Source organism: Candidatus Tisiphia endosymbiont of Sialis lutaria (genome assembly GCF_964026535.1).
Classification (GTDB): domain Bacteria; phylum Pseudomonadota; class Alphaproteobacteria; order Rickettsiales; family Rickettsiaceae; genus Tisiphia.
This window is the reverse complement of sequence record NZ_OZ032153.1, coordinates 1,384,115-1,441,785: the sequence shown is the minus strand read 5'-3', so window position 1 is coordinate 1,441,785 and position 57,671 is coordinate 1,384,115. Positions and strand designations below refer to the sequence as shown.

Annotated in this window: 53 protein-coding genes, 1 tRNA gene and 5 pseudogenes (1 of these 59 cut by a window edge); 37 read left to right on the top strand and 22 right to left on the bottom strand. The window is 32.1% G+C overall.

Annotated features, from left to right (window positions below):
- The first annotated feature begins 54 nt into the window (after positions 1 to 54).
- Positions 55 to 1,146, top strand: a complete 1,092-nt coding sequence (gene queA, locus AAGD20_RS06960; protein WP_341748928.1) for a tRNA preQ1(34) S-adenosylmethionine ribosyltransferase-isomerase QueA — start codon at positions 55 to 57, stop codon at positions 1,144 to 1,146.
- A gap of 280 nt (positions 1,147 to 1,426) precedes the next feature.
- Positions 1,427 to 1,954, top strand: a complete 528-nt coding sequence (locus AAGD20_RS06955; RefSeq protein ID WP_341748927.1) for a transposase — start codon at positions 1,427 to 1,429, stop codon at positions 1,952 to 1,954.
- Here AAGD20_RS06955 and AAGD20_RS06950 read toward each other — a convergent pair.
- Positions 1,861 to 2,445: an ankyrin repeat domain-containing protein gene (locus tag AAGD20_RS06950; protein WP_341748926.1), complete on the bottom strand. Its 585-nt coding sequence runs from the start codon at positions 2,443 to 2,445 to the stop codon at positions 1,861 to 1,863. The two genes, AAGD20_RS06955 and AAGD20_RS06950, sit on opposite strands and share 94 nt — an antisense overlap.
- 559 nt (positions 2,446 to 3,004) lie before the next feature.
- Between AAGD20_RS06950 and AAGD20_RS06945 the strand changes: the two genes are divergently transcribed.
- Entirely contained in the window at positions 3,005 to 3,703 is a 699-nt protein-coding gene (locus tag AAGD20_RS06945) for an outer membrane protein (RefSeq protein WP_410520919.1), read from the top strand.
- Between the two features lie 90 nt (positions 3,704 to 3,793).
- Positions 3,794 to 5,362: pseudogene (locus AAGD20_RS06940) on the top strand (methyltransferase regulatory domain-containing protein); the annotation flags it as partial.
- Positions 5,363 to 6,001: 639 nt separating this feature from the next.
- On the opposite strand, the pseudogene AAGD20_RS06935 reads toward AAGD20_RS06940, so the two are convergent.
- Positions 6,002 to 8,979: pseudogene (locus tag AAGD20_RS06935) on the bottom strand (Tn3 family transposase).
- A gap of 200 nt (positions 8,980 to 9,179) precedes the next feature.
- Positions 9,180 to 9,818, bottom strand: a complete 639-nt coding sequence (locus AAGD20_RS06930) for a master DNA invertase Mpi family serine-type recombinase (RefSeq protein WP_341748924.1) — start codon at positions 9,816 to 9,818, stop codon at positions 9,180 to 9,182.
- A 73-nt stretch (positions 9,819 to 9,891) separates the two neighbouring features.
- On the opposite strand from AAGD20_RS06930, the pseudogene AAGD20_RS06925 reads away from it, so the two are divergent.
- A pseudogene (locus AAGD20_RS06925) lies at positions 9,892 to 12,914 on the top strand (Tn3 family transposase).
- 1,274 nt (positions 12,915 to 14,188) lie between these two features.
- Here AAGD20_RS06925 and AAGD20_RS06920 read toward each other — a convergent pair.
- Positions 14,189 to 14,359, bottom strand: coding sequence for a hypothetical protein (locus AAGD20_RS06920; protein WP_341748923.1), 171 nt, complete (start codon positions 14,357 to 14,359; stop codon positions 14,189 to 14,191).
- Between AAGD20_RS06920 and AAGD20_RS06915 the strand changes: the two genes are divergently transcribed.
- The 5 genes from AAGD20_RS06915 (at position 14,343) to AAGD20_RS06895 (ending at position 17,915) form a co-directional block, all read left to right on the top strand.
- Entirely contained in the window at positions 14,343 to 14,741 is a 399-nt protein-coding gene (locus AAGD20_RS06915; protein ID WP_341749484.1) for a DnaA N-terminal domain-containing protein, read from the top strand. The genes AAGD20_RS06920 and AAGD20_RS06915 overlap by 17 nt on opposite strands.
- 14 nt (positions 14,742 to 14,755) lie before the next feature.
- Positions 14,756 to 15,106 (top strand): hypothetical protein, encoded by a 351-nt coding sequence (locus tag AAGD20_RS06910; RefSeq protein ID WP_341748922.1) that lies wholly within the window; start codon positions 14,756 to 14,758, stop codon positions 15,104 to 15,106.
- Positions 15,107 to 15,393: 287 nt separating this feature from the next.
- The gene (locus tag AAGD20_RS06905; protein WP_094648749.1) at positions 15,394 to 15,987 is read left to right on the top strand and encodes a recombinase family protein; all 594 of its coding nucleotides are present in this window, start codon (positions 15,394 to 15,396) and stop codon (positions 15,985 to 15,987) included.
- 30 nt (positions 15,988 to 16,017) lie between these two features.
- Entirely contained in the window at positions 16,018 to 16,965 is a 948-nt protein-coding gene (locus AAGD20_RS06900) for an Rpn family recombination-promoting nuclease/putative transposase (protein ID WP_341748921.1), read from the top strand.
- Positions 16,966 to 17,306: 341 nt separating this feature from the next.
- Complete coding sequence (locus AAGD20_RS06895) at positions 17,307 to 17,915, top strand: master DNA invertase Mpi family serine-type recombinase (RefSeq protein WP_341748920.1); 609 nt, start codon at positions 17,307 to 17,309, stop codon at positions 17,913 to 17,915.
- 10 nt (positions 17,916 to 17,925) lie between these two features.
- Here AAGD20_RS06895 and AAGD20_RS06890 read toward each other — a convergent pair whose 3' ends face one another.
- From AAGD20_RS06890 to AAGD20_RS06855, 8 genes are all read right to left on the bottom strand, one after another.
- Positions 17,926 to 19,866, bottom strand: coding sequence for a hypothetical protein (locus AAGD20_RS06890; RefSeq protein ID WP_341748919.1), 1,941 nt, complete (start codon positions 19,864 to 19,866; stop codon positions 17,926 to 17,928).
- Between the two features lie 369 nt (positions 19,867 to 20,235).
- On the bottom strand, positions 20,236 to 22,902 hold the full coding sequence (gene mutS / locus AAGD20_RS06885; protein WP_341748918.1) for a DNA mismatch repair protein MutS: 2,667 nt from the start codon (positions 22,900 to 22,902) through the stop codon (positions 20,236 to 20,238).
- Between the two features lie 189 nt (positions 22,903 to 23,091).
- Complete coding sequence (locus tag AAGD20_RS06880) at positions 23,092 to 24,081, bottom strand: Rpn family recombination-promoting nuclease/putative transposase (protein WP_341748917.1); 990 nt, start codon at positions 24,079 to 24,081, stop codon at positions 23,092 to 23,094.
- 119 nt (positions 24,082 to 24,200) lie between these two features.
- Positions 24,201 to 24,443: an HU family DNA-binding protein gene (locus AAGD20_RS06875; RefSeq protein WP_094649538.1), complete on the bottom strand. Its 243-nt coding sequence runs from the start codon at positions 24,441 to 24,443 to the stop codon at positions 24,201 to 24,203.
- A gap of 3 nt (positions 24,444 to 24,446) precedes the next feature.
- A complete protein-coding gene (gene sppA / locus AAGD20_RS06870) occupies positions 24,447 to 25,361 on the bottom strand; it encodes a signal peptide peptidase SppA (RefSeq protein WP_094649537.1) in 915 nt (304 codons plus the stop codon).
- A gap of 57 nt (positions 25,362 to 25,418) precedes the next feature.
- Positions 25,419 to 25,880, bottom strand: a complete 462-nt coding sequence (gene smpB / locus AAGD20_RS06865) for an SsrA-binding protein SmpB (RefSeq protein ID WP_094649536.1) — start codon at positions 25,878 to 25,880, stop codon at positions 25,419 to 25,421.
- On the bottom strand, positions 25,867 to 26,745 hold the full coding sequence (gene dapA, locus AAGD20_RS06860) for a 4-hydroxy-tetrahydrodipicolinate synthase (protein ID WP_341748916.1): 879 nt from the start codon (positions 26,743 to 26,745) through the stop codon (positions 25,867 to 25,869). Before dapA ends, smpB begins: the two co-directional genes overlap by 14 nt.
- 347 nt (positions 26,746 to 27,092) lie before the next feature.
- Positions 27,093 to 27,995, bottom strand: coding sequence for a branched-chain amino acid transaminase (locus AAGD20_RS06855; protein ID WP_341748915.1), 903 nt, complete (start codon positions 27,993 to 27,995; stop codon positions 27,093 to 27,095).
- Positions 27,996 to 28,048: 53 nt separating this feature from the next.
- On the opposite strand from AAGD20_RS06855, the gene AAGD20_RS06850 reads away from it, so the two are divergent.
- The 9 genes from AAGD20_RS06850 (at position 28,049) to AAGD20_RS06810 (ending at position 36,965) form a co-directional block, all read left to right on the top strand.
- Complete coding sequence (locus AAGD20_RS06850) at positions 28,049 to 28,729, top strand: response regulator transcription factor (RefSeq protein WP_094649533.1); 681 nt, start codon at positions 28,049 to 28,051, stop codon at positions 28,727 to 28,729.
- Positions 28,713 to 30,023 (top strand): HAMP domain-containing sensor histidine kinase, encoded by a 1,311-nt coding sequence (locus AAGD20_RS06845; protein WP_341748914.1) that lies wholly within the window; start codon positions 28,713 to 28,715, stop codon positions 30,021 to 30,023. Before AAGD20_RS06850 ends, AAGD20_RS06845 begins: the two co-directional genes overlap by 17 nt.
- A 404-nt stretch (positions 30,024 to 30,427) precedes the next feature.
- The gene (gene uppS, locus AAGD20_RS06840; RefSeq protein ID WP_192866928.1) at positions 30,428 to 31,117 is read left to right on the top strand and encodes a polyprenyl diphosphate synthase; all 690 of its coding nucleotides are present in this window, start codon (positions 30,428 to 30,430) and stop codon (positions 31,115 to 31,117) included.
- Entirely contained in the window at positions 31,077 to 31,802 is a 726-nt protein-coding gene (locus AAGD20_RS06835; RefSeq protein WP_094649263.1) for a phosphatidate cytidylyltransferase, read from the top strand. Before uppS ends, AAGD20_RS06835 begins: the two co-directional genes overlap by 41 nt.
- Positions 31,780 to 32,121 carry a septum formation initiator family protein gene (locus tag AAGD20_RS06830; protein WP_341748913.1) on the top strand — a complete coding sequence of 114 codons (342 nt, stop codon included), beginning with the start codon at positions 31,780 to 31,782 and terminating at the stop codon, positions 32,119 to 32,121. Before AAGD20_RS06835 ends, AAGD20_RS06830 begins: the two co-directional genes overlap by 23 nt.
- Before the next feature lie 9 nt (positions 32,122 to 32,130).
- A complete protein-coding gene (locus AAGD20_RS06825) occupies positions 32,131 to 32,742 on the top strand; it encodes a ribonuclease D (protein ID WP_341749483.1) in 612 nt (203 codons plus the stop codon).
- 81 nt (positions 32,743 to 32,823) lie between these two features.
- Entirely contained in the window at positions 32,824 to 35,037 is a 2,214-nt protein-coding gene (locus AAGD20_RS06820; RefSeq protein ID WP_341748912.1) for an ATP-dependent DNA helicase RecG, read from the top strand.
- 170 nt (positions 35,038 to 35,207) lie between these two features.
- A complete protein-coding gene (locus AAGD20_RS06815; RefSeq protein ID WP_341748911.1) occupies positions 35,208 to 35,486 on the top strand; it encodes a hypothetical protein in 279 nt (92 codons plus the stop codon).
- A 150-nt stretch (positions 35,487 to 35,636) separates the two neighbouring features.
- A complete protein-coding gene (locus AAGD20_RS06810; RefSeq protein WP_341748910.1) occupies positions 35,637 to 36,965 on the top strand; it encodes an MFS transporter in 1,329 nt (442 codons plus the stop codon).
- Between the two features lie 19 nt (positions 36,966 to 36,984).
- Here AAGD20_RS06810 and AAGD20_RS06805 read toward each other — a convergent pair whose 3' ends face one another.
- Complete coding sequence (locus AAGD20_RS06805; RefSeq protein WP_341748909.1) at positions 36,985 to 37,662, bottom strand: HD domain-containing protein; 678 nt, start codon at positions 37,660 to 37,662, stop codon at positions 36,985 to 36,987.
- Between the two features lie 570 nt (positions 37,663 to 38,232).
- On the opposite strand from AAGD20_RS06805, the gene AAGD20_RS07130 reads away from it, so the two are divergent.
- From AAGD20_RS07130 to AAGD20_RS06785, 5 genes are all read left to right on the top strand, one after another.
- On the top strand, positions 38,233 to 38,370 hold the full coding sequence (locus AAGD20_RS07130; protein ID WP_410520918.1) for a S16 family serine protease: 138 nt from the start codon (positions 38,233 to 38,235) through the stop codon (positions 38,368 to 38,370).
- A gap of 87 nt (positions 38,371 to 38,457) precedes the next feature.
- Positions 38,458 to 39,669, top strand: a complete 1,212-nt coding sequence (locus AAGD20_RS06800; RefSeq protein ID WP_341748908.1) for a hypothetical protein — start codon at positions 38,458 to 38,460, stop codon at positions 39,667 to 39,669.
- Between the two features lie 3 nt (positions 39,670 to 39,672).
- The gene (locus AAGD20_RS06795) at positions 39,673 to 40,329 is read left to right on the top strand and encodes a hypothetical protein (protein ID WP_341748907.1); all 657 of its coding nucleotides are present in this window, start codon (positions 39,673 to 39,675) and stop codon (positions 40,327 to 40,329) included.
- 19 nt (positions 40,330 to 40,348) lie between these two features.
- Positions 40,349 to 40,990, top strand: coding sequence for a hypothetical protein (locus tag AAGD20_RS06790; protein ID WP_341748906.1), 642 nt, complete (start codon positions 40,349 to 40,351; stop codon positions 40,988 to 40,990).
- A gap of 298 nt (positions 40,991 to 41,288) precedes the next feature.
- Entirely contained in the window at positions 41,289 to 42,239 is a 951-nt protein-coding gene (locus AAGD20_RS06785) for an MFS transporter (RefSeq protein ID WP_341748905.1), read from the top strand.
- Here AAGD20_RS06785 and AAGD20_RS06780 read toward each other — a convergent pair.
- Positions 42,213 to 42,539: pseudogene (locus AAGD20_RS06780) on the bottom strand (HD domain-containing protein); the annotation flags it as partial. The gene AAGD20_RS06785 and the pseudogene AAGD20_RS06780 overlap by 27 nt on opposite strands.
- A 498-nt stretch (positions 42,540 to 43,037) precedes the next feature.
- Here AAGD20_RS06780 and AAGD20_RS06775 point away from each other — a divergent pair.
- Positions 43,038 to 44,363 (top strand): annotated as a pseudogene (locus AAGD20_RS06775) (MFS transporter).
- Here the strand turns inward: AAGD20_RS06775 and AAGD20_RS06770 are convergent.
- Together AAGD20_RS06770 and AAGD20_RS06765 are read right to left on the bottom strand one after the other, a co-directional pair.
- Positions 44,284 to 45,048, bottom strand: a complete 765-nt coding sequence (locus tag AAGD20_RS06770) for an HD domain-containing protein (RefSeq protein ID WP_341748904.1) — start codon at positions 45,046 to 45,048, stop codon at positions 44,284 to 44,286. The pseudogene AAGD20_RS06775 and the gene AAGD20_RS06770 sit on opposite strands and share 80 nt — an antisense overlap.
- Positions 45,049 to 45,353: 305 nt before the next feature.
- A tRNA-Gln gene (locus AAGD20_RS06765) sits at positions 45,354 to 45,427 on the bottom strand.
- A 197-nt stretch (positions 45,428 to 45,624) separates the two neighbouring features.
- On the opposite strand from AAGD20_RS06765, the gene AAGD20_RS06760 reads away from it, so the two are divergent.
- Together AAGD20_RS06760 and AAGD20_RS06755 are read left to right on the top strand one after the other, a co-directional pair.
- Positions 45,625 to 46,218, top strand: a complete 594-nt coding sequence (locus AAGD20_RS06760) for an Eco47II family restriction endonuclease (RefSeq protein ID WP_341748903.1) — start codon at positions 45,625 to 45,627, stop codon at positions 46,216 to 46,218.
- Positions 46,175 to 46,315: a palindromic element RPE2 domain-containing protein gene (locus tag AAGD20_RS06755; RefSeq protein WP_341748902.1), complete on the top strand. Its 141-nt coding sequence runs from the start codon at positions 46,175 to 46,177 to the stop codon at positions 46,313 to 46,315. The genes AAGD20_RS06760 and AAGD20_RS06755 overlap by 44 nt, the downstream gene beginning before the upstream one ends.
- Before the next feature lie 108 nt (positions 46,316 to 46,423).
- On the opposite strand, the gene dcm is transcribed toward AAGD20_RS06755, so the two are convergent.
- Positions 46,424 to 47,782 (bottom strand): DNA (cytosine-5-)-methyltransferase, encoded by a 1,359-nt coding sequence (gene dcm, locus AAGD20_RS06750; protein WP_341748901.1) that lies wholly within the window; start codon positions 47,780 to 47,782, stop codon positions 46,424 to 46,426.
- Positions 47,783 to 47,960: 178 nt separating this feature from the next.
- On the opposite strand from dcm, the gene AAGD20_RS06745 reads away from it, so the two are divergent.
- From AAGD20_RS06745 to AAGD20_RS06715, 7 genes are all read left to right on the top strand, one after another.
- Positions 47,961 to 48,656 (top strand): VirB8/TrbF family protein, encoded by a 696-nt coding sequence (locus AAGD20_RS06745; protein WP_094649370.1) that lies wholly within the window; start codon positions 47,961 to 47,963, stop codon positions 48,654 to 48,656.
- Between the two features lies 1 nt (position 48,657).
- Positions 48,658 to 49,404, top strand: coding sequence for a P-type conjugative transfer protein VirB9 (gene virB9, locus AAGD20_RS06740; protein WP_094649371.1), 747 nt, complete (start codon positions 48,658 to 48,660; stop codon positions 49,402 to 49,404).
- Between the two features lie 62 nt (positions 49,405 to 49,466).
- Positions 49,467 to 49,841: an NADH-quinone oxidoreductase subunit A gene (locus tag AAGD20_RS06735; RefSeq protein ID WP_094649372.1), complete on the top strand. Its 375-nt coding sequence runs from the start codon at positions 49,467 to 49,469 to the stop codon at positions 49,839 to 49,841.
- A 4-nt stretch (positions 49,842 to 49,845) separates the two neighbouring features.
- A complete protein-coding gene (locus AAGD20_RS06730; protein WP_341748900.1) occupies positions 49,846 to 50,367 on the top strand; it encodes an NADH-quinone oxidoreductase subunit B family protein in 522 nt (173 codons plus the stop codon).
- Between the two features lies 1 nt (position 50,368).
- Positions 50,369 to 50,983, top strand: coding sequence for an NADH-quinone oxidoreductase subunit C (locus tag AAGD20_RS06725; protein WP_094649374.1), 615 nt, complete (start codon positions 50,369 to 50,371; stop codon positions 50,981 to 50,983).
- Between the two features lie 353 nt (positions 50,984 to 51,336).
- The gene (locus AAGD20_RS06720; RefSeq protein ID WP_341748899.1) at positions 51,337 to 51,579 is read left to right on the top strand and encodes an AbrB/MazE/SpoVT family DNA-binding domain-containing protein; all 243 of its coding nucleotides are present in this window, start codon (positions 51,337 to 51,339) and stop codon (positions 51,577 to 51,579) included.
- Entirely contained in the window at positions 51,563 to 51,982 is a 420-nt protein-coding gene (locus AAGD20_RS06715; protein WP_341748898.1) for a type II toxin-antitoxin system VapC family toxin, read from the top strand. Before AAGD20_RS06720 ends, AAGD20_RS06715 begins: the two co-directional genes overlap by 17 nt.
- Before the next feature lie 87 nt (positions 51,983 to 52,069).
- On the opposite strand, the gene rsmD is transcribed toward AAGD20_RS06715, so the two are convergent.
- The 4 genes from rsmD to AAGD20_RS06695 form a co-directional block, all read right to left on the bottom strand.
- Positions 52,070 to 52,627: a 16S rRNA (guanine(966)-N(2))-methyltransferase RsmD gene (gene rsmD / locus AAGD20_RS06710; RefSeq protein WP_094649377.1), complete on the bottom strand. Its 558-nt coding sequence runs from the start codon at positions 52,625 to 52,627 to the stop codon at positions 52,070 to 52,072.
- Positions 52,624 to 53,337, bottom strand: coding sequence for a pseudouridine synthase (locus AAGD20_RS06705; RefSeq protein WP_341748897.1), 714 nt, complete (start codon positions 53,335 to 53,337; stop codon positions 52,624 to 52,626). The genes rsmD and AAGD20_RS06705 overlap by 4 nt, the downstream gene beginning before the upstream one ends.
- A 34-nt stretch (positions 53,338 to 53,371) precedes the next feature.
- Positions 53,372 to 54,601: a multidrug effflux MFS transporter gene (locus tag AAGD20_RS06700; protein ID WP_341748896.1), complete on the bottom strand. Its 1,230-nt coding sequence runs from the start codon at positions 54,599 to 54,601 to the stop codon at positions 53,372 to 53,374.
- A gap of 126 nt (positions 54,602 to 54,727) precedes the next feature.
- Positions 54,728 to 55,438 (bottom strand): winged helix-turn-helix domain-containing protein, encoded by a 711-nt coding sequence (locus tag AAGD20_RS06695; RefSeq protein WP_341748895.1) that lies wholly within the window; start codon positions 55,436 to 55,438, stop codon positions 54,728 to 54,730.
- A gap of 476 nt (positions 55,439 to 55,914) precedes the next feature.
- On the opposite strand from AAGD20_RS06695, the gene rpsF reads away from it, so the two are divergent.
- Genes rpsF through rplI form a run of 3 tightly spaced genes read left to right on the top strand, consistent with a single transcriptional unit; the run spans position 55,915 to position 57,159 of the window.
- Positions 55,915 to 56,289 (top strand): 30S ribosomal protein S6, encoded by a 375-nt coding sequence (rpsF, locus tag AAGD20_RS06690; RefSeq protein WP_094649701.1) that lies wholly within the window; start codon positions 55,915 to 55,917, stop codon positions 56,287 to 56,289.
- 20 nt (positions 56,290 to 56,309) lie between these two features.
- Positions 56,310 to 56,594, top strand: a complete 285-nt coding sequence (gene rpsR, locus AAGD20_RS06685; protein WP_094649700.1) for a 30S ribosomal protein S18 — start codon at positions 56,310 to 56,312, stop codon at positions 56,592 to 56,594.
- A 13-nt stretch (positions 56,595 to 56,607) separates the two neighbouring features.
- Positions 56,608 to 57,159 (top strand): 50S ribosomal protein L9, encoded by a 552-nt coding sequence (gene rplI, locus AAGD20_RS06680; protein WP_341748894.1) that lies wholly within the window; start codon positions 56,608 to 56,610, stop codon positions 57,157 to 57,159.
- A 359-nt stretch (positions 57,160 to 57,518) separates the two neighbouring features.
- Here the strand turns inward: rplI and AAGD20_RS06675 are convergent, their stop codons facing one another.
- Positions 57,519 to 57,671 carry the 3' portion of a DUF2674 domain-containing protein gene (locus AAGD20_RS06675; protein WP_094649698.1) on the bottom strand. The gene runs 72 nt beyond the window's last position, so only the last 153 of its 225 coding nucleotides appear in the window; its start codon lies off the right edge, out of view; it ends in the stop codon at positions 57,519 to 57,521.

Genomic DNA, 57,671 nt, shown 5'->3' with positions numbered 1-57,671 from the left:
TTGCTTCGTCGGCTACGCCTTCTCGCAATGACGTAAAGTTTTGCAGGAGAACTAATGAAATTATCTGATTTTGATTTTACTTTACCGAATGAATTAATAGCCCAGAACCCAGCAAAAAAACGAGATGAGTCTAATTTATTGGTAGCTGCCCCAAATAATCACTTAGTGCAGACCAAGTTTCATGATATAATCGACTATCTATGCCCTGGTGATTTAATGGTATTTAATGACACGAAAGTTATTAACGCCAAATTGCTACTGAATAAATCTGGTAAAAAGATCGAATTATACCTAAACAAGGCAATAAGTGATAATTATTGGCATGGTTTTGCCAAGCCATCAAAAAGACTTGCCATTGAAGATCAGTTTGAGTTTGCTGGTAATAAGATTATTATAAGTAAAAAGCTTGGAATGGGACAAGTTGAGGTGGCTTTTGCTCTAGATAATATCTCAATTTTTGAGTTTTTAGAGAAATATGGTGAAATCCCGCTACCTCCTTATATAAAAAGGGGAGAAAGTTTACCAAAGGACGCTAATTTAGAGGATGATATAGGCAATTCAAAAGAATTTGACTATAATAGATATCAAACAGTTTATAGCAAGAACCATGGAGCAGTAGCCTCCCCAACTGCAGGGCTACATTTCTCCGAACAATTGTTGGCATTAGTTAAAGCAAAAAATATTGAAACTGCCTTTATTACCTTGCATGTTGGGGCAGGGACGTTCCTACCAGTTAAAACTGAAGATATTGATCAACATCAAATGCATTCAGAGTATTATCATATAGATAAAAAAACTGAAGATATGATTAATAAGGCAAAAAAAGAAAATAGACGAATAATAGCCGTCGGCACTACCACCTTACGAGCATTAGAAAGTAACGCCATAGCAAATAATGGGCAAATAACAAATGGTGAATTTGAAACAGCCATTTTTATTAGACCAGGATTTAAATTTCAAATTGTCGATATGTTAGTTACCAATTTTCATTTGCCAAAATCTACATTATTCATGTTAGTTTGTGCATTTGCTGGCTATCAGGAAATAACTAATATCTACAAATATGCTATAGATCAAAAAATGCGGTTTTTTAGTTATGGTGATGCAACGCTTCTTTATCAGCACTGTCATTGTGAGGAGCCTTGAGCCGACGAAGCAATTCTGTTCTATGTCATCTCAACTTTATGTCACCCCTGCGTAGTACTACAGTTGTAGATTGAATGTGAGTGTTCACGGAAAAAAGGTTAAAGTATAAGATGTCATTGCGAGGAGGTTGCCAGACCGACGAAGCAATCCAGGAAAGTGATTAGAAATGGATTGCTTCGTTGACCTTACGGTCTCCTCGAGTCTATAATATACTTTGTGTAAGTTGCAAAAGTAAGCAGTAAGAAGTACTGTAAGAAAACAACTTATAAAAAGGTAAAATATGTCAGAAAAAATAAAAAAGAAGATATTAGAACTAAAAGATAATAATATAAGTAATAATTTAGTAGAAGAATTATTATCAAAAGCCGATCCATCTAAGTTGTTTGGCAAAGAAGGATTATTTCAACAACTAAAAAAGCAAATAGTTGAAAAAATATTAGAAAGTGAACTAGAGCATGAATTAGGTTATTCAAAGCATAGTAAAATGCCGAAAGTAGATAATAATCGTCGTAATGGTAGCTATGAAAAGACAATAATTGATGATGATGGTAGGAAGGTTACTCTGGAAGTACCAAGAGATCGAGAAGGAGAGTTTGTTCCGAAATTAATACCTAAAGGGCTGAGAAGATTCAGTGGATTTGACGATAAAGTTATCTCACTTTATGGTCGAGGAATGACAGTCAGTGAAATTCGAGGTCATTTGGAAGAAATATATCAAACTGAGGTACCACTTGGAGCAATTAGCTCTGCTCCGGCTGCTTTTAATTCGTTGACTATTGGAGTATATTCAAGTAAACGTGCGAAATAAAGAGACGCAAATTTTTGATTATCTTGAACATTTAAATCTGCTTTAGCTTTAATGAGTGTAATAACAGTTGGCAAACTATTAGCAATTATTGCTCTATGTACTGAAGTTTGTCCTTGAAAATCTTGATTATTAGGATTAAATCCTTTGCTAAGTAGAAAACTGACAATTTTTTCAGATCCATAGATAGCAGCTTGATCAAGTAAAGTTGCTTTAGCTGCTGAATCTTTTTGTTCTCTGAGATCAACCTTGAACTCATTAATTATTAGTTCTATTATATTTACATTGTTATCATCTTTGACTAATGGAACTAATTCATAAAATAATTCCTTGGAGCTTATTTTTAAACAAGATTTTAAGTTAGTTGACTTAAATAATAATTCAAGTGCCGTAAAGTCCTGAGCTATAATAGAGTTTCTAAAAGCTTGATTTAGAAAGTCTTTATCTGATTTGTAAAAATCTAATTCTTCTTTTGTTGTTGTAATTTTTCCCATAAGAACCACTATTTATATTATGTCATATATGCCAAACGTCATTGCGAGGAGCTACTTTAGTAGCGACAAAGCAATCCAAAAAACGATTAAAATGGATTGCTTCGAGGCTTACGCCTTCTCGCAATGACGTTTTTTACCCTGTCATTCCCGCTTCTCCTTGTCATTCCCGCTTTGGTGCGGAATCTAGATACCTGCTTTCGCAGGGGTGACATTGGATCCCTTGTCATTCTTAGCAACGACGGAAATCTAAACCCATAGTACCTACAATTGGATTGCCACGACCACTATGTGGTCTCGCAATGACGTATATGCATCCCAAAAACGTCATTGCGAGGAGTGCGGAAACCGCACGACGAAGCAATCCATAATAATATACCATAAAATTTAGTGCCACTAATAACAAAAGATATTATTTTTTAAAAATTTTTAATAATATTAATCATATATTAACCTTATTTTCCATAATATATATTATAGAACTATCCGGCTAAAGCAATTACTATAGATTTACCCATTCTTTTCGCTAATAGATAAAAATCTTTTATATTGACCTATTTATATAGGCTCCTTGTTTTTTACCAATGCTCAGGCAGATGAGGTTAATCCTGAGGCTGATCAGAGATTTTTTTATATTGGGACAGAAGCCGGAATAGTACAGCCGGTGGTAAAAAAATTTCGCCATAGTTCCGGTAGTGATTTCACCTTAGAAAGCTCTAAAATGTATAGCGGTAAGATTGGTTACAGCTTTTATCCGCAAATGGCTATTGAGTTTTCAGCAACACATCATCCACAATACCGGCTAAATTATGTTTTACCCAAACAAGAGGTTTCCGGTTTAATTATACCACAAACTCCGGGTGCCACTAAGATAATTTCCAATTTATATATGCTTAATATTGTATATGATTTTGACAAAATTAAAGAAATGACTCCTTTTGTCATATTAGGTGCTGGAATTGCTCAGGTAAAAGTTAGTTCCGCTTCTTCTCGCTGGAAGTTAATGGATGTAGAATATTTTAGAATTAGAACCACTGATAGTAATTGTTTTGCTTGGCAAGTAGGTCTTGGGCTTTCTAAGGATTTATCTAGTAATTTTAGCGTTGATATAGCAGTAAAATTACAAGCTGCTCATTCCATAAAGATTAATTATGATACTTTGGATATGCAAACTCAGAAATTTATCCCAGCAATTCCTATCAAAAAAACCATAGGGGTTGGAGAATTTGGTATAGGATTTACTTATAAATTACCAATTTAATGTAAAAAGACTATTAGTACATGAAACTTTTTAGTATATAATACATCTAAATTTTAGTGTGGAGAACATATGACTGCTAATTTAGAGCTTGCCTCAACATCTCAGAATACATACGATGAACTGCCTTATGAGAGTTATTCGTATGCCTTAACATCTCCATACCATCTACAAACACTTGCTGTGTTATTTGGTATGCAATCACCAGCAGTTGAGACTGCAAGGGTTTTAGAGCTAGGGTGTGCGGCAGGAGGTAATTTAATACCTCATGCTGTCAATTATCCTAAAGCACATTTTGTTGGAGTTGATCTATCTAAAGTACAAATAGATGAAGCTAATAAACATAAAGAAGGATTAGAACTTAAAAATATAGAATTCCGACATTATTCTATTACGGATATTGATGAATCATTTGGTAAATTTGATTATATAATTTGTCATGGAGTAATCTCTTGGGTGCCAAAAATTGTCCAGGATAAGATTTTTGAGATAGGTAATAAAAATTTATCAGATAACGGCATCATGTATATTAGTTATAATACCCTACCCGGCTGGAATATGATTCGTACTATAAGAGATATGATGCTTTATCACTCAAATGCCTTTAATAACATTCAAGATAAAATTACTCAATCTAGGTTATTACTTGAATTCGTTAATGATAGTTTGGAATCTTCTAAATCGCCTTATTCTCAAGTATTACAAAATGAAGCTAGTTTACTTGCCAAACAAAATGACCATTATTTGCGTCATGACCATTTAGAAGAAGATAATGTACAATATTATTTTCATGAATTTATGGATGAGGCTAAAAAAAATAATTTACAGTATTTGTCTGATTGTAATATTTCCACCATGTATCTAGGAAATATGCCGGCAAAAGTGGTAGAGAAATTACAAGCAATAAATGATATTGTTAGAATAGAACAATATATGGACTTCATTACCAATCGTCGATTTAGGTCAACCTTACTTTGTCACAATAATATTAAATTAAACAGAGCTATCAAAAATGAGGATATTACTAAATTTAATATGACATTTAATATAGTGCCAGAAAAGCCTCTTGTTGATATAGACCTTAATTCATCTGAAGTCGCCAAGTTTTTTCATAATGGTAATAAGGATAATAATTTATCAACATCTTCTCCTTATATGAAAGCGATACTCTATACTTTCTCTGAGAATATCAATAATCCAATGAGTTTTGATAAAATTGCTGTTAGTAGTAATAAAAAACTGCAAGGAGCAAAACTGAATGAAATAAAGGCTGAATTTTTAGCTAATGCCATGAAGTTAGTGTTGCAAGGGTATATTAATATCACCTTACAGAATAATAGGAAAGAAGTAAATCTTGATAAACCTAAAGCATCAAAGCTTATTTCATATCAGGTAACTCATACATCTAATATGTGGGTAACAAACCAAAGATATGAAGTGGTAGCTATTAATCTTTTTGAGAAGTTTGCTCTACGATATATGAACGGTAATAATGACCACAAGCAAATCATTGAACTTGTTATGCAGCATGTTACTTCTGGTGAGATGACCTTAAGTCGAGATGGTAATAAAATAGAGAATATTGATGAAGTCAATAAAGAATTAACATCATTCTTGCCGCCTACATTAACTAAGTTTGTGGCTAATGCTTTGCTGGTTTAATTGTCATTGGACCTTTTGCATAAATTATCTTTAGGTTATGCAAGAGGTCTATTGAGTCCCTTGTCATTCTTAGCAATGGCGGGAATCTAAACTCCCTGCTTTCGCATGGGTGACAGCTGCCCTTGTGTCCACAACTGTTGAAAGTTAGAAGGTAAAGCGGGTTTTAGATAGGTTTTTTGTCATTGCGAGACCACGTAGTTGTCGTGGCAATCCATCTTTGGTTACTTTTATGGATTGCTTCGTCGACCTACGGTCTTTCTCGCTAATAGACGTTGACCACATACGACTTTTAAACTATCCGGTTTAAAACCGCTTCCTCTTCTAACTTTCAACAGTTGTGCCCTTGTGTCATTCTTAGGGGTTCTAGGGGGTAATCCCAGAAATTTTTGATTTAAGAAAAAACTGAATTTTTTCTTAAGATATAAAATTTTATGGTTATAATTCTGGTTCTGGATATTGACAATCACTGGAGCAAAAGATATGATTTCTAAGTTGAGGTTCTTTTTATCATTTATGAAATGATAATCATGGTTCTTATAGCTTTTTCCTTCTGCTTACAAGCAGTGTAGCTGTTTAACAAGTTTATTTTTACAGATGCTGAAGTTACAACATCTGCCGCAAGATCAATTGTGAGATGAATTAATAAGCCAAATCAATATTTTCTACAATTTTGTCTATATCAATGACGTTATATTGATTTTGAAAGGTATATTGACCAAGAAAGTGAATATGATGGTGCCAAGTAACTGGTGATATTTTCTTAATTACTGCCAAAAATCTTTTATTATTAGCAAGGTGATTGTATTTTTCGAGAACTGCAGATAGGATCATAGAGTTGTAGTAAATAATCGTATGAGCAACCAATCTACCGCATTGGTTACTGATTTCTACATCAATATCTGTTTTGCCGTATAATTGTTTTTTACCACCAACCTTTGCAATAGCAGCACGTAATTGATGATATGATTCAATACGATTCTGTGATTTATGAACAGTTTTTTGTAATTGTATATCCATTAAATATTTAAGGGTATAAATACTCCGTATTAATTTATCATACTCAAAAACTGCTTTACGTAGAGTATTTTCTGGGGGCAAGTGACATAATTTTTTTATTAAATTAGCTTGGTTCATTTCCTTAAGTGCCAAGGTAGCAACGAGCCTATCAATATTACTTTTTTGTGCAATAATACATTGTTGATCAATTTGAGCAATTGGCTTAATTAAGTAATCTGCGTATAGGTTAATATCATTAGTACAATAAAGGTTTTTTAGCTGAGCATTAAGGTTAGTAAATCTTGGTTTTAACTGTACTCCAAACCAATTAAGGATGGCAAAATTGGCTTTGTTTATGCTGTGCATATCGCCAGTAATGGCTTCTGGCATAATGTCTGAACTATTATTGTACCAAATATCAAAAACAAAATAACTCTCATGTTCATGGCTACCGATAAGTTTACACTGTAATGGAATGTGGTTGGCAAGGATAGTATATGCAGAAACTCCTTGACCGTCTCTTAAATATTTACGTGAATAACGTGCTTTAATATTGGGAGTATCTAGTTCAAATTTTTGTCCGTCTACACTACTATAAAGGACTTCTAAATCCAATGAATAATATGGGAAAATCTTTAGTCTAGAAATAGCATTAGACAGTAGATCACTAGCATTTCTCAATGTTGATAATCGTAAATATTGTTGGTATGTTGTTTCAAGTGTTTGGTAAGAAATATCACTAATTTGGGACATTCTGTAGTTACCATGATTAAATGCTTGAGCAAGAATTGTAGCTATTAATCTATCTTTATTACCTGTATCTTGTTTAGTATAACGTGGTTGTAATGGTACAAAAGCTGATAAGAAATTACAATCATTGTTTACAAAGTTTAATACATCATTAATTTCACAAAATGGCAATTGCCTGAAAAATTTGCTTTGAGATAGTTCATATTTATTGGCTTTAACTTTATTCCAATTAAGCTTTTGCTTGTTGTGATCATATTTCAAGTGAGCAAGACTGTCTTGTTTTAGATTTTTATTAAAAGATACCCATAGATTATGTAATTCCTTTGTTAAATTGTCTAATTGTTTGCCAATTGGTTGTTGTAACCATGGTATATTTAACTTATTTAAAATTTCTTCTTTCTGATCTATTGAAGCTAATTCATGATTAAAGCACTGGTGGTTGAGGCTGTTTTCAATATAAAGCCCACTTGTATTAATTTGTTTAGTAATTTGGCAATAAGTCCAGTATTCATAACGATTTCCATTAATGTTTTGGTTATCTTGACCATTATTTTCTACAAGATAGCGTTGCAAATGCTTAGGAATAGTATCATCAGGACATTTACTAAAAGGTTGTTCGGAAAGTTTTTGATTGTTTATAAATAGTTTTTGCAACCAATTGGCTGCTCGCAGCCATTGGTTATCTGGTGCTTCACTGGAAAAACTAAGTTTCATAAAGAGAGGACGTAAACTTTTTTTGTAACTTTTCTGAGCTTTATCAACTTCTTGCCATTTAAATTCTTTTTTACGATGAGGTCTATTAAGCATTTTTTGTCCAAGAACGAGAATATTTTCTTTGGACATAATTTTAAAAGCACGTTTACGTACTTTAGAGAATAGAGTTGAATCATCAAATTTCTCATCTACATATAATAATAGTAGATTGCCTATTTTTTCTTGCGAATCTGTTGTGTCATCTACAAAATGAGCTTTTACTTTATCTTTAATAGTTTTATCAAGTTTCTTGACATGGTAAGTAAAAGCTTCAATTAAATTATCATTTAATTGTTGATAGCGTTTTAGAATATAACACAAAAGATATAGATAATTTTGATTATACTTTAATTCACGTAAGTCTCGAATGGTATAATGGTTAGCAAGGTTAACGTAATTATCAATGTTATGCTTTGAAATATTTAATTTTGGTATCACATCTTTAGCTACGTTATATAAAGGTTCTAAAAGATTATGTTTATGCCGTTCTTTTAACATCATTTTAAAACCAAAATTTTTGGCATCTTGCTTTAAAGAAGCTAGTTTTGAAACTACATCATCACCTATCATAAAATTATCTAAACTTAGTTTGTGATCGTCAGTTAGTTCTCTATCTAATATATTACTTATACGCTTACGTTCATCGTTAAGAGTTTTACTAATTATAGTTTGTAGAGTAGTATATCCAGGACGTACTACCTTAAGATCATTTAAGAAAGATATTAGTTCACGTGCTATAAAATTAGGAGATATGTCGCGTTTTATTATTTGTGCTGCTTGTTCAGAAAGTATATAATGAAATTCCTTTATCCAAAGTTTATAGCCAAAGTAAACGCTAATTGCTTTACGTTGAATGTAGTACTCATAATAAATTGAATATCCTCTTGCAATATATCTTTCCACAAGATTTGGAAAAATATCTTTTTTGCTTTAAAATATCCAAGTTGTAATGCACAATAAATATTAATGTGAACATGATTACTTCTCATAATAATCAACATTTCATCATTAGAAAAACTAAAATATTTTCTTCGTTGGTTATCGTCAAAATCTGGTAATCCATAAAAAGCAAATTTTTCTGCTGTAGAGAGAATGGTTAAATTTTTATTTTGGATCATAGTAGTAGTGAATATTAATACATAAAAGATATATAAAATGACCATTTTATATAAATATATATTATATATATAAATGGCATTTATATTAGATAATATTTGTATATTATTAGTGATATAAGTGGTTTATTCTAACTTATACAAAAAATATATGATTTATGGGGTTCTAGGGGGTAATCCCAGAAATTTTTGATTATGATGGATCAGGTCTTATTTAAGAGTTTTCTGTTTTTTATAAATGCATCTGCTGTGAGTCGGTGAACTCCAAAAATTATTGCTATTGCAGAAATAGAGATGTCCTTACTCAGTAATTCTATAATAGTTAACTCTTTTCCTGTCAGTTTCGTATATTTAGATAGACTACCTTTTGGTCTCCCAAGTTTTATTCCTTCTGATTTTTTTCGAGCAAGAGCTTCTTTTGTTCTTTGAGAAATCATATTACGTTCTATTTCTGCTGAGAGACTAAATGCAAAAGCAAGAACCTTAGAATTGATATTATTACCCAATTCGTAACGTTCTTTTGTCGTAAATACTTTGATATTACGTTCCATACATTGGTGAAGGAAACTCATTACTTCCATTAGGTTACGTCCTAATCTTGATAATTCTGTAACGATCAACAAATCATTTGCTACCATATTATCAAGTAGAGTTCCTAATTTGCGTTCATTTACTTTTTTAGTTCCACTAATAGATTCTTCTACCCATTGACCAATATGAATTTTTTTCTCATCAATAAATTGCAAAATTTCATATTTTTGATTAGTTACAGTTTGTGTATCTGTACTAACACGAACATAAGCATAAATCATATATTTTTTGTATAAGTTAGAATAAACCACTTATATCACTAATAATATACAAATATTATCTAATATAAATGCCATTTATATATATAATATATATTTATATAAAATGGTCATTTTATATATCTTTTATGTATTAATATTCACTACTACTATGATCCAAAATAAAAATTTAACCATTCTCTCTACAGCAGAAAAATTTGCTTTTTATGGATTACCAGATTTTGACGATAACCAACGAAGAAAATATTTTAGTTTTTCTAATGATGAAATGTTGATTATTATGAGAAGTAATCATGTTCACATTAATATTTATTGTGCATTACAACTTGGATATTTTAAAGCAAAAAAGATATTTTTCCAAATCTTGTGGAAAGATATATTGCAAGAGGATATTCAATTTATTATGAGTACTACATTCAACGTAAAGCAATTAGCGTTTACTTTGGCTATAAACTTTGGATAAAGGAATTTCATTATATACTTTCTGAACAAGCAGCACAAATAATAAAACGCGACATATCTCCTAATTTTATAGCACGTGAACTAATATCTTTCTTAAATGATCTTAAGGTAGTACGTCCTGGATATACTACTCTACAAACTATAATTAGTAAAACTCTTAACGATGAACGTAAGCGTATAAGTAATATATTAGATAGAGAACTAACTGACGATCACAAACTAAGTTTAGATAATTTTATGATAGGTGATGATGTAGTTTCAAAACTAGCTTCTTTAAAGCAAGATGCCAAAAATTTTGGTTTTAAAATGATGTTAAAAGAACGGCATAAACATAATCTTTTAGAACCTTTATATAACGTAGCTAAAGATGTGATACCAAAATTAAATATTTCAAAGCATAACATTGATAATTACGTTAACCTTGCTAACCATTATACCATTCGAGACTTACGTGAATTAAAGTATAATCAAAATTATCTATATCTTTTGTGTTATATTCTAAAACGCTATCAACAATTAAATGATAATTTAATTGAAGCTTTTACTTACCATGTCAAGAAACTTGATAAAACTATTAAAGATAAAGTAAAAGCTCATTTTGTAGATGACACAACAGATTCGCAAGAAAAAATAGGCAATCTACTATTATTATATGTAGATGAGAAATTTGATGATTCAACTCTATTCTCTAAAGTACGTAAACGTGCTTTTAAAATTATGTCCAAAGAAAATATTCTCGTTCTTGGACAAAAAATGCTTAATAGACCTCATCGTAAAAAAGAATTTAAATGGCAAGAAGTTGATAAAGCTCAGAAAAGTTACAAAAAAAGTTTACGTCCTCTCTTTATGAAACTTAGTTTTTCCAGTGAAGCACCAGATAACCAATGGCTGCGAGCAGCCAATTGGTTGCAAAAACTATTTATAAACAATCAAAAACTTTCCGAACAACCTTTTAGTAAATGTCCTGATGATACTATTCCTAAGCATTTGCAACGCTATCTTGTAGAAAATAATGGTCAAGATAACCAAAACATTAATGGAAATCGTTATGAATACTGGACTTATTGCCAAATTACTAAACAAATTAATACAAGTGGGCTTTATATTGAAAACAGCCTCAACCACCAGTGCTTTAATCATGAATTAGCTTCAATAGATCAGAAAGAAGAAATTTTAAATAAGTTAAATATACCATGGTTACAACAACCAATTGGCAAACAATTAGACAATTTAACAAAGGAATTACATAATCTATGGGTATCTTTTAATAAAAATCTAAAACAAGACAGTCTTGCTCACTTGAAATATGATCACAACAAGCAAAAGCTTAATTGGAATAAAGTTAAAGCCAATAAATATGAACTATCTCAAAGCAAATTTTTCAGGCAATTGCCATTTTGTGAAATTAATGATGTATTAAACTTTGTAAACAATGATTGTAATTTCTTATCAGCTTTTGTACCATTACAACCACGTTATACTAAACAAGATACAGGTAATAAAGATAGATTAATAGCTACAATTCTTGCTCAAGCATTTAATCATGGTAACTACAGAATGTCCCAAATTAGTGATATTTCTTACCAAACACTTGAAACAACATACCAACAATATTTACGATTATCAACATTGAGAAATGCTAGTGATCTACTGTCTAATGCTATTTCTAGACTAAAGATTTTCCCATATTATTCATTGGATTTAGAAGTCCTTTATAGTAGTGTAGACGGACAAAAATTTGAACTAGATACTCCCAATATTAAAGCACGTTATTCACGTAAATATTTAAGAGACGGTCAAGGAGTTTCTGCATATACTATCCTTGCCAACCACATTCCATTACAGTGTAAACTTATCGGTAGCCATGAACATGAGAGTTATTTTGTTTTTGATATTTGGTACAATAATAGTTCAGACATTATGCCAGAAGCCATTACTGGCGATATGCACAGCATAAACAAAGCCAATTTTGCCATCCTTAATTGGTTTGGAGTACAGTTAAAACCAAGATTTACTAACCTTAATGCTCAGCTAAAAAACCTTTATTGTACTAATGATATTAACCTATACGCAGATTACTTAATTAAGCCAATTGCTCAAATTGATCAACAATGTATTATTGCACAAAAAAGTAATATTGATAGGCTCGTTGCTACCTTGGCACTTAAGGAAATGAACCAAGCTAATTTAATAAAAAAATTATGTCACTTGCCCCCAGAAAATACTCTACGTAAAGCAGTTTTTGAGTATGATAAATTAATACGGAGTATTTATACCCTTAAATATTTAATGGATATACAATTACAAAAAACTGTTCATAAATCACAGAATCGTATTGAATCATATCATCAATTACGTGCTGCTATTGCAAAGGTTGGTGGTAAAAAACAATTATACGGCAAAACAGATATTGATGTAGAAATCAGTAACCAATGCGGTAGATTGGTTGCTCATACGATTATTTACTACAACTCTATGATCCTATCTGCAGTTCTCGAAAAATACAATCACCTTGCTAATAATAAAAGATTTTTGGCAGTAATTAAGAAAATATCACCAGTTACTTGGCACCATCATATTCACTTTCTTGGTCAATATACCTTTCAAAATCAATATAACGTCATTGATATAGACAAAATTGTAGAAAATATTGATTTGGCTTATTAATTCATCTCACAATTGATCTTGCGGCAGATGTTGTAACTTCAGCATCTGTAAAAATAAACTTGTTAAACAGCTACACTGCTTGTAAGCAGAAGGAAAAAGCTATAAGAACCATGATTATCATTTCATAAATGATAAAAAGAACCTCAACTTAGAAATCATATCTTTTGCTCCAGTGATTGTCAATATCCAGAACCAGAATTATAACCATAAAATTTTATATCTTAAGAAAAAATTCAGTTTTTTCTTAAATCAAAAATTTCTGGGATTACCCCCTAGAACCCCTATTTGAAGAATTATAGAAGAAAACCGAACGTTTTTATCTAATTAACTACCATATTACTAGCTGATATAATTAACAATATTGTTAAATTATAATGTCAAATAATGTGAGCCGAAGGAAAGTATAGAATCGTCTAATTTGAGTCAGCTATTTTTGGCGGTCAATTAAAGTGAGCCAGATTGAATTTTAAAAGTCATTTAATTTGAGCCGGTTTTTACAATGAAAGCAAGCCAATGTCATTTCGAAAGCGAGCCACTACAATTAATCTTAGCCGAAAATGTTTCTTGATTGCTGGAATTTGCATTTATAATTGCTAGCCGATACAATTAATGATTGAGACTATTGTTCGTATAATACCTTATGGGGATTTTTCACACAGATCACGCCGATGAGTCCTCAAAATCAAGGAGTTTTCCCCTCCTTGATTTTTGATGAGTTTTAAGTAAAATCACTAACTAGTAGTCTTTCACTCAAGTGGAATCACGCAGAGGCATGTTCCTTCACCAGAACAAACAACTGAACCACCAAGTTCCTTACACTCATCGGTAGTTACTGTATAATAATGGTCTTTATTGTAGTCTTTATTCATAAAATCCTCCTATTTATTAAAATGTTAAATTGATAAGTTTTGTAAAAAATTATTTACAATAATAAAGATATCACTTTTTTATAAATAAGTACAATATTTTTTATAGAAAATATTATTTTTATAATATATAATATCCCCTAGGTATTGAAAGTTAGAAGGTAGAACTGGTTTTAGGATATTTTCATTGGTAAAAAAATAGATATAATTAATAATGAGAATTCTATGAATTAGGGTTAAATTACAGAAACGGGGCAAAAGCGAACTAGGAGTCGGAATTGCTGTTAATTTCTTCTCTGTTATAGAAAAATATCCTGCAATAATTTATCTTACTCAAATGCCTTATCCCTGCAGGATGATCATGTTTTACGCATTTATATTTTGGTATATCTAATCGTATAATAAGCATTATGCCGCTTTAAAATTAACCACTTCATTAAAAGAATAATCTTGATCATTTGTTGCTAATAAATTGCTAAAATCGTAAATTCCATGTAGGTTGACGTGTCTCCAGCTTAATATTGAAGCATTAGGAATATTCTCTAATAAGGTTTGTCTGGTGATGCTATCTGATCGCATAATTATTTTTGTAAGTGCTATATTCTTTATTTCTGCCCCTGGTTTTGAATGGTCTCCTATAGTCTATGAGAAAACAGCAATTGAAAAATGGAATAAAAAGAATATATCTATAGAAGAAGGAATAAAACTTGAGGAATTAGATAAAAGTTCAACATGGTATAAGGTTAGAAGAGAGCTAAAAAAGCAACTAGGAGAATTTGTTGATAAAGTTTGGTTTTCTAAATTGCGAGTAGAGGAAAATATAGATAAAAAAATACTAACTTTATATGCCCCGAGTAATTTTACAAGAGATTGGATTAATAATAAATATGGATATGTAGTTAGACAATTGTCAAAAGAACTAGGTTACCAAGAGGTTATAACTACCTTAAATAACCAATGACTAGCGGGGAAATTATGAATAAAGAACAAGTAGAGAAAAACTTACTGGAAGAAAGAGTAGAGAAGGTATTAGAAAAGTTGCATCTGGAAATTGACTTTGCATCAAAGTCGTTTGAGAACAAAAGCTTAGAATTTAACAATACGCTTAATAAATCAGTATCTAAGTTACAGGCTACACTAGAAGAAATCAAAAGTTTTGCTGAACAGAGCAAGATTCAACACCAAGAGCAAGAATCAGCACTACAATCCTATGCTCTGTTAAAAGAAATCGTCCCCCAAATAGCAAGTGAGGTTGAGAAAATCCATAGTGAGAAAGTGGAAGGAATTAACAAGAAATTTGAAAAGTTGCACGATATAATTTTCTGATAATGTTGTTGAGTCTAGTAATTCATCTATCACTAATACCATCACTAGTGATAATATTGATATAGATATACCTACACTTGGTGATAGTAATTCTCATCCCGAATGCTAAGTTTAAGTTTATACGATTACTTCTGAGTAATCGTGTAGTAGTGTAGTACAATTAAAGTAGAGTATTATTGTACTACACCAAGCCTACTAACAAGTGGTACAATTATAAGAAATATTAGACTTGTTTGTACTATTGTGGTACAATATTATTTTTTAAATAAAATTGTACCAGAGTTATTATGAAAATTGGATATGCAAGAGTAAGCAGTAATAATCAGGACTTAGAATTACAACAACAAGCATTAATTGAGGCGGGATGCCAAAAGATATTTAGCGAGTCAGCTAGTGGCAAAGATAATAATCGCACTGAGCTAATGATTATGATTGAATCATTGCGACCAAGTGATATTGTTATAGTTTATAAGATTGATCGGATTGCTAGATCTCTAAAAGGACTAATTGAGCTAATCGAACTACTAAATAACAAATCTGTTGAGCTTGTGTCCCTTGATTCAGGAGATAAAGTAGATACTACTTCGCCTATGGGGAGAGCATTTTTCCAAATAGCTGGAGTATTTGCTGAATTAGAACGTAGCATGATTAATAGCAGAACTAAAGCAGGAATTGCTAAGGCTAAGCTTAATGGAGTAAAATTTGGTAGAAGAGTTGGTAGTAGCAACAAAACAACTTTAGGCAAAATAGAAAAAATAAAGATTTTTCTGCAAGCTGGTAAAACTTATAGTTGGATTAGCAAGGAATTGTTTGTCAGTAAAAAAACAATATCTGATATTAAAAAATTGTTACAGAAAAATGACCGAGCGTTTAAAACATGAGCAAATCTGATAGATTAATAAGTTAGTAAAATGACAAAAAAGTTAAAGCATGATTCATTAGTCAAAACAATAATGGCTGATCCTGTAGCAGCCCAAGAATTTTTGGAATATTATTTGCCTAATGATTTTAAGAGTTTAGTAGATTTATCAAAAATAACAGTAGAAAAAGAAAGTTACATAGAAGAATCTTTAAACAAGAAATATAGTGATATAGTGTATGGAGTTGCTACCAAGAATCAGGGTAAGGCTTTTGTGTATGTGTTGATTGAGGCTCAGTCGAGCGTTGATTATTGGACAGCTCTACGATTATGGAAATACACATTGTTATTATGCGAAAGGCATAAGAAAGGAAGAAAGAAATTACCATTAGTATATAATTTAGTAATTTATAATGGTAAAGAAGTTTATACTGCCCCTAGGAATTTATGGAGTTTATTTACCGATGCAGTTATAGCCAAGAAAGTGATGACAGAAGATTATCAATTGGTCGATTTACAAAGCATGTCTGATGATGAAATAGTGAAGAAGAAGCATATTGGGATGTTAGAATATATGCTAAAACATATCCATCAACGAGATATGATAAAGCTTTGGGAAGAATTTCTGCAGAGATTTAAATTAGAGATATTAGTAGATAAGGAAAAAGGCTATATTTACATAAAATCGTTTTTATGGTACACTGACGCTAAGCTTCCTGAGGCAAAGCAATCAGAATTAGAGCAAGTACTAACCAAATATTTATCAGAAGAAGAACAAGGTGTTATTATGAGAACTGTTGCACAAAAATATATCGAAGAAGGTGAAGCCAGAGGTATCCATATAGGTAAAGCTGAAGGTAAAGCTGAGGGTAAAGCTGAGGGTGAAAAACAAAAAGCAATCTCTATAGCTAAAAATTTACTAAAGGCTGGTTTATCTGTTGACTTTATTACTCAATCCACCGGCTTGAGTCTATCGCAAATTGAGTCTTTATCCAAATAAGTGGAGAACGTTCAGTGAGGAGACCATTCAAAACTTTTTCGGTAATTCGATGACTTAAGGTTGTTTGCAACGTATAATGCTTATTATACGATTAGATATACCAAAATATAAATGCGTAAAACATGATCATCCTGCAGGGATAAGGCATTTGAGTAAGATAACTTATTGCAGGATATTTTTCTATAACAGAGAAGAAATTAACAGCAATTCCTACTCCTAGTTCGCTTTTGCCCCGTTTCTGTAATTTAACCCACTTTAGATTTTCCCAAACTTAACGTAGCTTCCAGTTAAAATCAAAAAATAACGGGGTTTCCCGTTACATCCCCTTATACAAAAAATATATGATTTATGCTTATGTTCGTGTTAGTACAGATACACAAACTGTAACTAATCAAAAATATGAAATTTTGCAATTTATTGATGAGAAAAAAATTCATATTGGTCAATGGGTAGAAGAATCTATTAGTGGAACTAAAAAAGTAAATGAACGCAAATTAGGAACTCTACTTGATAATATGGTAGCAAATGATTTGTTGATCGTTACAGAATTATCAAGATTAGGACGTAACCTAATGGAAGTAATGAGTTTCCTTCACCAATGTATGGAACGTAATATCAAAGTATTTACGACAAAAGAACGTTACGAATTGGGTAATAATATCAATTCTAAGGTTCTTGCTTTTGCATTTAGTCTCTCAGCAGAAATAGAACGTAATATGATTTCTCAAAGAACAAAAGAAGCTCTTGCTCGAAAAAAATCAGAAGGAATAAAACTTGGGAGACCAAAAGGTAGTCTATCTAAATATACGAAACTGACAGGAAAAGAGTTAACTATTATAGAATTACTGAGTAAGGACATCTCTATTTCTGCAATAGCAATAATTTTTGGAGTTCACCGACTCACAGCAGATGCATTTATAAAAAACAGAAAACTCTTAAATAAGACCTGATCCATCATAATCAAAAATTTCTGGGATTACCCCCTAGAACCCCTATATCTAAATCACTAATACTATTAAACAAATCACCTATTATCTGAGGAGTCTTTTTTATAACAGGATTGCTTGCTAAGAATTTATGACATTTTGTAGAATCTACTAATATTGTTGGTGGAACATCTATGTTTAATTTATATTGTATTATTTTTAGTTTACTTTCAACTAATTCTGGATTTTGTCTCATTAATGTTACCAACAGCTCCAGTTTCTCAGCAACTGGAATCTCCATAGTATCTATTAATGATTTAACAAGTCCCAAAGATTGGGGAATAGTTATTTTATGACCATCACCATATTCCATTTTATGGGTAGGATATCCTTGATTATAGTGACCATTTGTTTTGCCTAGGTATATTGTTGTTAGTGCTATCTTAGCTTTCTCGATTACGGTAGCAACATAGTCTTGATCACTTGGTGTAGGTTGATTTGCCACTAACGTCTTTTTCATGGTGTCACGCTTAGCACCATCAGACAAGCTAAGTAATTTTAATTTTATTGAATTTTGATAAACTTGATCCAATTTAGTTAATCCTGCCTGATATTCTTCTGCTTTTACTAGCAACTGTTGTTTATTTTCTATATTACCATAAGCTTTAAATAAATTATCAGTAATAAAATTCACTAATTTTACTGCTTCTGTTGTATGAACGGACTGTGTATCTCGTGCTAATGTCTTAAGCCTATCTTGTTTTTGCTCTGTATCTGGTACTGCACCGTGCTGAAAAAGAAACTGTTGCATCTCAGGATAGAAAAGATTATAAAAACTTAATAGTGAGTGTCCTTCATTGTCTCGTGAGTTTATAGCAAAGGGGTATTTTTCTGGAGAGTTTATTATATGTTGTATAAGGGGGGCGTTATTATACGGATTATACATTCTGGCTATTTCAAACACTATCTTTTTAATGCTTTCGGACGTAATATTACCACATTGTAGGAACTTCAAGAATAGCTCTTCAATATCCCCACTATCAGAGATGATAATATTAGTGTTTTTTATTACAGCTAATTTCTCTATTCCGCTATAAGATATATTATGGTTGCTTTTTAAATCGAGTTTAGTAATCTTCTCCGGGACACTTGCAACTATTTCATCTAGTACTGCATCAGTTATATCATTACACGACATATCTAGCTCGCTAAGATTCTGGAGGTTAGCTATTATTGCCTGCACACCTTCATCACCTATCTTATTACTCTTTATTGCAAGCTTCGTAAGGGGGAGTTTAACTACTTCAATTGCTCCTTTATCACCTAAGTTGTTATCAGATACATCGAGATCAAAAATATTCGGGATATTGTTGACTATTGCCGCCACCCCTTCAGAACCTATATTGTTCCTTGATATATCCAAGGTAGTAAGATTGCTGAGTTGAGCTAGTACCTCTGCCTCTTTAGGGCCTAAGTTGTTACCTGATATCTTAAGCTCATTAAGCTTAGTAAGCTTAGTGAGTTCACTAAGATTATTAAGCCTAGCAAGCTCAGTGAGTTCATCTATTTTAACTGCCCATTTATTACTTACTAATGAATTATATGATAGATTAAGAGCGACAAGGTTAGAAAGTGTACTTAGCTTAGCTGCCCCTTTAGTAGTTAATTGGTTGCATGATATATTAAGGGTAATAAGGTTAATGAGTTCAGCTATTTCAGCTGCATCATATAATTGGTTGGATGATATATCAAGAATAGTAATATTGCTCTCCTTTATTGGAGCTATCAACAATTTAATCTTAGCATTATCAATATTACAACCTTTTAGGTTAAGTGCTGTAATATGGGGGTTATTTTTTAGAAACGAACATAATTTTTCTAAATTATTAGGGTCATTTAATATTGTACTCTGGTGTTGAAGATGTAAATAATTACCATTCTTTACATAGTCTTTAAAATCTATTTCTATTTCCATTGCTATTACTTAATTAAAGTTAATTGTTCTAATGACATACAAATTCATATGCCGTATTGAACGGATTTTTGTTTTATGGTGTGTATTATATAGTATATAATTAATGTGGCAACTATTATTTTTATAATCTTAAAGTGAATTAGCTTGAATTGGCAACGTTTTAAGAAAATAAAGTAGAAAAGTTGTCATTGCGAGACCACGAAAGTAGGTCGTAGCAATCCATCTTTGGTTACTTTTATGGATTGCTTCGACCATTACATGGTCTCGCAATGACGTATATGCCCCCCAAACGTCATTGCGAGGAGTGCGGAAACCGCACGACGAAGCAATCCATATAGTCTTGGTGTATCTATACGTCATTATAGGCGTTTACTCAACAATCAATCCTTTTAACTTATAGACTAACTCTAAAGCTTGCTTAGGGGAGAGTTGATCAGGATCGATTGTATTAATTTCTTTTTCTAACTTATTGAATTTCATTTCTTTTTTACTTTCTACTGGCAAATTAAATAGACTTAAATTGTTTGATTCGGTATTTAATATATGCTTATTTTTGTACGTTGCACTTTTTTCTAATTTTGCTAAAATGTCATTCGCCCTAATTATAACAGATTTTGGTAGCCCCGCTAAGTAGGCTACATGAATTCCATAAGATTTATCAGCCGCCCCTTCGATAATATTATGCAAAAATAATATTTCTTTTCCTAATTCCTCAATAGCAACTGTATAATTTTTTAGGCTTGGCAAAAAATTACTCATACTGGTTAATTCATGATAATGCGTAGCAAATAAACATCGGCATTTGAGATTATCATGAATATATTCAAGCACTGACCAAGCAATTGATACGCCATCATATGTCGAAGTTCCACGCCCAACCTCATCTAGTATTACTAAGGAATTTTTAGTAGATTGTGCTAAAATAGCTGATGTCTCTAGCATTTCTACCATAAAAGTCGACTGTCCTGCCTGTAAATCGTCCCCTGCCCCTATTCTACTGAATATCTTGTCTACCACTCCTATCTTGGCACTTGTCGCTGGTACAAAACTACCAATTTGTGCTAATATGGCTATTAGGGCATTCTGCCGCAAAAAAGTACTTTTACCAGCCATATTAGGTCCAGTAATTAACCAAATTCTATTAGCTTCGGATAAAGTGCAATTATTGTCAATAAAGCTCTTTTTATCGGTTAATAGGCTTTGTTCAACAACTGGATGACGTCCCTTGATAACTTCAAAAGTTAAATCGTTCGTTAAAACTGGTCTAACATAATTATATTCATCGGCAATATAAGCAAAATTACAAAATACATCAAGCTGACTCAAAGAACAGCTAAGTAATCGCAGAAATACGGTATTATCAATAACTTGCTGGCATATTTTATTATATAATTCCAGTTCAAGACTAATTGCTAAACTTTTGCTATTAACCATATCGCTTTCTAATTTTTGTAATTCAATAGTAGTATATCGACTAGCATTAGAAGTTGTTTGACGATGAATAAATTTTGTGTCTACCATCTTATCACTATGTCTTAGGGTAATTTCAATAAACAACCCAAGCACATTATTATGTGATATTTTGAGAGTTTCAATGCCAGTATCAAGACGATATAGATTCTTTAGCTTCTCTATATGTGATTTGCCATTATTAATTAGATCATATAATTCTTGTAGTTTAGGGTGATAATGATGATTTATTATACCACCTTCATTAGTATTATTTGGTGCATCCTCTCTAATTGCCTGGTCTATTAAGGAATATAATTGTTCATTACCAGATAATGGTTTGATTAAGTTCTCTATATAATCTGGCAGATTTAGCCCGTAATGAGCAATAAATTCACCCTTTATTTCCAGTGCAGCATTTAACGTATATTTAATATTTAGCAAATCTCGTCCTGAGCCGCGATTCATCATAATTCTAGATAAACAACGTTCTAAATCTCCAGTTTTCTTGAGTAATTTTTTAATATTTCCTACTATGGCAATATTTTTATAAAAAAACTCTGTTATATTTTGTCGAGAATTTATTTGATCAATATCTATTAGTGGTGTAGATAAAAAGTGATATAATAGACGGCTGGCAGCTTTAGTAACGGTATGATCAATAGTAGCAAGGACACTGCCTTTGGTTTTTCCTAATAAATTACTGGTAATTTCCAAATTCCGCCGAGTTGCCGAATCAATTATCATAAAATTATGATAATTAACCAACCGAGGTAAAGGTAGAGAAGGTATATTTTGCTTTTGGGTCAAAGATAAATATTCTAAAACACTACCAATACTACTTATTTGACATTCAGATACTTCACCTATAGCTTTTAGATCATTAATTTTATAAAAATCTAAGATAATTTTATGACATTTCTTACTAGCAAAAAAACTATCAACTTGATATGAGATACGAAAATGCAATTGGTTATTAATATTACTAGCTAATTGATGCCCCCTCAAATTTTCACTAAGTAAAATCTCTTTCGGCTTAAGACGCGATAGTTCGTTGATAATCTCATTTTGCGGAATCTCAATAACTGAAATTTCCACAGTAGAAATATCTACGTAACAAATTGACGCTTTGTTTTTTAACAAAACTAAACTTGCCAAATAATTAGGCTCACAAACATCAATTAAAGATTCCTCAGTAATAGTACCTGAGGTGATGATACGCGTTACATCCCTATGTACTACAGCCTTATAACCATCACGTTTTTTTGCCTCTTCGGGTGTCTCTAATTGATCGCAAATAGCAACTTTGTAATTCTCTTCAATTAATTTATTCAAATAGGTCTCAAGAGCATGATGAGGGACACCACACATAGCAATCTCACAATCACCATTAGAACCTCTTTTAGTCAAAGCAATACCTAAAACTTGACTGGCAAGAATTGCATCCTCAAAAAACATTTCATAAAAATCACCCATCCTAAACAATAGAAGACAATCAAGATTAGCAAATTTGATGTCTAAATATTGTTGCATCATCTTGGTTGATTGAGCATAATTATATTTTTGGTGAAATTCTTCTAAAGTCATAACTACACATAATTATAAAAAATAAACAATAAAGACGATAGGATGTCTTGCAAATAGAACGAGAGGAGAAGTTGGGGACATATCACTCATCGCTCCTAGCTCCAAATTCTCCTGAATTGACTATAGTTATAACAGGAAGATTCCTAACTAATAGAGACAAAGAAACTATCGAAAACATTAACGGGTTAGCTATAACTTCTCTATTTCTTCAATGGTTAGTTCGGTTAATTTACTTATAACTTCTATGGGATAGCTTTCTTTCAGCATTTTTTTTGCCATTGCTATAGTACTTTCTTTAATACCTTCAGCTTTTCCTCTAGCTTCACCTATAGCTTCGCCTATAGCTTCGCCTATAGCTTTTCCTATAGCTTCGCCTATAGCTTTTCCTTTAGCTTCGCCTATAGCTTTTCCTTTAGCTTCAGCATCTTCAATTTGTTGCTGTTCTACCGCTAAATTATCAAAATAGGCTTTTGTTCTTTCCTCATAGGTGTTAAGCTCCGCTTCTGACCAGCTTGCTTGGTCTACTGCCTCAAAGGCTCTCCTAATAATTTTATCCTTACCTATTAACTGCTCTATTTCGGCTAATGTTAATGTACTATCTCCTGCATGCTTAAAAAAGTACATCCACTTTTCCTCTGTAGTCTCTAGATTAGAGATAATTTTATTAAATTTCTTGAGTTCTAAAAAAACAAAGTAAAAATCTTTTAAATCATTGGCGTAGCTTTCTGTATCTAAAAGACGATGCTCTGACTTCCAATGTTTTTTATCGTCAAACATCACAAAATCTGCTATTGCTAAAAATATCACTCCTTTTAATTTAGCGTATACTGCCAACTTTTTATGGTTTTCATCCTCTTTGAGTATTTGCCTAGAATATGCTTTAGCTGCATAATATTGGGCTCTTTTCTCAAATCCTGGATGCTTACTTATCTGCATCTCTACGATGAATTGATTACCATGTTGATCTTTACATAACACATCAACTATAGACTTTCTGTAAATAGCAATATCAGGGTCTTGGATAGTTGGTAAAAACGTCACCTCAATTATTTTTTCATTTCCTTTACATTTGAGAATATCATTTAAAAAATGAACAAGTATATCCTTGTTCTTTTCAGTACCAAAAATTTGGCGAAAACAAAAATCATTTTTAGGGTCAAGAAATTTTGATAAAAACATATAATACAACCTCTTAATTCTATATTGATAACTAATGCTATTTTATCATCTTCTCCACTAAAAATCTTGCAATAAATTGATTTTAATAAAAGATGGGGATGAAGAGTAAATTTAATACCCTATATGTTACCATAATTTTTAGGCATACGATAATAGACGGTTTTATATGATTGCTCACTATTTGAAAATTTCCGCTGCCTAACTGAAAAACTGCCAAAACCTCTAATTTCAATACGGTTTTGCTCAGCTAAGCTAGATTGTAAATAATCCAAAACCAAATCTACCGAATCTTTTATATCCTCCTTAGCAAGATAATTAAGTTCCTCCGATATTTTATTTACTAAGTCAGATTTTTTTGCCATAAATCAAAAGATTGCCCCCAATCCTTGAAATTTATTTTTGAAAAAACTTGGTAAAATACTATCAAAATCTTCCATTATAATCTCAAGGAATTTTGGTTTAGGTTTTATTTTAAATTCTTTTACTTTCAAATCCTTATCGATTTTTTTAACTTCCTGTAACCATTTAATCGCATCATCCTGTGACCCCACAGCATCAACAAGCTTTAGCTTTAAAGCTTGGCGACCAGAATATATCCGCCCATCAGCTAGTTCTCTAACTTGATCAATTGGTATATTCCTTCTTAAAGCCACTAGTTCAATGAAATAATCATAAGTATCTAGTACATTCGACATTATTGCCTGACGAACAGCTTCTGTGACTTTTTCAGTAGGATTAGGAACTGCCTTTAATTCTCCTGATTTAAAATTATTAAAGGTAATACCTAAAGTTTTTGCTAAATCTGTGACTTCTAGAGTTTGAAGAATTACACCAATTGAGCCGGTAATTGTCCCATTATGACTAATTATGTAATCACCTCCTAAGGATATCAAATATCCGCCGCTGGCTGCCAATGTACCCATAACAACCACTACCGGCTTTTCTGCAGATATTTTCCTGAGTATATTATAAATTTTCTCTGAACCAACAACAGTTCCACCAGGAGAATTGACATTAACCACTAAAGCACTAATCTGATCATCATCAATGATTTTTTCCAATCTTGTATCACGTTTTGCATCTTCAAAAATGATATCTTCTATTGAAATAGCAGCTATATATTTACTATTAGTAGTTATATATTCAGATTTTGTCAAATCAAATTGCTTAATCATCACCACAATTAAAACTATAAACATAAAAATTGTTGCTAGCTTCCAAAGCATTAATTTCGTCTTATTTTGCTTTCTTTCAATTAGGTATTCAGCAGTTATTGTCATTAATTTACCATTCGTTAATTTTTTCTTAGACGAAGCAATCTAATCCATTTATGATGGTTAGCACTTCACCCGCATAATTCGCCCTTGATCCCTTTTCCAATCTTGTTCTTTAATTGTCTGTCTTTTATCATGTAATTTTTTACCTTTTGCGATTCCTAACTCAACTTTTACTTTATTTTTCTTATTAAAATATAAAGTAAGAGCTACGAGAGTATAACCCTTTAAACGAATCTTACCAATTATTTTTTTTATCTCACTCGAATTAAGGAGCAACTTACGTGTCCTTCTAGTCGAGTGATTAAACCTATTAGCTTTTTCATATTCCGCAATATGACAATTATACAAAAACACTTCATTTGCTGAATTTTCTGCATGACTATCTTCTATACTGGCTTTTCCTTGACGCAATGATTTAACTTCACTACCAGTCAATATTATGCCAGCTTCAATTTTTTCTTCAATAAAGTAATTGAAATATGCCTTCTTATTTTGCGCTATTACTTTTTTATATTCCGACATATTCCATAGCTTTATTTATTTTTTCCTCGGTGGCTACACTAGCTGAAGTTAAAGGAAGCCTTAATTCATTGGCACATAACCCCAATCTTGCCGCAGCATATTTTACCGGTATCGGATTGGATTCTGCAAATAATGCTTTATATATAGGTAATAATTGTTGCTGAATTTGCAGAGCTTCCTGATAATTACCATCACGACAATTATCCTGTAATTTCTTGCACAAACTAGGCGTGATATTAGATGCAACAGAAACACACCCTACCCCCGAATGAGCATTGTAAGATAAAGCTAATTCATCATTACCACATAATAAGCTAAAATCTTTAACCATAGACCTAATTCGTAATGGGCGTTCTAAATCGTTACCAGCATCTTTAAGGGCTACAATACGCGGTAGTTTACTGAGCTTAATTATCGTATCATCTGAAAAGTCTGCCAAAGTTCTACTAGGTACTGAATATAGCATTATTGGTAAATTACTGGCATTATGGATAGCCTCAAAATGCCAATATATTCCCTCTTGAGTTGGCTTTACATAAGAAGGAATACTACACATAAATCCATCAACGGCAATTTTTGTACATATTTGTACCATATCTACGGCGGTGCTAGTAGTCATGGCTGAACAACCAGCTATTACTGGTATACGTTTGTTAGTCATTTCGATAACCGCTTGTAATAAAGACTGATATTCCTGCAAAGTTAAACTAGGTCCCTCACCAGTAGAACCAGCAACCACTATCCCATCAACTTTATTAGCAATTTGATAATTCACTATCTTTTCCACAGAAGCAAAATCTAATTTATTTTCCTTAAAAGGAGTTATCATAGCTGTAATGACTCCTTTGAATATATTATTTTCCATAAACACCTGTTAAATTCATATTATTTTTATTCGCCCCTAATCGTCTATTAGCAAGGAGCTACCTTACAACATTCCGTCATTGCGAGGAGCCGCTTTGCGGTAACGTGGCAATCCAAAAAAGTGACCAAAATGGATTGCTTCGACCACTATGTGGTCTCGCAATGACAGCTACGTTCATAATTCGTCATTGCGAGGAGCTACTTTAGTAGCGACGAAGCAATCCATTTAATCTTTAATCATTTTTGTGGATTGCTTTACTCACATACGTTCGCTCGCAATGACGGTATTGCCAAGCTACTCTTCGCTAATAGACGAAAGTACTTTACATAACCTCAGTATATCACTATTTATTTGTACACTAAGTCATTATATTCTTTTTTTAGCAAATTAGTAATTTTACTATCTTCAAAGATGACATTTCGCTCACCAAGGTTAATCGATTTAATCCCCTTAACTTCTACAGCTGTACCAGTCATAAAACATTCATTAAACTCCCCTACCCTATCTGGAGTTATATACTCTTCTATAACCTTGATATTTAAATCATTAGCAAGTTTTATAATTGTTTGACGCGTTATACCATTTAAAAAACTATCAGCTATCGGAGTGAATAATTGATCATCTTTAACAAAGAAGATATTTGCCGTACTACATTCAGCAACATATCCCCGCCAATCTAATAAAATTGCATCATCGTACCCCAGAGACTTAGCTTCTTTCTGGCATACTATCATCATATTATAATGTCCTGATGATTTACATTGTGGGGGCAATGAGTTTGGATGACATTTTCGCCAACGAGCAATATGCAGACTTAAGGCTCCAGAAGGTCTAAGAGTTGATGGAACAGCAGCGATTAATAGATTAACCGATAAGTTTACATTAGTCAGATTAAGAGATTCACTACCAAACCAAATTAATGGGCGAATATACGCATCTTTAATATTATTTTTTGTTATAAGTAGCTGGTGAGCTTCTATAATCTTTTCAAAACTATATGGCACCTCTATGCTTAGACTTTTTGCTGACTCTATCAAACGTTGTGTATGTTCTTCTAATTTAAAAATTTTACCATTATATGCTTTCTCTCCTTCAAAAACTCCACCAGAATAATGCAAACTATGAGTAAGAGCATGTATCTTGGCTTCCTGCCAAGCAATAAATCTACCATTAATCCAAATATAACCTGATAATTGATTAAGATTTTTAAACGGCTTTTCAGTTAGTATATTTTCTTGTATTATTGTCATTGTTAATATTCTACTATTAAACTATAGTAATTTTTATTACCTAAAATTTATTTATGCAAAGCTCAAAACCCCACATTCTTGTAGTTGATGATGATACTAGAATACAGAAACTTTTAAAACAGTTTTTGTATAAAAACGGCTTTTTAGTATCAACAACACATTCTGTCGAAGGAGCTGAGGAATTATTAAAATCTTCTATTTATGACTTAATTATTTTGGACGTCATGTTACCAAATGTTACAGGACTTGATTTTGCTAAAACTATAAGAGCTACCAAAGACCTTGTACCAATTGTTATGCTAACTGCATTGTCAGAACCAAATGATCGTATCAAGGGCTTAGAAGCCGGGGCATCAGATTATTTAACTAAACCTTTTGAACCGAAAGAATTATTATTAAGAATCAACAATCTATTAAATAGCTATAATAATTATAAAAAACAAGATAAAATCAAACGGTTAGGCAATAATTATTATAATTTCGAATCAAAGGAATTTATAAAAAATAATCAACTGGTACCATTAAGCTCTACAGAGACAAAACTACTAGAAGTACTATTAACCCACATCGGACAAGAAATGAAACGTGATGAGTTATCAAAAATAATGGGAGGACTCAGCCCTCGTTCTATCGACGTACAAATTGTCAGAATAAGGAGTAAGATAGAAGATGATCCTAAAGAACCAAAATATTTAAAAACCATTCGGAATAGCGGATATGCTATCTATACATAAAATTATTCCACAAACATTACTGGCTAGATTTGTACTCATTATCATTGTTCCGACATTAATAGGACAAATTCTAGCAGTGTTTTTGTTCTATGATCGTCACTGGTATAATGTTTCTTACTATACTAGTAATATTATTGCTAATGAGATTATTTCCTTGCTTGAAAAAGACGATAATAATTTATTAGAAAAAAATACCATAGCGACAAATTATTTAAATTTGTCATATCAGTTTTATCCAAAATTAACCTTGCCATCCACGCAACCTAGAATTAGTGAAGAATTAGAGATTTTTAAAAATATTATTAACGTAAAAATTAATAAAAATAATATAGTAAAGCTTAATGATTCAGGAAGAATTGAAGTACTACTTCAATTAACCGATGGTTTAATACAAATAACTTTCCCAGCAAAATTGTTGATGAATCCAACTGCCTATATTTTTGTCTTGTGGTTAATCTTCTTAACTATTTTACTACTTTCTGTTTCCTTAATCTTCTCTAAAAACCAAATTAAATCCATTTTAATTCTGGCAGATGCGGCTGATCAATTTGGGCAAGGAATCACCAAATTACAAACATTTAAACCTTCTGGGGCAAAAGAGATAAGAAAGGCTGGTATTGCTTTTCTTAAAATGAAAGAACGCATTGAAAAGCAAATTAGCAAAAGAACTAGAATGCTTGCTATGATTTCACATGATTTATGTACTCCGTTAACTAGAATGAAGTTACAATTAGAGCTAATGAACAAATCTGAGGAAACAGAAGGTCTTAGGGAAGATATAGTTGCTATGGAGCAAATGATAAAATCATATCTTGATTTTGCTAGAGGAGAAAATGGAGAAGAAGCTCAAATAATCGAATTATCTTCTTGGATGTTAAATGTTACAAATAAATGGTCTGCCAATATTGAGTTAATTACGATAGGGCAAACAGTATACACACAAATTAAGCCTAGCAACTTTGAACGTGCAATATCTAATGTAATAAATAATGCGATAAAATATTCTACAAAAATAAAAATTACTATATGCTCTACCTCTACTAATGTAATAATAAAGATTGAAGATAATGGAATTGGCATAAAGGACGAAGAGAAATTATTAGTATTTAAAGCATTTTACCGTTCAGATAAGTCCCGTTCACTTAATAATTCAGGGAATGTTGGACTTGGTCTTGCTATTACTAAAGAAATAATTATTGATCATAGTGGGACAATATCATTACAGGATAGTAAAGCTTTAGGCGGGTTATTGGTTGAAATTTCACTACCTATAGCTAACCCGAGAAAGTTTTAGCCATCAATTGACTATAGTGTCGTCCCTGTTTCGGTGCGATATCTATAGATTCCGCACCGAAGCGGGAATGAAACAAGGGCAGCTGTCACCCCTGCAAAGGTAGGGGTCTAGAGCATAACTATTGAAAGTTAGAAGAAGCAGCGGTTTTAGACCTGGTAGTTTAAAAGTCGTATATGGGGTAACGTCATTGCGAGGAAGACCGCAGGTCGACGAAGCAATCCATAAAAGTAACCAAAGATGGATTGCCACGACCTACTTGCGTGGTCTCGCAATGACAGAAAAGATATCTAAAACCCACATCTTCTTCTAACTTTCGACAATTGCGAGATATAGAGATTCCTGCACCAAAATAGGGATAACATTTAAAAACTTACCAAGATTAGCTATATAATACAAAAGTAAATATGAGTACAATCAACAAAGTAAATCATTTAGCTATCATCATGGATGGTAATGCTAGGTGGACATTAGGGAAAGACCTACCTAAATTTGAAGGACATAGAGTAGGTGCTGATAAAGTAAAAAAATTATTAGCAAATTTTATAGAACTTAATATACCTTACGTTACACTTTATACTTTTTCATTAGAGAATTGGCGTAGATCAAAGACTGAGGTCACATTTTTATTGAAATTATTACGTTATTATCTAAAAAATGAGACTGAGGCACTGCACAAGAATGGGGTTAAAATAAAAATTATCGGTAAATTGGATTTGTTGGATTCTGTGTTACAAAAACAAATTCATGATGCTATGGAATTAACAAAACATAATAATAAAATAACTCTTTGTCTTGCTTTTAGCTATGGCGGGCGAGCAGAAATTGTTGATGCCTGTCAGAAAATTATCGATTCTGGTAAAACAAATATTGGTGAACATGAGTTTATTAATTATCTGTATGATCCAGAAATGCCAGATGTAGATTTATTAATTCGCACTGGTGGGGTATATAGAATCAGCAATTTATTATTATGGCAAATCGCATATGCTGAACTATATTTTTCACCTAAATACTGGCCTGACTTTGACAAACAAGATTTATTAGAAGCGTTAGATGATTACTCAAAAAGGAAGAGGACTTTTGGTGGCAGGTAAGAAAAAGTCTAATATATTCATGAGAGTATTATCAGCCTTAGTAATAGGACCGGTATTTATTATATCGATAATATCTATCAAGTCGTTATTTTATATATTGATGTTATTAATTGCCGTAGGTATGTTATATGAATGGTATCAGATGACCAAACCATCAATAACCAAATCGTCCTTTCTTTATGGATTATTTGGGTTGATTATTATTCCCATTCCTATTATATCTTTAGTAATAATTGCTACTGAAGATAAAAATCGGTGGCTATTATTACTCTATTTTACTATAATATGGTCAGTTGATATATTTGCTATGATTGGCGGGAAAAATATAGGCGGTATTAAACTTGCTCCCAAGATTAGTCCTAACAAAACTTGGAGTGGATTAATCACAGGAGTATTAGCTAGCGGGGTTGCGGCATTTTTATTGAGTTTGCTGCCAGGGTTTGATTTGCCAACTTACTATTTGTTAAACAAACGGCACTTAATTATAGCAGCTTTTTGTTTAGCACTAATAGCACAAATGAGCGATTTATTTATTTCATATTTCAAACGCAAATTTGCTATTAAAGATAGTGGCACTATAATACCAGGTCATGGAGGCGTTTTAGACCGATTCGACAGCATAATTCTCACCGCCCCAATATTATTTTTATTATTAAAATATTATGAATTATCAATATCTTATTGATTTAGTTAAAAGATCCAAAATTATAATATTTAATGTTTTGCTTTCTTTACTATTAGCTTATTTTATTTTCCATTCTATTTATGGTAATAGGGGAATTATTGCTTATTTTACATTAAATCAACAACTGGAAAAAGCCTATAGTGAGCTAGAAACTTTAAGGGCAGAACGTGTTGAACTTGAACATAAAGTAAAACTACTTAGACCAGAATCTCTAGACAAGGATATGCTTGACCAAGAAGCTAGAAGAGTTTTAGGAGTGGCGTCTCCAACAGAACAGGTATTTACCGTAAAATATGTGGTAAGCAATATAAAAGATTAGGAGGTTATTATTAGCACTATAGTTTTTTACAATGATATTCCAGAAAATTTTAATATTGATGGAGACTTAGCAATCGATACAGAAACGATGGGATTAAAAGTGCATAGGGATAGATTATGTCTTTTGCAAATGAGTAATGGTGATGGTGATGCTTATCTAGTAAACTTTATTGACAAGAACTATGCAGCACCTAATTTAAAAAAATTATTACTTGATAAAAATCGGTGTAAAATATTTCACTATGCTCGATTTGATTTAGCCGCAATAAAGAAATATCTTGAAATTGATTTAGAGAATATCTTCTGTACCAAAATATCTTCTAAATTGGTTAGAACCTACACTGATTCCCATGGCTTAAAAGATTTATGTCGCGAATTGCTTTCAGTGCAAATTTCTAAACAACAACAATCTTCCTATTGGGGAAGAAATGAGCTTACGGAAGAACAAAAAGAATATGCTGCCAAAGATGTCCTTTATTTACATCAGCTACGTTCTATCTTACAAGATAGATTATTAGCCGAAAATAGGCTAGACCTTGCAAAACAAATTTTTAAATTCTTACCTATTAGAGCTAATTTGGATCTGATAGGCTGGAACGATATCGATATTTTTATGCACTAAGATTCCGCACCGAAGCGGGAATCTGGATACCTGCTTTCCCAGGTATGACATTAAAAAGACAAAACTATATAGTAATAAAACATGTTAACTATCAGTAAGTTTTTTTTCCTACCAATTAAATCACATATTAACGTTAGTGATAATATAATTGATGGACTTAAAAGATTGGGGATCATCAATTTAAGAGATTTGCTATTTTACCGCCCTACTTCTTATCAAGTTAAAACAATTTCGCCCAATTTATCTTTACTGAAAAATGGACAGTTAATTCAAGCGGAAGTAACAATTGAAGAAATTCTTGTTCCTAAAAGCAGAAAGCAGCCTTTAAAAATCTTAGTATCTAATGAGACTGGTTCTATTCTACTGATATTTTTTAATAGACCACCTTATTTTTTGCTAAATAAACTTACGATAGGTAGTAAGCAAATAATTGAAGGCAAGGTACAAATATTCTCTAGCTTAGCTCAAATATCTCACCCAATATTTATTTTTGATAAAAAACTTACCAACTCTATACAATCAATTTATCCTTTAACTTATGGAATAATTAATAAGCAACTTTATTCCTATATAATAAAGGCTATTGATTTGCTTGAAAAAGAGTGTAACAGTATCCCTAAAAATTTTCAAGAAATAAAGGATTATATTGAATCTTTATTAAATGATTTAAAAATCATGCATTTATACCAAGTTCATGATACTAAATTACAAACTCAATCCTTAAGACGATTAGCAGCAAGAGAACTATTTGCTAACCAGCTATCATTACAACATCTCCGTCAACAAACAAAATTAAAACAAGGTAATTCATTTACTAAATCCGTTCAGCTACAACAATCAATACTTAAAATATTAGGATTTGAACTAACATATGACCAAAAAAAAGTCATTGAAGAAATTGAAAAAGATCAATTATCTCCTACAGAAATGATGCGTTTACTGCAAGGTGATGTAGGGTCTGGCAAGACCCTGGTAGCTTTATTAACAATAGTCAATGTAGTATATCATAAATTTCAAGCTGCACTAATGGCTCCTACTGATTTATTAGCAAATCAACATCACCAATTCTTTGTTAAAGCCTTAAGTGAAAGCGGAATAAAGATTGGTTTACTTACTGGAAAAATATCTAGCAAAGAACGCAATAAGCTATTATCAGAGCTAGAAAACGGAGATATTGATATATTAATTGGCACTCATGCATTATTTCAAGAAAAAGTAATTTTTAAAAATCTAGGTTATATTGTCATTGATGAGCAACATAAATTTGGTGTACAACAACGGCTTGATTTAATTAATAAAGCTTCATATCCCGATGTTTTAGTAATGACAGCCACCCCTATTCCTAGAAGCCTTACTTTGACTATGTTTGGAGATATGGATATTTCTAAATTAACCAGTAAGCCAAAAAATCGACTACCAATTATTACTAGCATCTTACCCAAAACAAAACTAAATAATGTAATTTCCGTTTTGGATAAAAAACTAACATCTGGAGAAAAAATTTACTGGATATGCCCCCTTATCGATCAAACTGATGAAGAGTTAGTAACCCAGGAAAAAAACACTAGACCTCTTGCAAAACTCGCTTATGCTGAGGAATTTGAAGGAGACGCGGAACGCAGAACCGCAGCGTACTCTAATGTACGTGAGGATTCGAGTACCGCATCATTGTCCAAATTACCAGCAGAAGTAGAGTTAGGCAAGAGGTCTACTGGGCTGACTGACGTTAATACCAGATTCATTACCATTGAAACCGCCTACCCTAACATTACAACTACTATACACGGCAAAATGAAAAATGAACAAAAAGATGCGATTATGCAACAATTTAAGAATGGTAATATTAAAATTCTTATTGCAACAACTGTAATTGAAGTGGGTATTGATGTCCCAGATGCCACCTTAATCGTCATAGAGAATGCCGAGCAGTTTGGTTTAGCTCAATTACATCAGATAAGAGGTAGAGTTGGACGTGGAATGTTACAATCTCATTGTATTCTTCTATATGATCCTCAAAAATTAACTATACTTGCAAAATCTAGATTTGAAGTGATGAGAAATAGTAATGATGGCTTTTATATAGCTGAGCAGGATTTACTGTTAAGAGGTAGCGGAGAAATATTAGGAACAAAGCAAAGTGGTGAGATAAGATTCTTTTTTGCTGATCTAGCTAGAGACTTAGACCTTTTAACTAAAGCTAATAAATTGGCAGAAGAAAGTTCAAATAATCATTCAGAATTATTGACACTTCAAACAAAATTATTTGCTAAAGTAGAATTTAATGAATTAAACTAGGAAATTGCCGAAGATAACTAACTAAAAATTCAATAATATTTACAATAAATTCAATTTAAATTAATATAAATAAAGATTAAATATTAATTTTATTTAATTTATACTTGTGTATAATTTTTTATAGTTTAATCTCTAAGTTATTGTAAATAATATTTAATAAAAGGTATAAAATGCTAGAAAACAACTCAGATCAAGATAATTCAGATCAAGAAGATACATGGCGTAATGAATTAGGGGAAACATACGAGGAGCAAGAGGATCGTTTAGATCGTGAAGAATCTATTAGAAAACGCAATGCTATTATATTTGTTTTTATTCCGATGATAATTGGGTTTTTAATATTTACTCATTTTTTTCTTAATTACATAGAAGAAAAGAATAAATTGACGAGACAACAACAATCAACTATCGTCAATAGTAACCAAGATGCAAAGAAAGAAAATAATTAAATTAGCGAAATCACGTGGTAGTAAAATTACTTCCAGAAAATTCTGAGCTATAGTCAATTGATGAGAAATTGGCAAAAGAGTGTGGTGATTTACCTATTGCTTTTAGAAACTCGGCTACTTATTCCGAAAAAACAATTATTTGAGTTAATTATGAGTGAAATTGTTCAAGAAAATACCAGGATTATCCCTGATCGCCAGAATAGCCTTACCAGAGAACAAAAAGAAGCTGTTGGGTTGCTGTCAATAGGAACATTGCTTGAATATTTTGACTTAATGCTATATGTTCATATGGCAGTATTGTTGAATGAATTGTTTTTTCCACAGAGCGATCCGCACACTACTACTCTTTTGTCAGCTTTCTCCTTCTGTGCTACTTTTGTTTTTCGACCAATTGGGGCTTTGCTATTTGGTTGGATAGGCGATAAAGTAGGTCGTAAAACTACACTAGTTGTTACAACTTTCATGATGGCATGTTCTTGTTTGATGATGTTTATTTTGCCGACTTATGCCCAAATTGGGATTACCGCTTCGGTATTAATCACTATTTGTCGGATAGTCCAAGGTATGTCATCCTTAGGAGAAGTAGTAGGGGCTGAATTATATTTAACGGAAATGACCAAACCACCACTGCAATATCCTGTTGTTGGTTGTATTTCAATATTTGCTGATCTAGGAGCAGTATTTGCTTTAGGTGTTGCAACGCTTGTTACTGCATATAGCTTTAGCTGGCGATATGCTTTTTTATTTGGTGCAGTGATTGCCATAGTGGGAGCTATGGCAAGGACGCGTCTTAGAGAAACTCCAGAATTTGCTGATGCAACCAGAAGGCTGCTAAATAAACTTAAAACTTTTGGTCTAGAAAAAAAAGATATTACTAATCAAGAAATGTTAAATGAAAAAGTTAATATAAAAACTATATTAGCTTATTTATCAATTGAGTCTACTGGATCAATTTGTTTTTATTTGCTATATGTGCATTGTAGTGCTATACTTAGAACTACCCTAAATTATAATTCTCAGCAAATTATTGCTCATAACTTGATTATTGCAACAGCATATTTACTTATTGGTATTGCATATAATTATTTAAGTTATAAGATATCTCCACTAAAAATTTCAAAGACACGATTAGTGATTTTTTCTAGTACTATTATATTCTTACCATATTTATTAACTAATATCCCATCTCCTTTTTATTTATTATTATTGCAGTTCTTTATAGTGATATTTGGACCAAGAGTATTTCCAGCAACTCCAATATTTTATAAGCAGTTTCCTGTATTTAAACGTTTTAGATGTGTCAGTATCTCATTTGCTGTAGTACGGGCTATAATGTTTATTGTTACTTCTTTTGGGTTAGTTTATTTAATAGAGCATTTTGGTAATTGGGGCATAGTAATATTATTTGTGCCTTTCCTTGTGGCATATGGATTTGGTCTGCGTCATTTTGCAATGTTGGAGAAGTTACGCGATGCTTAGTATATGTTTAAATTTGCAATTACAAAACTTCTAGTTCGTTGGTATTATGTTCTCTAGATACAGAGTTATGGCATAATTTATACAAATAATTCTCCAAATTTATATAGCCAAAATAAGTGCATACCGCTAGAAAACTCTGTGCTGTTTCACCAACTATCTTCTTAATCTTATCAGGAGATTTTGCACCAATAGTTTGCATATTATGAATTCGATCAAATAGTTTTATTACTAAAATATCTTTCTTATTTTGAGAATATAATATACTCATTGTCTCTGCCGCACTGATTTTTCCATAAGATTTCACCCGAGTCAAATCTACCACTTGACTAGCAACTTGCTCACCAAAAACTCTACCAATCATCTCTTCGGTAAAAGCTGTATCTTCAATAGTATCATGTAGTAAACTGGTAATGATCATATCAGTTCTGTAATATTTTGGCATATTTAGTGCGGTATATTCGGCAACCATATACGCTACCTCTATCGGATGGGAGTAATATGGATCGCCGGATTGTCGCATTTGGCTACCATGATACTTTTTGGCGTAATAGATACCTTTTGTAATCTCATTAATATTTACAGGTATAGTTACTTGCTGATTTAGCTCAGATAATTTACTTAGTAACCTATCAGCATATTTACAATTTTCATATTTTTCTTCCCAATCATTAATATCTTCCATTTTAATATCCACCATATTATTTTAATTATAAAGTATACTAAACTAAAAATTAAAATACTAGCAAATAATTTATTATTTGCTTCTTAAAATAATAAGTATTTTGTTACATTTAAGTTACAACCCTATATAAATCAATCAAGTCTTATATATTTCCAATTATAATTGTTTCTGTTGTTCTAACTTATAATATAAAAATATTATCTGTTTTAATTGATTATAATAAATACGTCGGTCTAAATGAACAAAATTTTTATGGATGCCGACAGTCCAATCTAGTTGCCAAGCAGTGGCAATTAAATCGCCTTTAACTCGATAATCAAGTTTTTTACAGAGCTATCTTTAAACGCAAAATTTGTCATTCCCGCGTAGGCGGGAATCTAGACCACGCACCAAAGCAGGTATGACACTAAGTTAAGCAGGGATGAAAACCATGATCCTATATTTTATTCAAATCTGCAAAAAAACTTGATTATCGAGTATCAAAAAATTATATGTTAATTTAAATTGAATTCATTGTAAATGACTATTGGGTTGCTGATTAGTTGTAAAACTTTGATATATCAATAATTTAGCTATAGAGAAAATATTACCACACTAATCATCTCCGAAAGAAATAAAAAAAATATTGCTAAAATACCACACGAAATTAAGGGGGTACTAACCATCAAAACCATATCTGATGCCAGTGAATTATTGAACATTGTCTTTATTAAGAAAAAATAACTATATTTTAATAAAAAATTAGTTGACTATTTAATGCAGGTTATATTTAATTAAAAACGTAACTATTGCTAACAAGGTTTAAACACGGTGAAAACACGATATATGGCTGATAATTTTGAGGATGATAAAGGGCAGAAGAAAGATAGTGCAGACTTTGCTCAAATAATGAATGTTGTTAATGATATCAAAGGTCGTGTAAAGGACTTGAACCCAGTTACTTTCGAATCATTAAAGTCTATGCTTGCCAATGTTCTTGATGCTCATCCGGAAGTTGCAGAATTTGCCAATATTAAGGAAATGTTTGAACAATTAGAATTGACTCTTAAAGAAGAAGAACAACGGGTTAAATCAGCAATTGTTGCTTTGATTAATGAAGAAAACAGAGCTGCTGAAGTCAAAAGAATAGAAGAGGAAGCGGCGGCAGCGGCAGAAAAATTACGTGAGGAAATAGAAAGGCGTGCAGAAGTAGCAGGGGTATATAAAGCTTTTGATTCTTTTCATAAGGATTATCTCAAGGAACAACAAGAAGAGAGTAAACATTTAGATAATGCAATAAAAGCTATCGAAGAAGGTAGGGAAATTGATGCAGAGACTAAGAAAAAATTAACCAAAACCCCGGCACAAATAGAAGAAGAAAAAAGACGTTGGCAACATATTAAACAAACCGACAAAACAGCCGAAGAGGAGACAAAACTCCATTCTGCTGAAATACAGAACATCAAAAAACTTGAAGAAAAAGTTGCCCATCTACCAGCAAATCATCCAGAAAGAGTTTCTTTGGCTAATACAAGGAAATATCATGAGCATCACCATGGTTTAGCTGAAGTCAAGAAAGCAGAATGTGCAGAACATTATAAGGAGATGGAGAAAGAGGCTAAGAAAATTTGTCATGGAATGGAACTTGCTAAAGGATGCAATAAAGATATACTTCAAAAGAGGGCAGCAGTATTTCATAAGTTACATGGAGTTGTTCCAGAAGAATTAGTTAAAGAAGCAAATAAAGAGATAGCTTCAAAAAAATCTCTTTCACCATCGTTAGGAGATGGATCACTATCACCTGCTATTTCATTGCAACAAAGTTCTGATAAACAACAAGTAATCCCTAACTCTAACGAAAAAGAACCTATAAGTAAAGTAACGGAACAGGTTGAGCAAATAAAAGAGAAATTAGGTTATGGACAAAAACAGCCAATAGTAGGGAAAACTGCTACTGGGGAGAAAAATGGAACAATAACACCTAATGAAACTCCTAATGCTAAAGCTCTTGATCCCAAAAAAGGCAGAGCTGGTAGGTGGTAAATTATGACAAAATCAAAAAATGAAGTATTAGTTACAGCAGAAGAATATCAACGTTCAGGAGAGTATTATTATGGATTAGCCATTAATATGGAAGATAGGAATAAGTCACCAGAGAAAATAGATGCTAGTTGGCAGTCTGCTGCTATAGATTTTTGGTTTGCTTTAATTTTAGGTAGTGAAAAAGCTCCTCTTGGCTTATTTAAGTGTTTTGGACAAGGATTAGGAGTAAAAAAAGATGATAACATAGCAGCTCTAATGTATGGAACAGCATTGCAATTTACCCCGGAAGATTGTGCTAATAATATTAAAGATGAAAATAAGCCAGTAATTGCCAAATCCATGCAACCAAGAATCGATAAATTGGCAAACTTAGTAAAACAGGCTCATGCTCAGATTCCTGGTAATGGTGTAACTATGAAAAAAGTCCTTGAGCAGATGGATAAATTTAACCATGCTATCAAACTTCCATCTGGCAAATTAATACAGAGTTGTTTTACTGAGAAAAATACCCAAGCTAATTCTAAAGAAAAAGATTTAAAATCCAAAACATTAGAATTAACTAAGAATCTAATAAATCATAATAAAACATTAACAACTACAAACCATATATCTAAAAAGGTTGATAAAGTTCCTTCTAGAATTGGTTGTAGTATCTCATAAAAAATAGGAGGATACGATTATGGCAAAGTCAAAAAATAAAATCACAACTACTGCAAAAGAATATCAACTTTCAGGAGAACGTTATTATGGGTTAGCCATGGATATGGAAGATAGGGGTAAATCTCAGGAAAAAATAGATGCTAGTTGGCAATCTGCTGCTATGGATTTTTGGTGGGCTCTAACTTTAGGTAGTAAAGAAGCTCCTTTTTGGTTGTTTAAATGTTTTGGACAGGGATTAGGGGTAAAGGAAGATGCTGACATAGCTGCTCTATTTTATGGTGTAGCATTGAAGTTTACTCCTAAGGAACTTAAGGGCATTAAAACTGAAAATAAACCAGTAATCCCTAAATATATGGAACCTGAAATTAAGAATCTTATCAAATTAGTAGAAAAGACTCATAAGGAGATTCCTACTAAAGGAGTAGATATGGCAGTAGTTCTCGAGCAGATGGATAAATTTAATCACGCTATCAAACTACCGGGAGGCAAGTTAATACAGAGCTGTTTCACTGAAGAAAACACTGCAGCAACTTATGATGAACATGGGGCATCGACTTCTGCCCATGATACCTCTGATGACAGCGGGTTGCATGATACGTCGTTTGATGAAGGAAATGTTGCCATGGGTGGAGAGAGTTCTCATTACCCTCATCATCATTAGTGTAAAATGTCATACCTGCGTAGAAGAATTGTCACCCCTGCGTAGGTAGGGGTCTAGATTCCCGCCTACGCGGGAATGACAGGGTAAAAACGTCATTGCGAGAAGGCGTAAGCCGACGAAGCAATCCAATAAGTGTGGATTGCCACGCCCACTATGTGGTCTCGCAATGACGCCAGAATAAAAATTATTTTTCTTATATCACTTAGTGCAGCGATAAAATATTATATACTAAATATATTAACACAAAATATTGAAAAAATATGAGCCATCAGAAGTCAACAACAAAACCAGGTCAACTATGAGTAAAGTTGTTCAAGAAAATACCAGAATTATTCCTAATCGGCAAACTAGCCTTACCAAAGAACAAAAAGAAGCTGTTGGGCTGTTGTCAATAGGAACATTCCTCGAATATTTTGACTTAATGCTCTACATTCATATGGCAGTATTGTTGAATGAATTATTCTTTCCTAAATATGACCCACATGTGAATTCTCTTCTTACGGCTGCTGCTTTTTGTTCTACATATTTGTTAAGACCATTTGCTGCCATAATTTTTGGTTGGATAGGCGATAAAGTAGGTCGTAAATCTACGGTAGTTATTACAACTTTCATGATGGCATGTTCTTGTTTGGTGATGTTTATTTTGCCTACTTATGCGAAAATTGGTATTACTGCTTCGGTATTAATTACTGTTTGTCGGATAGTGCAAGGTTTGTCATCCTTAGGAGAAGTAATAGGGGCTGGATTATATTTAACGGAAATGACTAAGCCTCCTATACAATATCCTGTTGTTGGTGCAATTACGATATTTGCTGAGCTAGGGGCAGTATGTGCTTTAGGGGTCGCGACGCTTGTTACTTCATATGGTTTTAATTGGCGATATGCTTTTTTATTTGGTACAGTGATTGCCTTGGTTGGAGCTATAGCAAGGACACGTCTTAGAGAAACTCCAGAATTTGCTGATGCAACCAGAAGGCTGCTAAATAAACTTAAAACTTTCGGTTTAGAGAAAAAGGATATTACTAATCAAGAAATGCTAAACGAAAAAGTTAATATAAAAACTATATTGGCTTATTTATCAATTGGTTCCATATACATGTTTCATGTAATGCTTTTTCTAATTCAGGTGTTTCCAAATACTGTGAGAAAAGAAAAAAAGATAGCAAAGTTTCTTTTCTTTTCTTATCTTTTGAATTTTCTCTGGCGATTTAGCACCAATAGTTTGCATATTATGAAGTCGGTCAAATAACTTAATCAATAAAACATCATCTTTCTTTTGTTGAAATAATATATTCAATGTTTCTGCTGCACTAATTTTTCCATAAGATTTAACCCTAGTCAAATCTACCACTTGACTAGCAACTTGCTCACCAAAAATTCTACCAATCATATCTTCTGTGAGAGTTGTATCTTCAATAGTATCATGTAGTAAACTGGTAATGATCATATCAGTTCTGTAATATTTTGGCATATTTAGTGCGGTATATTCAGCAACCATATACGCCACCTCTATCGGGTGAGAATAATATGGGTCACCCGATTGTCGCATCTGCGAACCATGATACTTTTTGGCGTAATATATACCTTTTGTAATCTCATTAATATTTACAGGTATAGTTACTTGCTGGTTTAGCTCAGATAGTTTACTTAGTAATCTCTCAGCATATTTACAATTTACATACTTTGCTTCCCAATTATTAATATCTTCCATTTTAATATCCACCATATTATTTTAATTATAAAGTATACTAAACTAAAAATTAAAATACTAGCAAATAATTTATTATTTGCTTCCTAAAATAATAAGTATTTTGTTACATTTAAGTTACAACCCCGTATTTTGTTTTCTCAAGTTGCTATAAAACTTTAATGCCATATTAAGATCGTGATATTGTTACAACTAGAAATTTGTTATTTCAACTTAAATCTATAATTATTTTTCTTATATCACTTAGTGCAGCGATAAAATATTATATACTAAATATATTAACACAAAATATTGAAAAAATATGAACCATCAGAAGTCAACAACAAAACCAGGTCAACTATGAGTAAAGTTGTTCAAGAAAATACCAGGATTATTCCTAATCGGCAAACTAGCCTTACCAAAGAACAAAAATCTGCTATCGGGTTACTTTCAGTGGGAACATTCCTTGAGTATTTTGATCTGATGCTATATGTCCATATGGCAGTTCTTCTAAATGAGCTATTTTTCCAAAGACTGATCCACACATTGCATCTCTTTTTACTGCTACTGCTTTTTGTTCTACCTTTGTCTTTCGCCCACTTGGGGCACTGATATTTGGCTGGTTGGGAGACAAATATAGGTCGCAAAGTGACAGTAATAATAACGACTTTTATGATGGCAATTACTTGTATTACCATGGCTAATTTACCAACCTATGCTCAAATAGGAATAATCGCTTCTGTTCTTATAACTATATGTCGTATTATTCAAGGTATGTCTTCCATGGGAGAAGTAATAGGAGCAGAGCTTTATCTTACTGAAATTACAGTGCCACCAACAAGATATAGGGTTGTAGCAGTAATTTCAGTTTTTGCTGCTTTAGGTATGACAGCGGCTTTGGGTATTGCCTCATTAGTTACTTCTTATGGATTTAATTGGCGTATAGCTTTCTGGATTGGGGCATTAGTAGCACTGGTTGGATCCGTTGCAAGAACTACACTTAGAGAAACGCCAGAATTTGCTGATGCTAAGAGACAATTAAAGATAAGTTTAGAAAAAATTGGTGAGGATTCTACAACATTAGAAAATCATCCTATTTTGCAAGAAAAAATCGTAAAAAAAACCTTTTTAGCGTATTTTTTAATAGAATGTTCTTGGCCAGCAATTTTTTATTTTGTATATATTTATTGTGCTGGAATACTAAAAGATTCTTTTGGGTACACAGGAGAACAGGTTATTCATCAAAACTTCTTTGTCTCTATGGTAAATTTATTAGGTTTTATCACCTTGACATATCTAAGCACAAAATTTCATCCATTAAAAATTTTAAAAGTAAAATTGATAATATATATTATTTTTGCTATTAGTTGTCCGTATTTATTAGATAATCTTAAAAGTACCATGGATGTATTTTTACTCCAAGCTACACTTATTCTATTTGTATCCGATAGTCTGCCAGCTGCCCCAGTTTTTTATAAGCAATTTCCTGTTTTTAAAAGATTTACTTGTGCTACTCTTACATATGCACTATCCCGTGCTGTAATGTATGTTATTGTTTCTTTTGGTCTAATATACCTAGTTGAATATTTTGGCAATTGGGGGTTATTTATTCTATTTGTTTCAATCTCTTTAGGTTTTGTATTTGGGCTATCTCATTTTGAAAAATTGGAAAAAAGCAGCCCATAGGATTATTATTAAAAAATAGTAGATCTTGAACTTGAAAAGAATATGGAAGAGCGTAGGGTATGTACTGATAGCATAACTTTAATAACCTTAGTTTTATTGGTATTGATATTTCTAGATGTATAACAACTATCAGAAAATACTTTAAACTCTCTTTAACTATTTTTTCTATCTTCTCTGGTGATTTGGCTTGTAAAGTTTGTAAGTTATGAATTCGATCAAAAATTTTAATAATAGCTACATTATATTTTTTTTGTTTACACAATAATGTCATTGTCTCTGCTGCACTAATTTTCCCATAAGATTTAACCCTAGTCAAATCTACCACTTGACTAGCAACTTGCTCACCAAAAATTCTACCAATCATATCTTCTGTGAGAGTTGTATCTTCAATAGTATCATGTAGTAAACTGGTAATGATCATATCAGTTTTATAATATTTTGGTCTTTCTACTGCGGTATATTCAGCAACCATATACGCCACCTCTATCGGGTGAGAATAATATGGGTCACCAGATTGTCGCATCTGCGAACCATGATACTTTTTGGCGTAATATATACCTTTTTTAACCATATCAATATCTACTGGTATAGTTACTTCCTGGTTTATCTGCATTAGTTTACTTAGTAACCTCTCAGAATATTTGCAATCTTCGTATTTTGTTTCCCAATCATTAATATCTTCCATATAACTACCTATTACATTATTTTAATTATAAAGTATATTAAACTAAAAATTAAAATACTAGCAAATAATTTATTATTTGCTTCTTAAAATAATAAGTATTTTGTTACATTTAAGTTACAACCCTATATAAATCAATCGAGTCTTATATATTTCCAATTATAATTTTTTCTGTTGTTCTAAAGAGATATAGTGGCTTCGTAACCTCGACCTACCAAGCTAGAGAGTTGGTATTACTAGGTTCTGTTGACAAAATTTTTAACGTAACCATATTAAAGCTCCAACAAAATTTAGAAAGGCTAAAAAGGTGGCTGGGGCGGATGGATTCGAACCACCGATGACGATACCAAAAACCGTTGCCTTACCACTTGGCTACGCCCCATCACTCTAAGATAGCTTATAGCAACAAACAATTATCTAGTCAAATAATTTATAACTTATGAGACATTCACGTGTAAGAAAAATTTTGTACGCCTTATTTATTGTCTCCATTATTCAATTAAAAGGTAATTGCATTAAGCATTTAAGTTAAGTATAATTACCAGTTACATTTAATCAAATTTAATCATTTTACGAATAATGTCTTATTTAAGCTTTATAGATGATGTTACACTTGAAAAGGTTGTTAAATTTGTCTTAGATAAAGGCAGGGCAGCAATGATCAAAGCAGAGAAAAAATTTGATCGTAATGTTGTGGATCCGTTTTCTATTATCTTTGAAATGGCTAGTTTTAAAATTAATTCTAGTGAGTGGCTGAAGAGTGAGAAATCCCGTCAATCACAAAAAACTTTATCAAATCACCTAGGTGATTTTCACCAACAAATATTAGGGGCATTTGATGGATGGGAAAGTTTAAGTTCTGGTCAAATGGTAGATATTGTCAATCACGATAAAAAAATCATTGGAGAAGTAAAAAATAAACATAATACTCTTAAGGGTTCAGACAAAGCTTCTATGTATTACAAATTAGAAAATTTAGTAATGCAAAAAGGTCATATGTATAAAGGATATACAGCATATTACATTGAGATAATTCCTAAAAAACCAAAGCGGTATAATATTGAGTTTGTTCCTTCTAACGCTTCCACTGGTGTTATATGCCCAAGAAACCGTTTGATACGACAAATAGATGGTGATAGTTTTTATAGTCAATTCAGGGGAATTTGGTGCTAGGAGCGATGGAGCGACGCCTATAAGTAATAGGCGAGCGACGAGTGACGACGTCACCAACTTCTCATCAATTGACTATATGCACTTGCAACTGGTGTAGATGATGCTCTTGAACAATTATTTGAGATAATCCCAACCATCATATCAAACTTACAGCCAGAATTCAAAATTAATACAGGGCAAAACGATGAGTTTATAAAAAAATTCTTCAAATCTGCGTTTCAGGCAAAATAGTCATGCTAAGAGGATCAAAATAATTTTCTAGCATTGCCACAAGGCATCTGCCAATATGATATGCAAGGTTAACAGGCACAGCATTACCAATCTGCTTGTATTGCGATGATCTTGAACCAACAAATTTCCAAGAATCTGGAAAACTCTGTATTCTAGCGTATTCGCGTATTGTTAAAGGACGCGTCTGCGACGGATGGCATCGTTCTGTTTGTTTTTGTGCAGGGTTACAAGTCAAAGTTAGGGACGGCTCATTCCAAGAAAGTCTTCTTGCCATTCCAGTCTTACCACCACTTAGATGATAGCTAGCACCCATATAATCTCTTTGTAAAACATCAGGCAAATTTCGCCAGTATCCACCTTCTGGTATTAATTCCATTATTTTCTTTTTCTGAGCAGTATAAGTTTGACCATCAGATATTGGAACATCCTTTAGCACTTCAGCTATACTAATAGTATAATCTTGTTCTTTAGGAAATATAATAGAACATGATAAGTCGTTCCTTACCCCTATAATTACTAATCGTTCTCTTTTTTGAGCTACATCTAAATATTGTGCTCTTAGAACTTTATAAGCGATACGATACCCTAATTGACTTAGAACATGAATCATAGTTGATAATGTTCTACCTTCGTCATGCTTTTCCAGTCCTTTAACATTTTCAGCTAGTATAATTTTAGGTTTTATTTGTTCTATTGCTCTTGCATATTCAAAGAACAGAGAACCGCGTATATCTTCAAAACCAAGCCTTTTACCGGCATAACTAAAAGCTTGACAGGGAAATCCACCAGCTAAAATATCTGCATAAATATTCTTGTAACATATTTTACTTACATCATCATTAATAACATGCCAGCTTGGCATATTAGTTTTTAATGTATCAGCTGCATTTTTATTTATTTCTACAAAAAGAGAACCTTTAAGACCGGAATTATGCAATCCTAAAGCTAAACCACCGGCACCAGCAAATAGTTCTAAAACTTGAAAATTGGTTTTTCTTTCTGATTGTAATATTTTGAATCCTATATTATTATTCCCGGATAATTTTGATTTTAGTCTCTGTAATTCTTCAGATTGAAAAAAACGGTGTTTATTTTTATTTCTGTATGCTTTTACAAGCCCTTTTTTTTCCCACTTTCTGATAGTATCAAACGATACTCCTAACAAAGCACTAGCCCTTGCAATAGTAATTAGGGAATTATAGTCAATTGATGAGAAGTTGGTGACGTCGTCGCTCAATGCTCGCATATTACTTATAGGCGTCGCTCCATCTTTCCTGCTATCTAATTCTCCTAAATTGACTATAGTATCATGTGGCTGATGTTCATTAGACATATAGTAACCCTTTCTTATGTACAGGTTACTATATTATATAAATCATGGTTAATGTCAATCAGTAACCTCAACACTATATAATCAAATTTTTTCGGAGTAGCTATAAAAAAATAATAACTTCTTTGTTAATATGTGCTAGAATCTAATACTAAGTAAGATAATCAATTATTTTAGGCTAATGGATAAGGTATCAAGCTCTGTTCAAGAATATATTAAGTCCGGGGAATATTTTGTTGATGCTAGAAGATGGTATAATTTTGAATATTTATATCCGCTTGTACACAGATCATTTTTGCTGATATTTACGGTAGTTTTTTTGGCATTATTTCTAGGTGTAGTGGTTAGTGTTAACAGTTTATTACCAACAGTTCGTCAGGTAAGATACGCAATTAGTGCTGAATCTCTAAAGAGTGCAACAATAACTAACGCTAATCATATAAAAAGTAATGCAATTAATTCTATTGCAGATATTATGATTAAAAATTATGTGATACACAGAGAATCTTATGATTATGATTTTCTTCGTCCTCAATTTATGTTTATTCAGAATAGTTCTACACGTATAATATTTAGACAATTTGCCAATTTTATGAATATTGACAATTCATTGTCACCAGTTATGCGTTACCAAAGGTCTTTAAGGCGTTCTGTTAATATATTATCAGTGGTTTATCATAAGAATAATAAGGCTGAGGTTATATTTACATCGGTGGCAAAAAATTCTGCTAATGATATTTTGGAAAATATGGTTTGGCAAGCGACAATAAATTTTGAAATAGATGCCATTAATATCCATTTACCTCCTAACTCAAATTTTAATTTTGTGGTTACTGGTTACAAACTTAAATTAATAGAAGATAAAAGTAAGAAATAAAATGAAGCGATTAATAATATTGTTTGTGGTAGTATTTTCTGTAAATACTGCTTTAGCTGTTAGAGAATCTAGACCATTGCCGATCGATAGCAGAATTAGGGTAATGGTGTATAGTCCCGATGATGTATTTAAATTCACCGGATACTACGGTTATCAAGCTAGTATAGAGCTAGCAAAAGAGGAGGAAATAGTTAGTATTTCCATGGGGGATACTACTTCTTGGCAAATAGTACCAGCCGGTCATAGGATTTTCATTAAGCCAATGGAACAAGATGCTACAACGAATATGACGATTATTACTAACAAGCGAACTTACTTTTTTGAACTATATGCTGCAGAAGCTTCGGACATGAGAGATCCAGAAATGGTTTTTAATTTAAGATTTATCTATCCTGATGATGAAAATTCAGGAGATTATTTGCAAACTTATGTTACATCCTCAGCTAACCTTGATTTATCTCATCCGGAGAAATATAATTTTAATTATTCGATAAGTGGTAATGAATCAATTGCCCCAATTAGAATTTTTGATGATGGAGTGTATACTTACTTACAATTTAGAGATAAAAATGCTGAGTTACCAGCTATTTTTGCAGTTGATGAAGCTCTTAGAGAATCGATGGTAAATTATCGACTTGCTCAAGATAATGCTAATATGGTGATTATTGAACAGGTATTTCACAAATTGTCAATACGTCATGGCAAAAAAATAGTATGCGTGTTTAATGAAGCATTTAAACCGTATTAAGCTTTAGAACTAACCCCACAACTGTTGAAAGTTAGAAGATATATTTTTTAAGGTAATTACTAATGTTGGAAACATCGCACATATTACAAGAATATTTGCCTATAGTGGTATTTTTTGCTATAGCATCAGTTTTGTCGTTGATAATAGTTACATTACCGAGGCTTTTGAGTCCTCGGAAATATAATAAGGCTAAGCTGGATAGTTATGAATGCGGATTTGACCCTTTCGGTGATGCTAGGAGCAAATTTGATGTACGTTTTTACCTAGTAGCTATTTTATTTATTATTTTTGATTTAGAAGTAACTTTTTTGATACCATGGGCTATTACGCTTGGGAAAATTGGTAAATTTGGTTTTTTTTCAATGATGTTTTTCTTATTTGTACTTACTGTTGGTTTTATATATGAATGGAAAAAAGGAGCATTAGATTGGGAGTAATTACATGAAAGCAGAAATAGATTTATATGATCAAGACAAGCTACTTGCAGAAGAAATCTCAAATCGAGGATTCTTGATAACTAAACTTGATGATTTGCTAGGCTGGGCTAGAGCTAATTCACTTTGGCCTATGAGCTTTGGTCTTGCCTGCTGTGCAGTAGAAATGATGCAAGCTGCTTCCAGCCGTTATGATATGGATCGTTTTGGTATGTTGTTTAGACCAAGCCCCCGTCAATCTGATTTAATGATAGTTGCAGGAACCTTAACCAATAAGATGGCTCCGGCTCTTAGAAAAGTTTATGACCAGATGACTGAACCTAAATGGGTTCTATCAATGGGAAGCTGTGCCAATGGTGGTGGCTATTATCATTATTCCTACTCAGTAGTGCGTGGCTGTGATCAAATAGTACCAGTAGACGTATATGTACCAGGTTGCCCTCCGACGGCTGAGGCTTTGATTTATGGCTTAATGCAATTACAAAGGAAAATTAAAAGAACTACTAGATTTAAGAGTGCTAGTGTATAATATGGAAGAGATTATTGATAAATTGATAAAAAATCAAGGGCTTGAAATAGCTGTGTTACCTGTACAGTCAAATGGTTCAAATATACATTTTGCTGCTTATAAATCTACTATAGAAAGCTTGTTACCATTTTTATCGTCAATTAAGCAATCTGAGAATTTACGTTTTACCGTGTTGACAGATTTATTTGCTGCTGATTTTTTAGACCGTTTGAAACGGTTTGAAGTAGTGTATAATTTACTAAGTCTTAAATTAAATAAACGTATACTAGTCAAAGTTGAGGTTGGAGAAAATGACATAATTCCTTCAATTACCAAAATCTTTAGTGCTGCCTGCTGGTATGAGCGTGAAGCATATGATATGTTTGGGGTAAATTTTGCTGGGAGCCATGATATTCGCCGTATTCTAACAGACTATGATTTTGTTGGTCATCCTCTTAGAAAAGATTTCCCATTAACTGGGTACGTACAAGTTAAATATGATGAAACTCTAGCAAAAGTAGTATATGAGCCAGTTAAGCTCGATCAGCCATATAGAGAATTTGATTTTTCATCAAGTTGGAAAGGAGCTAGTTATATATTACCTGGGGATGAGAAAGCAAATAAACGTATTTTATAACAGCAATTATAAATTCAAAAATAAAGAGTTAGGTCATATATATTCCAAATAAAATTTTTATGGTTAGGGATTAAAATCTGGTTGTTTCTTTATGAGAACTACAAATAAAAAAATCACTAAGGAAAATTATCTTACCTGATGAATTTTCACTCCAGTTACGAGGATGCGGATTTTAAGTCATCAAACCTCTAATATTTTGCTGCTAATTTATATATCTCCTGTTTTATTCATATCTATAGTCAACATAATATTTTTATGATTCAATTATTTATTAAATTGACCATTTTTATAATTTTAGCTAAACTGTATATAGTTGTAGATTTATATTAATCTTAATATTATAGGTATATATCATGACAGCACTAAAAAGTTATATAGATAGCAATGGCAGACTTGCTATCCCAGCTAAGATTAGAAAAAAGCTACAACTTAAAGCAGGTGATGAAGTTTCCATTAAATATAAAGATTTTGAATTAATAGTTTCAACTTTTCATGCTAATGTAGAAAGAGCCAGAAATATTTTAAGTAAATACAAGGATATTGACTTGCAAAAAGAGTTGGAAATTATTAGAAGTGAAGATGTCAACAGGTTCTAAACCTTTGATCAAGACAAAAAAATATTTATTGGACACATCAGCAATCATTGCCTTATTAAAAAAAGAACCAGGTTATAAAATATTAGAGGATGTTATCGCAAGTAGTAGTATAGCATCAATTAATTTAAGTGAATTAGTTTCTGTCCTGACTAGGTCTAATATAGCAGAAAATGAAATTGATATAATCGTAGCAGATATAGTACCAGAAATCATACCATTTTGCGAAAATATAGCTATCAAGACCGGTAAGTTAAGTCGATTAACAAAGGATTATGGTCTATCTTTAGGTGACAGAGCATGTATAGCAACTGGTTGCTATTATAACATGGAGATTTATACTACTGATAAAATTTGGTTAAAAGTAGCTGATAATATTACCACAAAAATCATTTTAGTACGTTAGTTTAAGAAAAGCATACCCTATAATTTTTATAACAGCATAAAAACGTCATTACTACTTATTTATAGCATTCTCACGATGACGTTTAAGCTAGGATCGTAAAATAAGCAATTTACTATCACCATATATTTTCTCTTTAACCATTTCTAAAGAATCGTCTGTAAGATGCTCATTTTTAGCAAATTCAACGACAATAATTGTTCCATCTTTTAACCATTGACCTTTTTTCAAAGCATTTACTGCCTTTGATACAAGATTTTGATAGTATGGTGGATCAATAAAAATTAGATCAAAGCTATTTTTACATTTTGGCAAAGCTGTAGCATTGATATTTAGGAAAGTCATTTTATCCATTTCACCTATTTTACTAGCAAATGCTTTTGCTGCCCGCAAATAATCAGCATTTATATCAATTACTGTAATATCCCCTGCTCCTCTAGAACAGCTCTCAAAAGCTAAGCTACCAGTGCCGGCAAATAAATCGAGAACCTTAGACTCCTTGGTAAATAACCTACCATCACTAAATTCTCCTGAAGTTAATATACTAAAAATCGCTTCTCGAATTTTGCCGGTGGAAGGACGATAATTAGAGTTTTTTAAGGTGGGTATTATCCGATTTTTATGTTTGCCGGCGATAATTCGTATCATAAAAATTTCTTAAATTCCTCAAATGGCATTTCTTTATACTGATTTGGTTGCAAATCACCTAATATAAATCCCCCATAACTAATTCTAATTAACCGGTTAACACTTAAACCAAAATATTCAAATATCTTCCTAATTTCACGATTTTTTCCTTCAGTTAAAATTACTTCAAACCAACAATTAGTTTTTCCTGATTTTATTAATTTAATTAATTTAGGATCATAACGTATTTGATCAATCTCTATATTCTTATAATTTTTAAGCAATGAGCTTGGGTTACCGTGTGCTCTGACTTTATATATACGTTCAAGTTTACTTGATGGTAACTCAAACTTCCTTGCTAAGTCACCATTATTGGTAAGTAATAGTAATCCTTCACTATTTATATCTAATCGCCCGATTGAAATTACCCTAGGCAGATTCTGTAATACCAGATTTTCAAAGACAGTTTCTCTACCATAATTATCTTTATGTGAGGTAATTAAGCCAACAGGTTTGTAATATGTCCATAAACGCGGAGTTTGTTGTTGATTTATTAGTTTTCCTGATACTTCAATAATGCTAGTATTATCAACCAAGGTGGCAGGTGAATCAATGATCACCCCATTTACCTTTACTTCACTATTTTTGATAAGCAGCTCTGCGGCACGCCTTGAACACACTCCTGCATTACTAATAGCTTTTGCCAGCCTTTGTGTACTATCCTGTTTCAAATAAACAATCCTATATTTTTTTATTTATAACTAACTATCCTGATATCTGTTTCTTATTAATGGCAATATAAAACACTAACATCATGCTAATTGCAATGATCAGTATAAATAATGGTAATTGTATCAATGTTCCGTCATGCATATGTCCCATTAATATTGTAAAGCCTGCTGCAATTACATAATACATAAAACCATAAAGTGAAGATGCCGTGCCAAGAAATTGACCATAACTTTCCAAAGCTTGGCTAAAGCAATTGGTCATTACCATCATGGCACCAGTGTTAATCATGCCCATCCATAATAAAGTTTGTAATACAGAGCAGATTACATCATCTTTATTAATTAAACTAAAATAGCTAGATGAAAAGAATAGCAGAGCTCCTAAGCACATAAGCTTAACACCTGCAAAAATAATATTGTCAGATGTTATTTGCAATTTGTGCATCCTTTTAGATATAATCCCACCTAAAATTGAAGGAATACATAAAAATAATGCTATCATACCAAATGATGAAGCTGCCATATTTAGTCCTGAGATAAAATAAAAAGGTGCTTCAGCAAAATAGCCAAATCCAATACCATTTACTGCTCCAATTAAAAATACGAAACCGAGCAATCTTATATCTCTGATCATTTTATTAAAACATTCTTTATACAATATAATAATCGAGCGTTTAGCCTCTAGATTTTGGTTAGTTTCTGGAAGTTTAGCTGATACTAACAACATAATTAATATTGCCATTACGATTAATACAAGAAATACAGCTGACCAATGATAAAATTTTATTACCAAACTACCGATCATTGGCCCTATAGCAGGAGCAAAAGCCATAGCAATACTTATAGTTGAGAATATCCTGCCACGATCTTGCGGTTTTATTGCTTCTCTAACTATGGTTTGTCCTAATACTGACCCAACACTAGCCCCAAAAGCTTGCATAAATCTTGCAACTAGTAACATATTTATATTATCTGATAGATAACAAATGTAGCATGATAAGGCATAAATCAAAAATCCTATAAGTAGACAAGGCTTACGTCCATAAGAATCAGATAAGTTACCCCATAGTAACATCCCAACAGCAAAACCAAACAAATAAATAGTAAGGGTATATTCAGCTAAATTAGCACTAATTGCTAAATCCTTGGCTAAGCTAGGAAGTGAGGGAGTATAAATAGTTTCGCTTAGTATCGGTATTGCAATAATTAATATAATAATGTATAATGGTACAATGAGGGTGTTTTTAATTTTATCTGATTTCATAACAACTAAGCTATTGGTTTGTACTTTATATATTAAAATATTCAGAACATTACACCAAATTTTTAAAATTGCAAGTTGTATATCTTTTGCAAGAATTATATGAGAAATTTTTGATAATTTCTTACTTTAATCTTGAATATCTGGTAAATCAAGGCAATACCCTGTGGAACGAACAGTTTTTATAAATACTTCAGAGTTTTTGTTATTTAGAGATGCTCTTATTCTATTTATATGTACATCAATAGTACGTAAGTCAATAACCGCATCCTTTCCCCACACTTTGTTTACAATATCTTGACGAGAAAATATTACTTTAGGGGATTTTATGAAAAGTTGTAAAATCTTAAATTCTGTTGGTCCTAAACGAATTACCCTGCCGTTATTAGTTACTTTATAAGTGGTAAGATCCATACTTACTTCTTTATACTTTATAACTTTATCTTGTAGAATTAAATTAGAGCGTCTTAATAAAGATATTATTAAGAGCATTAATTGATCTGATGTGAATGGTTTAATGAGACAAGCAACAAAGTTGCTATCTTCTAAAGCGTAGCCAGACAGAGATTCTCCTGGATGTAACAAAAAAATTATTGGAACTCTCGCTAAATCATCAATTTCTCTTATTTTACTTGCTATCTCTGTAGCAAGTTTATCTTGTACTATCGAGTCAATAATAATTATATCAGGAGGATTAATAGCAGAAAGAACTATTGCTTTTTCTACTGTATTAGTCTTAATAAGGTTAAACCACGCTCTCTCCATGACGTTAGACAGAGAAGCGTTGACGCTTTTAGTTGATTCTATAACAAGAATTCTCGGTGGTAATTTATCAAACATGCTAATACTTAATTAAATGAAGATTTTAGGCATAACTAAATTCTTGTATTGTCTATCCAAATGGTTTGAAAAATTGGAGCATAAACAAAAGGTGGAGTTAAGACAACGTATACAGCTATTAAGCATAAGTACATCAATATCCAAAGTTTTGTGAAACCAATTCTAAAGCAAAAGAGTATCCTTTAGTTATGCAAGAGTCTAATGTTACATTATTGTAAATTATTGTAATGATTATTAAACTTAACTTTTTAAAGTGCAATATTATCGAATTAATTAATAAATTTCTACTAAATTTATTAACATAAGTCTACTAATTTAATTATTTGTTTACAGACCGTAGAAAACGGTTGTAATTATGCAATTATTAGAGATATTTTAGAGATTCATTAATTATGCCTTGTAGTAAAGATAACACTTGAATTAAATGTTTTTTGTTGTTATAAATAACTTTATTTTGTAGCTGGAGATTCTTATATATGGCTTTTTACGAATCAGTTTTTATCATACGGCAAGATATTTCGTCTGCTGATGTAGATAAAATTACCGATGATTTTACTAAAATTGTTGAAAATAGTAATGGTGAAGTTGTTAAAACTGAATATTGGGGTTTAAGAAGTTTAGCCTATAAGATTGGTAATAACAAAAAAGGACATTATGTTTTTATGGGGCTTAAAACTGACTTTTCAGTAATAACTGAAATGGAAAGGAAAATGAAGCTAAGCGAAAATATTATTAGGTTTATTAATATAAATGTTGACTCAATAAGCACTGAACCTTCACCGATTCTAAGAAGCAAAAGTTTAGATCATGAAGAAATAGTGGATGTAACAATTAATAAAGACTCAATGTAATAAAATTGGAAAAGATTAAAATGTTTGAAAATGATGCTACTGACTCTAAGTCAATGACTAAAATGGCTGATAAAAATAATAAAAGGGTGTTTTTTAGAAAACGTAAAGGTTGCCCTCTTTCTGTTGCTAATGCTCCAATAATTGATTACAAGAACCCTGACTTGTTAATAAAATTTGTATCAGAAGGCGGTAGAATGCTACCTAGCCGAATCACTAATGTATGTGCCAAAAAACAAAGAAAACTAAAAAATGCTATAAAAATTGCTAGAATTCTAGCATTATTGCCTTTTGTGTTTCAAGTTTGAGCAGAGGAATAAAATGGAAGTTATTTTAATTAAACCCGTAAGAAAGCTCGGGAAGATTGCAGAAATTCTTAAGGTAAAAAGGGGTTTTGCTCGTAATTATCTTATCCCTAGAAAATTAGCAATTAGAGCAACAGAACTCAATAAACAGCTCATAGAAACTCAAAAACATGATCTTGAGGAAAAAGACCTAAAAATAAGAGCTGAGGCAGAAGCTATTAATACTATTATAAGTAATAAAGAATTAGTATTTATTAGACAGTCTGCTGATGATGGCCGATTGTTTGGGTCAGTGAATAATAAAGAAATTGCCGAAAGTTTGTCTAAGGCTTCTTCACAGTCAATATCACATTTAAATATTATTCTTAAGAAGCCGATAAAATCAACCGGTGCCTTTGTCGTAGAGGTTAGGTTACATGCTGATCTTAGCACAAATATAACAGTAATTGTGGCAAGGTCAGAATCTGAAGCACAGGATTACGCAAGAATTAATAAGCAAGATGCTGCTAGCCCTCCTGAGGGTTTTGATCAACAAGAAGTCTCTATTAACGATATAGAGCAGTTATAGTCAATTCAGGAGAATTTGGGGCTAGGAGCGATGGAGCGACGCCTATAAGTAATAGGCGAGCATTGAGCGACAACGTCCCCAACTTCTCATCAATTGACTATATACTAGATTCCCGCTAGAAAAGTCGTCATTGCGAGGAAGACCGCAGGTCGACGAAGCAATCCACAAAAGTAACCAAAAATGGATTGCCACGACCACTACGTGGTCTCGCAATGACGGGAAAGCTATCTAAAACTTGCTCTACCTTATAACTTTCAACAGTTGTGGCTTAGCGTCATCCCTGCTTCGGTGCGGGATCAAAATTCCCAAATTTCCCTGAATTGACTATAACACCGTCATTGCAAGAAGCCACTTTAAAATTAAGTAAAAATGATCTTTTTTCTTGGAGGTATATAAACAGTTTGATCTTGGGCATTTATGGTATTGTCATGCTGCATCTTTTCCATGACGCCAATAAAATAATTACCATATGGCATTAATTTTACTATTGCCCAATCGTCCTTAATAAATTG

What these genes read in the sequence shown, in the direction of transcription:
- AAGD20_RS06720 (WP_341748899.1), top strand. Translation starts at nt 51,337, where the DNA reads ATGACAGCACTAAAAAGTTATATAGATAGCAATGGCAGACTTGCTATC.
- sppA (WP_094649537.1), bottom strand. Translation starts at nt 25,361, where the DNA reads ATGACAATAACTGCTGAATACCTAATTGAAAGAAAGCAAAATAAGACG.
- AAGD20_RS06920 (WP_341748923.1), bottom strand. Translation starts at nt 14,359, where the DNA reads ATGCGATCAGATAGCATCACCAGACAAACCTTATTAGAGAATATTCCT.
- mutS (WP_341748918.1), bottom strand. Translation starts at nt 22,902, where the DNA reads ATGACTTTAGAAGAATTTCACCAAAAATATAATTATGCTCAATCAACC.
- AAGD20_RS06700 (WP_341748896.1), bottom strand. Translation starts at nt 54,601, where the DNA reads ATGAAATCAGATAAAATTAAAAACACCCTCATTGTACCATTATACATT.
- rsmD (WP_094649377.1), bottom strand. Translation starts at nt 52,627, where the DNA reads ATGATACGAATTATCGCCGGCAAACATAAAAATCGGATAATACCCACC.
- smpB (WP_094649536.1), bottom strand. Translation starts at nt 25,880, where the DNA reads ATGTCGGAATATAAAAAAGTAATAGCGCAAAATAAGAAGGCATATTTC.
- virB9 (WP_094649371.1), top strand. Translation starts at nt 48,658, where the DNA reads ATGAAGCGATTAATAATATTGTTTGTGGTAGTATTTTCTGTAAATACT.
- dapA (WP_341748916.1), bottom strand. Translation starts at nt 26,745, where the DNA reads ATGGAAAATAATATATTCAAAGGAGTCATTACAGCTATGATAACTCCT.
- AAGD20_RS06950 (WP_341748926.1), bottom strand. Translation starts at nt 2,445, where the DNA reads ATGGGAAAAATTACAACAACAAAAGAAGAATTAGATTTTTACAAATCA.
- AAGD20_RS06850 (WP_094649533.1), top strand. Translation starts at nt 28,049, where the DNA reads ATGCAAAGCTCAAAACCCCACATTCTTGTAGTTGATGATGATACTAGA.
- AAGD20_RS06955 (WP_341748927.1), top strand. Translation starts at nt 1,427, where the DNA reads ATGTCAGAAAAAATAAAAAAGAAGATATTAGAACTAAAAGATAATAAT.
- AAGD20_RS06725 (WP_094649374.1), top strand. Translation starts at nt 50,369, where the DNA reads ATGGAAGAGATTATTGATAAATTGATAAAAAATCAAGGGCTTGAAATA.
- AAGD20_RS06730 (WP_341748900.1), top strand. Translation starts at nt 49,846, where the DNA reads ATGAAAGCAGAAATAGATTTATATGATCAAGACAAGCTACTTGCAGAA.
- AAGD20_RS06875 (WP_094649538.1), bottom strand. Translation starts at nt 24,443, where the DNA reads ATGGCAAAAAAATCTGACTTAGTAAATAAAATATCGGAGGAACTTAAT.
- AAGD20_RS06820 (WP_341748912.1), top strand. Translation starts at nt 32,824, where the DNA reads ATGTTAACTATCAGTAAGTTTTTTTTCCTACCAATTAAATCACATATT.
- AAGD20_RS06915 (WP_341749484.1), top strand. Translation starts at nt 14,343, where the DNA reads ATGCTATCTGATCGCATAATTATTTTTGTAAGTGCTATATTCTTTATT.
- AAGD20_RS06900 (WP_341748921.1), top strand. Translation starts at nt 16,018, where the DNA reads ATGACAAAAAAGTTAAAGCATGATTCATTAGTCAAAACAATAATGGCT.
- AAGD20_RS06845 (WP_341748914.1), top strand. Translation starts at nt 28,713, where the DNA reads ATGCTATCTATACATAAAATTATTCCACAAACATTACTGGCTAGATTT.
- AAGD20_RS06735 (WP_094649372.1), top strand. Translation starts at nt 49,467, where the DNA reads ATGTTGGAAACATCGCACATATTACAAGAATATTTGCCTATAGTGGTA.
- AAGD20_RS06895 (WP_341748920.1), top strand. Translation starts at nt 17,307, where the DNA reads ATGATTTATGCTTATGTTCGTGTTAGTACAGATACACAAACTGTAACT.
- AAGD20_RS06905 (WP_094648749.1), top strand. Translation starts at nt 15,394, where the DNA reads ATGAAAATTGGATATGCAAGAGTAAGCAGTAATAATCAGGACTTAGAA.
- AAGD20_RS06805 (WP_341748909.1), bottom strand. Translation starts at nt 37,662, where the DNA reads ATGGTGGATATTAAAATGGAAGATATTAATGATTGGGAAGAAAAATAT.
- AAGD20_RS06790 (WP_341748906.1), top strand. Translation starts at nt 40,349, where the DNA reads ATGGCAAAGTCAAAAAATAAAATCACAACTACTGCAAAAGAATATCAA.
- AAGD20_RS06830 (WP_341748913.1), top strand. Translation starts at nt 31,780, where the DNA reads ATGAATTATCAATATCTTATTGATTTAGTTAAAAGATCCAAAATTATA.
- rpsF (WP_094649701.1), top strand. Translation starts at nt 55,915, where the DNA reads ATGGCTTTTTACGAATCAGTTTTTATCATACGGCAAGATATTTCGTCT.
- AAGD20_RS06855 (WP_341748915.1), bottom strand. Translation starts at nt 27,995, where the DNA reads ATGACAATAATACAAGAAAATATACTAACTGAAAAGCCGTTTAAAAAT.
- AAGD20_RS06785 (WP_341748905.1), top strand. Translation starts at nt 41,289, where the DNA reads ATGAGTAAAGTTGTTCAAGAAAATACCAGAATTATTCCTAATCGGCAA.
- AAGD20_RS06760 (WP_341748903.1), top strand. Translation starts at nt 45,625, where the DNA reads ATGTCTTATTTAAGCTTTATAGATGATGTTACACTTGAAAAGGTTGTT.
- AAGD20_RS06755 (WP_341748902.1), top strand. Translation starts at nt 46,175, where the DNA reads ATGGTGATAGTTTTTATAGTCAATTCAGGGGAATTTGGTGCTAGGAGC.
- AAGD20_RS06880 (WP_341748917.1), bottom strand. Translation starts at nt 24,081, where the DNA reads ATGTTTTTATCAAAATTTCTTGACCCTAAAAATGATTTTTGTTTTCGC.
- AAGD20_RS06715 (WP_341748898.1), top strand. Translation starts at nt 51,563, where the DNA reads ATGTCAACAGGTTCTAAACCTTTGATCAAGACAAAAAAATATTTATTG.
- AAGD20_RS06815 (WP_341748911.1), top strand. Translation starts at nt 35,208, where the DNA reads ATGCTAGAAAACAACTCAGATCAAGATAATTCAGATCAAGAAGATACA.
- AAGD20_RS06810 (WP_341748910.1), top strand. Translation starts at nt 35,637, where the DNA reads ATGAGTGAAATTGTTCAAGAAAATACCAGGATTATCCCTGATCGCCAG.
- dcm (WP_341748901.1), bottom strand. Translation starts at nt 47,782, where the DNA reads ATGTCTAATGAACATCAGCCACATGATACTATAGTCAATTTAGGAGAA.
- AAGD20_RS06795 (WP_341748907.1), top strand. Translation starts at nt 39,673, where the DNA reads ATGACAAAATCAAAAAATGAAGTATTAGTTACAGCAGAAGAATATCAA.
- queA (WP_341748928.1), top strand. Translation starts at nt 55, where the DNA reads ATGAAATTATCTGATTTTGATTTTACTTTACCGAATGAATTAATAGCC.
- AAGD20_RS06695 (WP_341748895.1), bottom strand. Translation starts at nt 55,438, where the DNA reads ATGTTTGATAAATTACCACCGAGAATTCTTGTTATAGAATCAACTAAA.
- AAGD20_RS06890 (WP_341748919.1), bottom strand. Translation starts at nt 19,866, where the DNA reads ATGGAAATAGAAATAGATTTTAAAGACTATGTAAAGAATGGTAATTAT.
- rplI (WP_341748894.1), top strand. Translation starts at nt 56,608, where the DNA reads ATGGAAGTTATTTTAATTAAACCCGTAAGAAAGCTCGGGAAGATTGCA.
- AAGD20_RS06745 (WP_094649370.1), top strand. Translation starts at nt 47,961, where the DNA reads ATGGATAAGGTATCAAGCTCTGTTCAAGAATATATTAAGTCCGGGGAA.
- AAGD20_RS06835 (WP_094649263.1), top strand. Translation starts at nt 31,077, where the DNA reads ATGATTACTCAAAAAGGAAGAGGACTTTTGGTGGCAGGTAAGAAAAAG.
- AAGD20_RS06910 (WP_341748922.1), top strand. Translation starts at nt 14,756, where the DNA reads ATGAATAAAGAACAAGTAGAGAAAAACTTACTGGAAGAAAGAGTAGAG.
- uppS (WP_192866928.1), top strand. Translation starts at nt 30,428, where the DNA reads ATGAGTACAATCAACAAAGTAAATCATTTAGCTATCATCATGGATGGT.
- AAGD20_RS06770 (WP_341748904.1), bottom strand. Translation starts at nt 45,048, where the DNA reads ATGGAAGATATTAATGATTGGGAAACAAAATACGAAGATTGCAAATAT.
- rpsR (WP_094649700.1), top strand. Translation starts at nt 56,310, where the DNA reads ATGTTTGAAAATGATGCTACTGACTCTAAGTCAATGACTAAAATGGCT.